A 56,793-nucleotide genomic window follows, 5' to 3' on the forward strand; every position below is an offset into this window, starting at 1 on the left:
GGAAACCCGACCGGGATACGCGAGATACATGAGATACGCGAGATAAGTGAGGCGAGCGACGAGCCGGGCGGCGGCACGTACGGGCGCGGCGGCCCCGAATCCGCTGCAGAGGCCACGCAGTTGCTGCCCCCGCAGGGCGGCCCGTCCCGCACGCCCGACGCCGAGGCCACCGCGTTCCTGCCGCCGGTCGCCGGTGGCGCCCCCGGTGGGCCGGTCCGTACGCCCGACGCCGACGCCACCGCCCTGATACCCCCGGTCGCCGGGGGCGCGGGCGCCGCCCCCGCGTACGTCCCGCCGGGTACCGGCACCGGGGCCCGGCACGCGGCGCCGCCCTCGTACCCTCCGTCCCCTCCGTCCGTCGGCGGTCCGGGGGCCGCCCCCGGCGCGCCGGGAGGCGGGAGTGACGCGGACGCGACCGCGTTCCTGCCGCCCGTGACCGGCCCGGGTGCCGGCGCACCTGTCCGCACGCCCGACGCCGAGGCCACCGCGTTTCTGCCGCCGGTCGCCGGTGCCGCCTCCGGTGGGCCGGTCCGTACGCCCGGCGCCGACGCCACCGCCCTGATGCTCCCGGTCGCCGGGGGCGCGGGCGCCCCGCCCGCGTACGTCCCGTCCGTCGCACCCGACCGCCCGGCCGACGGCGAGGCCCCCGCGTTCCCGCCGCCCCCGGGCGGCACCGGCGGCACCGGGACCGGGCCCGCCACGCCCTTCTCGGTGATGGCGCCCGCCGGGGACCGGCCGCCGCCCGCCGAGTTCGACACGCTCTTCCGGGCCGCCGCGCCCACGCAGCACCTGCCGCCCGTGCCCGCGGGCGAACCGTCCGTCCCGGCCGCCGAGCCCCGGCGCCGGGCCAGGCCGCCGCAGGGCGGACCCGTGCCGCCGCCCCCGCCGCCGCCCATGGGCCGGGCGCCCGCCGGGAACGGGTCCGGGCGCAAGAAGTCGCCCGCCGTGCTGATCGGCGCCGTCGTCGCGGGCTGTGCCGTCGCCGGTCTCGGCGCCGGGGCGCTGCTCAGCGGCGGGGGCGAGGAGAAGAGCGACCCGCAGAAGGCCGCCGTCGCGAGCGCGACCCCCGCCGCCGGGCCCACGCCCGAGGCCACCCCCAGCGCCGCCACCCCCTCGCCCCCGGCGAAGTCGGCCGACCCGGCGGAGGCGCAGGCCAAGGCGCTGGACGCGCTGCTGAAGGACAGCAACAGCAGCCGGGACTCGGTCATCAAGGCCGTGGACTCCACCCGCAAGTGCAAGGACCTCGGCAAGTCCGCCGCCGACCTCACCGCCGCCGCCGGCCAGCGCAACGCCCTGGTGACCCGCCTCGGGCAGACGCCGACGGACAAGCTGCCCAACAGCTCCGAGCTGACGGCGCAGCTGACGAAGGCCTGGCAGTCGTCGGCGTCGGCGGACAGCCACTACGCGGCCTGGGCGCGGCAGGTGGACTCCAAGAAGGGCTGCGTGAAGGGGCACGCCCGCCCGACGCCCGACAGCGCCGCCGGCGACCGCGCCAGCAACGAGGCGACGGCCGCCAAGAAGAAGGCGGCCGGGCTGTGGAACCCGATCGCGAAGAAGTACGGGCTGACGCAGCACGAGTGGACGCAGCTGTAGGGCCGGCGGCCGGGAACTAGCCCCTGGTCCGCTCCTCCAGGGTCCTGGCCACGTTGACGAAGCCGTCCCGCGCCGCCACGAGCCGGCCGTTCCGTACGACCTGGTACGTCACGTTCGCGTTGACGGCGCGGGGGTAGTTGCGGACGGCCAGCAGGTCGTGGTGGCGCCAGCGCAGGGGCGGCGTCAGGCCGCCGGTGTCGACTCGGTGCCCGCCGTCGAGGGCCTGCCGGACCGAGGCGGGGCCGATGTCGTCGGCGGCGAGGGACAGCAGCACCGACCGCAGCACGGTGTAGGCGAGCCAGGTGGTCTGGACGCCGGGGTCGGCGGGGTCGACGCGGTTGTCCCCGAAGGCGTGCTCGTCGATGACCTTGCGCATCGGCTCCCACCGGGCGTCGTCCGCCGCCGGGTACCAGCCGGTGGCGTAGGCGCCCTCCAGGGGGCTGCTCGCGCCGCCCGTGCGGTCGACGAGCGACTGCTGGACGCTGCCGAGCACGGCCGCGATCCGTACCCGCGCGCCCGTGCCGTCCTCGCGCAGGCGCCGGAAGGAGTCGAAGAAGGTGCTGGTGCGCTCCCCGAGGGCGGCTGTTACGCAGGCGCCGTCGTCCTGGCCGGCGCTCTCCAGGGCGGCGGTGCTGTGCCGCGTGTAGTCCGTCGCGTCCTCGGGCGCCCGGATGTCGGTGGCGGAGGGCCGGCCGCCCGCGGTGAGGCCCGCGTCGAGCAGCGCGGGCAGCTGGTCGCCGGCGATCGTGTCCGGCCGGACGAGCGCCACCCGCTTGCACACGCCGGCCAGCTGACGCCCGTTGCCGGCGAGGAGGGCGGCCTGGCCGCCGTTGACGGGGTACGACAGCGGGCTGCTGAACTCCTCGCCGGTGATGCCGTACCCGCCGATGAACGGCGTTCCCGACGCCTCGAGCGGTGACATCATCGAGCGCCCGTGCTGGCTGTAGGAGCCGACGACCGCGACGGCCCCCTCCCGCACCGCGCGCTGTGCGCAGCCCGCGGCCGCCACCGTGTCGTTGCGCTCGTTGCAGGTGAGGACCCTCAGCTCGCGGCCGTGGATGCCGCCGCCCGCGTTGACCCAGCGGGCGAAGGCGCCGGCCATGGCCGGCATGCCGGCCATGTTGGTGGCCCGGGTGCCCTCGGGGGCCCAGGTCATCACCGTGATGGGGGCCCGGGAGTCCCCCCGGGCCCCCGGTAACCCCGTACAGCCGGCGAAGGCCACCGCTGCCGTCGCTGTCGCGCATACCGCGGCCAGGGCGGCGGGCAGGAGCGGGCGGGAGGTCAGGCGGCGCCGTCCGGTCATGGCCCGCAGCCTGCCGCCCGGCAGGGAACGGCTGAGTGATCATGGCGCAACGACCGGTGACGCCCGGGTGAACAGCGGCCCGGCCCGGGCCGCCGGACGGCACGCCGGGAGGGGAACGTACGATCGATCCCTGTGCAGGGTTCAGAGAAGTCTTCCCGTCGCGGCCGCCGCTCGACCACCATGGACGGTATGCCGCTCAATGACATGCCGTGGTGGCGCTGGCGTGCGAACGTACGCTCCGCGCTGCACATGCTCTCGGACCCGGTCTTCCAGCAGGAGTGCTGGCTGACGGGCCGCGAGGGGTACGGAGACGTGACCGACGCCGTCTACCGCCTGGTCGAGGACACCTGGCTGGACAACTGGTCGGCCGAGAAATACGTCGGCACGGTCTTCCGGGACTCCGGTGAGGCCGCGCTCGTCGACGTCGCCGTCCTGCGCGTACTGCGGATCATGCACCAGGTCGGCGCGGACGCCCCGGTCTCGGCCTACCTCGAGCACCACGGCTGGCCGGAGGCGGTCCGGGCCGCGCGCGAGGCACACGTGCGGATGGCGGCGGGCGACGGTGACGACCCCGACGCCCCGCCGCGCTCGCTGGCGGTGCTGGAGCTGGCCACCAGGGTCTGAGGCGGGCGCGGAGGCGGACCGGTCCGGAGGGGGCCGCGGATATGCGACGCTATTGGGCTATGACCACCGAACAGCCTCAGCAGTACGTCCTCACCCTCTCCTGCCCGGACAAGCAGGGCATCGTGCACGCGGTGTCCAGCTATCTCTTCATGACCGGCTGCAACATCGAGGACAGCCAGCAGTTCGGCGACGGCGACACCGGTCTGTTCTTCATGCGCGTGCACTTCAGCGCCGAGGCGCCGGTGACGGTGGACAAGCTGCGGGCCAGCTTCGCGGCGGTCGGTGACTCCTTCCACATGGACTGGCAGATCCACCGGGCCGACGAGAAGATGCGCATCGTGCTGATGGTGTCCAAGTTCGGGCACTGCCTCAACGACCTGCTCTTCCGCTCCCGCATCGGCGCCCTTCCGGTGGAGATCGCGGCGGTCGTCTCCAACCACACGGACTTCGCCGAGCTCGTCGGCTCCTACGGCGTGCCCTTCCACCACATCCCGGTGACGAAGGAGAACAAGCCGGAGGCCGAGGCGCGGCTGCTGGAGCTCGTCCAGGCCGAGAACGTCGAGCTGGTCGTGCTCGCCCGCTACATGCAGGTCCTCTCCGACGACCTGTGCAAGGCGCTGTCCGGGCGGATCATCAACATCCACCACTCCTTCCTGCCGAGCTTCAAGGGCGCGAAGCCGTACCACCAGGCGCACGCGCGCGGCGTGAAGCTGATCGGTGCCACCGCGCACTATGTGACGGCCGACCTCGACGAGGGCCCGATCATCGAGCAGGAGGTCGAGCGCGTCGGCCATGACGTCACGCCCGAGCAGCTGGTCGCGGTGGGCCGCGACGTGGAGTGCCAGGCGCTGGCGCGGGCCGTGAAGTGGCACAGCGAGCACCGCGTGCTGCTGAACGGCTCCCGCACGGTCGTCTTCGCCTAGGGGTCCGGGGGCTCGCCCCGCCCGGGCGCGGGGCGGCCCAGGGGAGCCTCACAGCCGTGACAGCGACGCCGTCGCGTACAGCACGTCCCGCACGGCCTCCGCGTCGCCGTGCGACCCGGCGGCCGCCTCCTCCGGCGAGACGTGGCCCGCGGCCAGCCGGCAGAACTCCACGCCATCCAGCGCCACATGCGCCACCTCGCCCTCCGGGGTGCCGAGCGCGCCGGGGGAGTCCAGGGCGATGTACCAGTGGCCGCCGCCCCTGCCCTCGATCTCCAGGTGCAGCGCGCGGCCGGGCGTGCCCGCCGCGACCAGGGTGCGGGCCGGCGGTGCCAGCCCCGCGCGGCGCCGCCCGGCGATGGAGGCCGGCAGCAGCCGGGCGGCCAGGTCGATCATGCGGTTCAGGTGCGGTGAGGACGGCGGCTCGTAGGGATAGTCGACCGCTTCGGCGATGTCCTCCGCGTGCACCCAGCACTCGAAGGCCCGGTCCAGGAACGCGTCGCGCAGCGGCAGGCTGAACGGCCCGTACGCCACGGGCAGGTCGGCCACGTCGCCGTCGGCGAAGGAGACGGTCCTTATCAGCGAGCGCCCCTGGTCGCGCCAGGCGGCCCGGACCCGCCCGGGGGCCCGCTCGGCGGCCCCGGCCGCCCAGCACGCCTCCGTGCGCTCGCGCGGGGAGCCGGCGCCGCCCGGGTCGGGCAGGCCGAGCGTGCCCGCCACGATGCCGTCCACGGCCATGAGATGGCCGATGACGCCGGCCACGGTCGCGTCGCGCTCGGCGGCCCGCCGCCCGTCGAACCAGGTGAGCCGCACCGGGGCGCGCCACTCCGCCTCCCCGATGTCGCGCAGCAGCGCGTCGAGCCGGGCGGCCTCCGCCTCGTAGGGCGCGGCCCACTCGGGGACGGGGATGCGGGCGGGCCGGCGGTTCAGCGCCCCGGCCAGGACGCGCGAGCGCAGCGTGGGGTCGAGGTCGAGGCTGTCCTCGGGGTGCAGGAGCGCGACCGCGTCGCGCAGCCGGACGGCCTCGTCCGCGCAGCCGGCGCAGTCGGTCAGGTGGTCCTCGACGGCGGCGGTCTCCTCCGCCGAGCACGCGGCCAGCGCCCACGCGCCGAGCAGCGACTTGAGCACGGGGTGGGACCACGTCCGGGGCCGGGCCCCGGCGCCGGACGCCGGTGCCGGCTGCTGCGGCGGTGAGGCGTCCCCGGCGGCCGCCCGCTGCTGCGGCACGCGCGCCGGCGTCCCCGCCGCGCGGTCCGTGCCGGGCGTGGGTTCCGTGCTCATCGCAGCGCCGCCCCGCCGCCGGGAGGCGAGACGGCCCGGGGCCCCTCATGGGCCGTGGACAGCAGCTGTAAGCCCAGCCGCAGGCGCCGCCGGGCCTCGTCCTCGGTCACTCCCAGCCGGGCGGCCGCCTGGCGGTAGTCGAGCCGCCGGAAGTAGGCGAGGTCCAGGGCGGCGCGCAGGGGCGCGGGCATGGAGGTGACGATGTAGTCCGCGCGGGCGGCGGCGCTCGCCGCGCGCACCTTCGCGTCGATCTCGGCCGCGGGCCGCTCCCCGTCGTCCTCCGCGCGCCGCAGCCGGCTGACGGCGTGACGGTGCGCCACGCCGGCGATCCACGAGCGCAGGGAGCCGTCCTTGGGGTCGTAGGCCTCGGGGTGCTCCCAGACGTAGCCGAAGACGTCGCGCGTGACGTGGTCCGCGCCCTGCTCGTCGCCGAGGACGCGGTGGGCGAGGCCGTGCACGAGGGAGGCGAAGCGGTCGTAGAGCTCGCCGAGGGCGGCGGCCTCGCCGTGCGCGAGCCGCTGCTGCATCTTGCGGTCCCACCGGGGTGGTGCGTCGTTCGTCATCCCGCTGCCCCCTCCGTACCGTACTGCTGTACGCCCTCCTGCCGAATGTATCGGCCGGGTACGACAACGCACGAGCGTTTGACCCGAAACCCGGAAAGGGTGACTTCCGGTTGTGCTGCGCATGGTATGGGTGCCGTGACTGTGGGTTGATGCTCCGTCAAAGGTATCGATCGGTCCCGACCGTAGCTGCCCGAATGTGCCGATGTGTTATGCGGGTGTGACCGGATCTATGGGGATTAGGGGTTCGTGCTGGGCATAGGCTCAACAGCGGTCGGCTTATGCCAGCGGGTTTCACACGGTGATTCATGCGGAGTTTCACATGGCGTCCCACGGGGGAAGCGCCAGGCAGCCATACCGCGGAAGGGTCCATTCCAAAGGAAACGACAGACCGAGTGAAGGGGCTCGAGCGCGTGACGTTGAAGGTGTTGGAGCGCGAGCAGGGGGACTGGGCCGTGCTCCAGGTCTGCGGCGAACTTGATCTGGTGACCTCCCCGTCGGTCCGGCAGCATGTGCACGACGCTGTGGCGGACGGGCGGCGGAGTCTGGTGCTCGACCTCGGGGAAGTGCGGTTCTGCGACTCCAGCGGAGTGGGGGTGCTGATCGCCGCCCGCCGGCTGATGCGCTCCTGCCAGGGCAGACTCAGGCTGATCCTCCCCGCCCTCGGCGCCGTGGAGGACTCGCACGTCAACAGGGTGCTGGCGGCGCTGGGGGTCCGCCGGCTGTTCGAGGTCTACCCCGACCTGGCCAGTGCGACCGCGGAGCCGACCACGAACCCGCTCTCGGCCTGAGCCCGGCCCGTAAGGCCCCTGTACAGCCCGCCGCTACCGCTCCTCGCGGGGGAAGCGGGCCCGTACGACGAACCCGCCCTCCTCGGTGGCCGCCGCCTCCAGCGTCCCGCCGAGGCTCTGCGCCCGCTCGCGCAGCCCCACCAGACCGTGGCCCCCGCCGGGCAGTTCCGGCGCCGGCACGGCCGCGTCGGCCGGCCCGTTGCGGATCTCCACCAGCAGCCCCGAGCGCTCGTCCTCGGCGACCCGCACCACCACCTTCGCCCCCGGCGCGTGCTTGCGGACGTTGGTCAGCGCCTCCTGCACCGTGCGGAACGCGGCCCGCTCGACGGCCTCGGAGCGCTCGGCGCGCGGGTCGGAGCCGTCGTCGAACGTGACGTCCAGGGCGCTCAGCTCGATCAGCCGGGGCAGGTCCGACAGCCGCGGCTGGGGGGTGAGTTCCTCGGTGTCGGCGCCGGCCGCCCGCAGGATGCCGACCATGTGCCGCAGCTCGTCCAGGGTCCGCACGGACAGCTCGCGGATCGTACGGGCCCCGTCGCGCGCCTGGACGTCGTCGGTGCTGATCTGCACGGCGCCGGCCTGCAGGCTGATGAGGCTGACCTGGTGGGCGACGACGTCGTGCATCTCGCGGGCCAGCCGGGCGCGCTCGGTGGCCAGGACACGGTCGGCCAGCAGCCGGTCCTCACGGGCCCTGGTGCGGGTCAGCTCGTCCAGCCGGTCGGCGAGTTCGCGCCGGGTGCGGGTGAGCAGGCCCAGCGCGATGGGCGTGGCGGCCACGACGAAGGCGTCGACCAGATTGACGGCCGTCTCGCGCCGGTTGGCGACCATCAGCTCCGAGGCGGGGTACGGCACGAACTGCGCGGCGGCCATCAGCAGTCCGGTGACGGTGAGCAGCCACCGGTTCGGGCGCCGCGCCGCCACCGTGTACAGGGCGATCATGGGCGCGAGCCAGATGAAGGTCAGATACATGCCCGGCAGGGTGAGGGCGAAGGCGGTGGCGGGCAGCCGCTGCCGCCCCAGCAGCGCCACGGCCGCCAGCAGCGACACCCACAGGTCGAACCCCGGGTCGGCGCCGTTGACCAGCAGCGCGTCCCCGGCCGCGAGCAGCGCGGGCCCGGCGACCGGTGCCCAGGCCGGCAGCCAGCCGGGCAGGGAGGCGCGCCACAGGCTCATCTGCCGCCGCCTTCCCGGCCCGAGGCCACGAGCCCCGCGCGGTCGGCGACGATCGCGGCCTGGACCCGGTTGACCCCGCCCAGCTTGCCCAGGACCGCGCGCACATGGTCCTTGACGGTGCTGGGCGCCAGCCCCATCCGCTCGGCGATCTGCGGGTTGGCCAGGCCGGCGCCCAGGTGGGCCAGCACCTCGCGCTCGCGCGGGGTGAGCGCCCGTACGGCCGCCGCGGCCGTCGTCTCGGCCTCGGCGGCGAGGTAGCCGCCGATCACCGCGCGGGTCACGCCCGGGTCGAGGACGCTGCCGCCGCCGGCGAGGGTGCGCACGGACCGCACCAGCTGGTCGGGGTCGGTGTCCTTGAGGAGGAACCCGGCGGCCCCGGCGCGCAGCGCCGCGGCCAGGTACTCGTCGGCGTCGAAGGTGGTGAGCATGGCGACGGCGGGCGGCCGCGGGTGGGCGCGCAGGGCGCGCAGCACGGTCAGGCCGTCGACGTCCGGCATCCGGATGTCCAGGAGCACGACGTCGGGGGCGTGCCGCAGCACGGTGGCCACGGCCTCGCCGCCGCCGCAGTCGGCGACCACCTCGATGTCCGGGGCCGTGCCCAGGATCATGCGCAGCCCGGACCGGACGAGCTGTTCGTCGTCCACCACCGCAACACGGATCACCGCCCGCTACCTCTTCCCTCGTCCATGGGGTTCCACCGGATCCCACCGGCCGGCGCCCCCGGCCCCCTCCAGCCTGCCGTACGGGAGGGGAAAAGCGGAGCCCGGCACTCCCCCCAGGGCCGGGGCCACCCCCGCCGACCGGCGGGGGTGGGCCGGGACCCACGGCGGATTCCGTCCGGGCCCGCGGACGGGCAGAGTGCTGTCCATGCTGCACCATGCGGGGGCCGGCCCCCGGATTCCGGCCACCGTGTGGCGCGCCCGCGCGCTCGTCGTGGCCGGTGTCTGTACCGCCGCCCTCGCCACCGCGTGCGGCCCACGGTCGCAGGCCGCCGCGCCCCCCACAGGCGGCGGCCTGTCCGTGTCCTACCAGGCGCCCAGGGGCGGCGGCGCGGACGAGCGGGACTTCCTGCGCGAGCGCCGGCTGCCGGAGAAGGTCGCCGAAGACCTCAACAGGTCCCTCCGCCTGCCGGAGCGGATAGAGATCGTCGGCCGCTCCTGCAAGAAGGACGACACCCCCGAGTACGACCCGGAGACCGGTCGCATAGCGCTCTGCTACGGCTTCATCGGCGAGGTCCGTTCGATGTTCGAGGCGGACCGGTCCTCCGGTGCCGAGGGCGACGCGGACGAGCGGACGGCCGGCGTCATCACCGAGACGCTCTACCACGAGGCCGCCCACGCGCTCATCGACAAGCTGGACCTGCCGTTCACCGGCCGGGAGGAGGACGTCGCCGACCAGTTCGCGGCGTACCGCCTGCTGGGCCAGGGCGAGCCGGGCCGCGCCGCGCTGCTGGCCGCCGCCGACAACTACGCCCTGTACGCGCGCGACGCCGACCCCGCCGACGCCGACCCCTCGGACGAACACGCCCCGGACGCCGTCCGCAGCGCCGGCTACCGCTGCTACCTGTACGGCTCGGCGCCGCGGCACAAGCGGGCGGCGGAGTACCGGGCCCTGGTCGACGGCAAGCGCCTGACCAAGGAGCGGGCCGCGCTGTGCCAGGGGGAGTACGACGACTTGCGGCGCGGCTGGAGGCAACTCCTCGCGCCGCACATGACCGACCGCTGACCGGCCCGGGTGAGGGGAGGGCCGGTCGGCGGCGCGGCCCCCGGGGGTGTCAGGGGCGCGGCCAGTGGGGCGGGGAGGTGGGCGCCGGGCCCAGCGTCGTCGTGCCGGGCGCGGCCCGGTGCCCCAGGCCGGTGCGGTAGGCGTCCAGGGCGGCCTCCGTGCGGCCCGTGCGCCGCAGCAGATCGCCCAGCAGGCGGCACAGGTCGGCGAGGTCGCCGGCGGCGCCCGTGCGCTCCAGCAGGGACAGCGCGGCGCAGTAGTGCTCCTCGGCGGCCTCGGTGTCGGCGCGCTCCTCGGCGATGAGCCCCAGCAGCCGGTGGGCGCCGCCCGCGTGGACGGCGCCGCGCTCGGCCCCCAGCGCGGTGGGCGACAGCAGCGGGCGCAGCAGCTCCTCGGCCTCGGCGGCCTTGCCCCTGCGCCGCAGCACGTCCGCCAGCTCCACCTCGACCTGCACGGTGAACAGGGCGGCGCGCTTGGAGGCCAGCATGTCGCGGGCGGTGCGCAGCTCGCTCTCGGCCTTGCGCAGATTGCCGTCCTGGGCGTGCACATAGCCGCGCATCCAGTGGCAGTGGGCGAGCTCGGTCCTTATGTGCAGCTGCTGGTAGAGCTCCTGGGCCTTGGCGAGGGAGGCGTCGGCGTCGGCGATGCGGCCCTCGGCGATGAGGGTGCGGGCCACGCCCCGGTGCATGCCCGCCACCAGCGCGGGGTTGTCCACCTGGGGCGCGAGGGCCAGCGCGAGCTCCGCGGCGTGCGCGGCGCGCGCGTGCGCTCCCATGTCCATGTAGGGCGCGATGGAGGCGGTGTACAGGAGCAGCAGGGCGTCCGGGTCGTGCATGCCGGAGGCGTTCAGCTCGTCGAGGGCCGTCTCCAGCAGATAGCAGGCGTAGCGCAGTTCGCCGGCCAGCAGGTGGGCGGTGGCCCGTCCGCGCAGGGCGGGGACGCGGCGCGGCAGCGGCTGGCCGGCGATCAGGGCCTCGGCCTCGGCGAAGTGATCGCGGGCCTCGGTGAGCTCGCCGGTCTCCAGCGCGCAGTCACCGAGCCCGAGCAGGGCCGTGAAGTGCTCCTGCACGAGCTCCAGGGACGAGGCCTCGTCGCGCAGCGCGCGGAAGAGCACGGCGGCGTCCTCGGCGTCACCGGTGGCCAGCGTGCGCCGGGCGTCGGTCAGCCGCAGGCGCAGCTCCGTGGCCAGGTGCGGGGGGCGGCCGGTGGCGAGCTCCTCGACCGTGGTGCCCAGGCGCCCGGCGAGGTGGCGCAGGGCGGTCTCGGAGGGACGGACCTTGCCGGCCTCCAGGGTGGAGACGTACGCGGCGGTGTAGGCGGGTTCGGCCAGTTGTTTCTGGGTGAGTCCCTTTTCGGTGCGCATCCTCAGGACGCGCCGCCCGATGTCGGAGGGCTCGTCCGCCCGTATGCCGTGGGTGCTGTTCTCGGCCACTTCCGCCCCTCGGTACATTGCGCCGTGATCCAAGCCGTGCGTTAAATCTGCTTACGTGAGGATGTAACCGTGCCGAAGACAACCGGGACACGGGCTACCGGAAACATCACCGTCCGGCAGCCCGGGCTGGCCCTCACCGACCACTTCTTCGACGTGCCGCTCGACCATACGTCCCCCGACGGGGAGCACATTCGCCTCTACGCCCGCGAGGTCGTCGCCGCGGGCCGCGCGCACGAGGAACTGCCCTGGCTGGTCTACCTGCAGGGCGGCCCCGGCTTTCCCGCCGGACGGCCCGTGGGCCGCGAGAACTGGCTCGACCGCGCGCTGGAGGACTACCGCGTCCTCCTGCTCGACCAGCGCGGCACCGGCCGCTCCACCCCGGCCGGCCGGCAGACCCTCCCGCTGCGCGGTACCCCGCGGCAGCAGGCCGACTACCTCGCCCACTTCCGCGCCGACTCGATCGTGCGCGACTGCGAGTACATCCGCCCCCGGCTGACCGGCGGCCGGCCGTGGACCGTGCTGGGGCAGAGCTTCGGCGGCTTCTGCGCCGTCACCTACCTCTCGCTCGCCCCGGAGGGGCTCGCGCGGGTGCTCATCACCGGCGGTCTGCCGTCGCTCGACGCCGACGCGGACGCCGTCTACCGCGCCGCCTATCCGCGTATGGAGCGCAAGACCCTCGCGCACTACGCCCGCTATCCGCGGGACGAGGAGGCGGCGCTGCGCATAGCGGAGCACCTCGCCGGCACCCAGGAGGTGCTGCCGGACGGCACGCTGCTGACCGTCCAGGCGTTCCAGCAGCTCGGCATCCTGCTCGGCACCGGCGACGGCTCCCACCGGCTGCACTACCTGCTGGAGGACGCGTTCGTGCCGACCGTCGACGGGCCGCGCCTGTCCGACGCGTTCACCGAACAGGCCGCGGCGGTGCTCTCGCGCGCCGGGAGCCCGCTGTACTCGCTCCTCCATGAGGCCATTTATGCCCAGGACGAGCGCGCGACGCACTGGTCCGCCGAGCGGATACGCGCGGAATTCCCCCAGTTCGAACAGCACTTCGAGCCCGGCGGCCGGTTCCTCTTCACCGGCGAGACCGTCCACCCCTGGATGCTGCGCACCCACGCCGCCCTGCGCCCGCTGCGCCGCACCGCCGAACTGCTCGCGGAGCGCGAGGGATGGACCCCGCTGTACGACGCCGGGCGGCTCGCGCGCAATACGGTCCCGGTCGCCGCCGCGATCTACCACGACGACCTCTACGTCGACACCGCCCACTCGCTGCGCACGGCACGGTCCATCGCCGGCCTGCGGACGTGGGTGACCGACGAGTACGAGCACGACGGGGTGCGCGCGGGCGGTCGCGTGGTGCTGGACCGGCTGCTGCGGCTCGCGAAGGACGAGGTCTGAGAGCCGCCTGAGCCGCGCCTGGGCTCGTCGCGGCAGATCTTCCCCGTCCGATCCATTGTCATGAACCTCCCGAAGCCCCTACGTTGAGCGGCGCCTTAACGCGACTTGACCCACCACTTAAGTGATGGGTTTCGGTTTCGGGAGGAACCCCCCATGCACAGACGAATATCGTTGGCGGCCGGCGCGGCCGCCCTGGCCGTTCTCGCCGCCGGGACGAGCGCCACCGCAGTTGATACCAGCGCCCGTCCCAAACCCGACCAACGAGTGGAGTACTTCACCGAGGGCGGCCACCCGCAGCACACCACCGTCCCCGCGTCCCGCACTCCCTCGCGCCCGCTGCTGCCGTCCGTCAAGGGCGACGGCGCCGTGACGCGGGTCCTGGAGAACGGCCCCGTCGGCAACAAGCTGGACGTCGTCTTCATCGGCGACGGCTACACCGCCTCCGAGCAGGACGCCTTCCACGCCGCCGTGCGCACCAAGTGGGAGCGGATGTCGGCGGTCGAGCCCTATGCCTCCTACCGCAAGCTCTTCAACGTCTGGGCGGTGGACGCCGTCTCGCGCGACTCGGGCGTCTCCGGCGACCCGGACCCCGGCGTGAAGAAGAACACCGCCCTGGGCTCGGCCTTCTACTGCGACGGCATCGAGCGGCTGCTGTGCGTCGACACGGCCAAGGTCGAGTCGTACGCCGCCAAGGCGCCCGCCGCCGACCTCGTGGTGGTGCTCTCCCACTCGGCCAAGTACGGCGGCGCGGGCTACAACGACGTCGTCTCCCCGCTCGGTTACGACGGCATCGCCACCGCCTCCTCCGACAACGACCGCTCCGACCAGATCCTGGTCCACGAGACCGGCCATTCCCTCGGCAAGCTCGCCGACGAGTACCAGTACGACGAGTACGGCCCCTACACCGGCCCCGAGCCGGCGGACGTCAACACCTCCACGCTCACCGCCGACCGTATGAGCGCCCAGCGCGCGAAGTGGTACCGCTGGATCGGCCGCACCTCACCGGACGGCGGCACGGTCGGGTCGTACGAGGGCGGCGGCTACCACCCCAAGGGGCTCTTCCGCCCCACCCCGGACTCGCTCATGCGCTCGCTGGGCCGGGAGTTCAACCTCCCCGGCCGCGAGGCGATGATCGCGGGCTTCTACCGGCGCGCCACCCCCCTGACCGGGACGCCCGGCCAGGGTACGAGCGTCGGGCGCGGACAGCGGGTGAGCGTCCGGCCGGGATCGGCGACGACCGAGGTGCGCTGGTACGTCGACGGCCGCGAGGCCGTCGCGGCCCGGGGCAGGACGAGTGTCGTCCCGCGCTCGCTGGGCGTTCCCGCCGACGGCCGGCAGCACGTCCTGTCGGCCCGGGGGACCGACCGCACGGACGCGGTGCTCGATCCGAAGGTCGCCCGGCTGCTGACCGGCGAGCTGGCCTGGCGGGTCGTCCGCTGAGCCCCGCCCGGCCGCCGACGCGCCCGCGCGGTGCTCAGGAGGGCTCGGCGTCCAGCGGGGCCGGGCCCTCGTAGGCCCGGGCGAGCCGGGCGAACCCCCGGTCCAGGGCCTCGGCGGCGGCCGCCCGTACGCGCTCGGTCGGCTCGTCCGCCGCCATGGTGGTGTGCACGGCCGCGTAGGTGGTCTCCCCGACGGCGATGGCCAGCGCGGCGAACAGCCTGACCTCGGCATCCGCCAGCCGCGGGGCCCGCTCTGCGAGGAGCCCGGCGAGCAGCCGCTGCCGCTCCGCCACGATCGCGTGGTAGCTCTTCCTGAGCGCCGGGCTCTCCAGCAGAACGCGGGAGAAGACCCGGCCGTGGGCGAAGTGCTCCTGGGAGAAGATCAGTTCGCACCGCCCGGCGTAGAACGCGCGCAGACCGTCGAGGAGTTCCCCCCAGGTCCGGGACGACTCGACGGTCTGCGGCATGCCCGCCCAGAACTCCTCGCGCCGGCTGAAGAAGATGTCCTCCTTCGACGCGAAGTGCGTGAAGACCGTCGCCGGCGCCACATCCGCCTCCGCGGCGATGCGGGCGAGCGTGACGGCGTCGAACCCCTGCTCGGCGAAGAGGCGGAAGGCCGCGTCGGAGATCGCCGCGCGGGTGCGCTCCCGCTTGCGTCCGCGCAGGCCGGAGGCGGGTGCGGGCTCGGTGGACGGGGTGCCGGGCGGTAGCGGAGTCATGGGCTCAAGGATATCGGCTTGGGGACACAGAAATAGAGATGCTATATTTTTAGAGCTGGTCTAATTCGATCGTCGATCTCCATGACCCTGGCCTTCGTACGTGAGGACGCCCGCATGCCCACCGCCACATCACCCCCGCGGCCCGGAACCGAGGCCGGCCCCGCCGCCTTACCCCGGAACGCCGGCGCGGTCCTGGCCATCGCCTGCGCGGCCCAGTTCATGGTCATCCTCGACGTGTCGATCGTGAACGTGGCGCTCCCTTCCCTGCGGGCCGAGCTTCACCTCAGCGCCGTCGGCCAGCAGTGGATCGTCAACGCCTACACCCTGGGCTTCGCCGGCCTCCTGCTGCTCGGCGGCCGGGCGGCCGACCTCGTCGGCACCAAACGGGCCTTCCTCACCGGCCTCACGGTCTTCACCCTCGCCTCGCTCGTCGGCGGCTTCGCCACCGACGGCGCCCTGCTGATCGCCGCCCGCGCGGTGCAGGGCGTGGGCGGCGCGCTCCTCGCACCGGCCACCCTGACCCTGATCACGACGACGTTCACCGAGCCCGCCGCCCGGACCCGCGCCGTCGGCGCCTGGAGCGCCGTCATGGCGGCCGGCGGCGCGACGGGCGCGATCGTCGGCGGCGTGCTCACCCAGTACGCGGGCTGGCGCTGGGTGTTCTTCGTCAACGTCCCCCTCGGCCTCGTCCTGCTGGCCGCCGCCCTGGCGTACGTACCGGCCGCCGCGGGCGCCCGGGGCGGGCTGCGCCGCCTGGACCTGCCGGGCGCGGCGACGGTCACCGCGGGCCTGACCGCGCTCGTCTACGGGATCATCTCCAGCGAGACCCACGGCTGGGACTCGGCCACCGTGTGGGTGCCGGTCGCGGCCGCCGTGGTCCTGCTGGCGGCCTTCGTCCTCATCGAGTCCCGGGTCGCCCACCCCCTCGTCCCGCTGGCGATCCTGCGCCGCCGCACGCTCGCGACCGCCAACCTGGTCGTGATCCTGATCGGCGCGGCGATGTTCTCGATGTGGTTCCTGGTCTCCCTCCACCTGCAGCAGGTCCTCGGCTACGACGCCCTCCGGGCGGGCCTGTGCTTCGTGCCCGGCTCCCTGGCGATCATCGCCGGCGCCCGGGTCGCCACCCGCGTCGTCGACCGCGCCGGCGCCCGCCCGCTGCTGATGACCGGCATGGCGCTGAGCACCGTCGGCTTCGCCTGGCTGTCCCAGATCCGGGCCGGCGGCAGCTACGCCGCCGACGTCCTCGCGCCCTTCCTCCTGGTCACCCTCGGCATGGGCCTGGCCAGCATGCCCGTCACGATGACCGCGACCAGCGGCATCCCCCGCGAGCAGGCGGGGCTGGCCTCGGGTCTGGCCAACACCTCGCGCCAGGTCGGCGGCGCCCTCGGCCTCGCCGTCCTGGGAACCATCGCCTCTCACACCACGGCCGCCGCTCTGGCCCACAACGCCCACGACGTACCGGCCGCCCTGGCGGCCGGCTACGGCCGCGGCCTGCTGATCGCCGCGGTCTGCACCGCCTGTGCCGCACTGGGCGGGCTGGCCCTGCCCGGCCGCGGCCGTACCGCCAAGCCCTGACCGAACGAACCGGAGGAGCACCATGGCAGCCGACCTGAACCACGTCATCGTCCACTGCAAGAACCGGCACGAGTCCGCCGCGTTCGTCGCCGAGCTGCTCGGCACGAAACCACCCGTCGACGTCGCGATCTTCACCCAGATCACCACGTCCAACGGCGTCGACATCGACTTCGCCGACTCCGTGGTCCCGGCGGACCGGCTCGACCCCTCCCACCTCGCCTTCCTCGTCACGGAGGAGGAGTTCGACGCGACGCTCGCGAAGATCACCGAGCGGTCGCTGACGCACTGGGCGGACCCGTACCGCACCACCGAGGGCATCAACCACAACGACGGCGGGCGCGGCGTCTACGTCCAGGACCCGGGCGGCACGATCGCCGTCGAGTTCCTCACCGTCCCCTACGGCGGCTGGCCCACGTCCGCCTGAGCGGCTAGCGCACCAGCTCCCGCTCCAGCGGCGTACGGAACCGGGGCGTGACGCGGACCTCCCCGATCCAGGCGGACAGCCGTGCGGCCTCCGCCTCGATCGCGGCCACCGCGTCGCGCCCCACGTCCGTCAGGGCCCGCCACACGATCTCGCCGTCGGCGCGCTGCGCCCACCCGCCGACGACGCGGCCGTTCCACCACACGGTGGGCCCGACGTTGCCGGCCCGGTCGAAGAGGAAGGGGACGTGCTCGGGCGCGAGGTACCAGTCGCGGTCGCGCCAGCCCATGGCCGTCGGGTCGAGCCCGGGCAGCAGGGCCGCCCAGTCGCCGCCCTGCCCGGCGTCCTCGAGATCGCCGGGCAGGGCGAACCCCGGCCCCGCCGCCAGCCGCACCTCGCGGGCCCCGACGTCGGCCAGGGCCGCCCGGGTGTCCCGCAGCGTCCAGCCGGTCCACCACTTCAGGTCGGCCTCCGTCGCCGGCCCGTACGAGCCGAGCCAGCGCCGCGCCATCTCCGCCTTCGCCTCGCGCACCGGAACGTCGGGCAGTTGCGGCGACGGCGCCCACGCGTACAGGCTGCTCGTCCACGAACCGCGCGGCCGGGCCCGGCGCACATGACCGTCCGAGGCCAGCAGCCGCAGCACCCGGCTGCCCACGCTCTGCCGCCCCTCGTACGGCTTGCCGGGCGAGACGACCATCGACTCGCGCAGCGCCGGCACGTCCTGCGCCAGCTCGGCCGTCGTCGCCTCGCCGCGTTCGGCGAGCGCGGCCAGCACCTCCCGTTCGGTGCGCACCAGGCGCCGCTCGTCCCAGTCCGGCAGGCTCTGCCGGAGCTGCTTGAGCAGCCCTTCCCGCTCCTTGAGCGCGATCGCGCGGGCGGTGGAGCAGTTCACGTAGGGGGCCGCGTCGATGCTGACGGCGAAGAGCGTGCGCCGCATCGAGTTCAGCTTGACCAGCGTCACGTCCTCGTACAGTCCCCGCTCCACCTCGGCCGTGGACGGCTCGGCGAGGCGCGCGCACGCGGACAGGTACACGGTCGCCGGGTCGGTGGCGTGCAGCCCGACGAGGGCGTCGGCCACCTCCTCGACAGTGGCGGCGCGGCGGCCGGGCGCGAGGAGCTGCCGGTGCGCGAGGCGGGCGCGGCGCTCGTCGTCACTGATGCGCGGGGTACTGGAGGGGGGAGCGGGAGCCATGGGGCCGACGCTAGGCGGTCAGTAGGACGGATCCTGTCCTACGGCACGCGAAAAACCGGGTGCGCGGCGGGCGTGGGCCTGAGACGGTGCGCGCCATGAAGAGTGACGATCAAGCAGCAGGGCCCGTACTGCGCCGCGCGGAGGCCGCCGACGCCGCCGGGGCCTGGGCGACCGCTTCGTCGCGCTTGCCAAGGAGCGCCGCCCGGGCGGCCTGGACCTGTGGACCTTCCAGGTCAACGCCCCCGCCCAGCGCTTCTACCGGCGGCACGGCTTCACGGAGGCGGAGCGCACGGACGGGCGCGGGAACGAAGAACGGGAGCCGGACATCCGTTATGTCTGGCTCCCGTCGGAGAGTGTGCGCTCGGCAGGATTCGAACCTGCAACCTCTTGATCCGTAGTCAAGTGCTCTATCCGTTAAGCTACGAGCGCTCGGCGTCCCGGAGGCGGATTCCCGTCGTCCGGTCGGCGTCGCGGGAACAACTGTACATGAACCGTGTGCCTGCTTTTGACGCCCGCCGCGGACGCCCGGGCGGCCAATGTTGCCCATCGTGGAGTGAAGCGACCGGTACGGACCCGGTCGGGCGGGGCGAGGTGGGGCAATATGAGCTCATGGGCACCTTCGCTGCACACGGCGGTCTCATCGCCGGGCGGTACCGGCTGGTCCGCAAGATCGGGCGCGGTGGCATGGGCACCGTATGGCGTGCCACGGACGAACTGCTGGCCCGAGAGGTCGCGGTCAAAGAGCTGCACATCGACGATCAGCACTCCGCCGCGGACGCCCGGGCGCAGTACGACCGCATGCTGCGCGAGGCCCGCGCGGTCGCGCTGATCAAGCACCCGAACGTGATCGTCATGCACGACATCGTCGAGCAGGACGGCCGGCCCTGGATCGTCATGGAGCTGATCGACGGCCGCTCGCTGTCCGGCCGGCTCGCCGCCGAGGGCCCCGTCACCCCGCAGGAGGCGGCCCGCATCGGCATCGCGATGCTGGGCGCGCTGCGCGCGGCCCACGCGCGCGGCGTCCTGCACCGGGACATCAAGCCCCCCAACGTCCTGCTGGAGGCGGCGACCGGACGGGTCGTGCTCACCGACTTCGGCATCGCCCAGGTCTCCGGCGCCACCACGATCACCGAGACGGGCGCGTTCGTCGGTTCGCCCGAGTACACCGCGCCCGAGCGGATGGCCGGCGGGCGCGCGGGCCCGGAGTCGGACCTGTGGTCGCTGGGCGTGCTGCTGTGCACGGCCATGAACGGCGAATCGCCCTTCCACCGCGATTCGTTGGGCGGCATCCTGCACGCCGTCGTCTACGCCGAGATCCGCCCGCCCGCCGCGGCCGGGCCGCTGCTGCCGGTCGTACGGGGCCTGTTGGAGCGGGATCCGGCGCAGCGGATGAGCGCGGACGAGGCGGAGCGGCTGCTGCGCGGCTTCCTGGACACCGGCCGGACGCCGGTCCCGGAGAGGTACACCCCGACGCAGACCGGTACGCGCCTCCCGGCGCCCGGTGCGCCCGGTGCGCCCGGTGCGCCGGCCGCGCACGCTTGCGCCGCCACCACGCCCGGCAGCGGCCGCGCGCGTACCGCTCTGATGGCGGCGCTGACCGTGGTCACGCTGGCCGGGATGGGCGCCGGTGCGGCGGCACTGCTGATGGACCGCGAGCCGGGCAGGGCGGCCACGCAGGACAAGCCGGCGCACTCCGCCGGCCCGCACCGGGGCGCCTCGGTCGTCGAGCCGCCGCCCGCCAGCGCGTCCGTGTCCGCGCCCGCCGGCTACCACGCCGTCCAGGACCCGGCGGGCTTCGCGCTCGCCGTCCCCGACGGCTTCACCCGCTCCTTCGAGCCGCCCCGCGTCTTCTACTACTCGCCCGGCAAGGAGTTCCGCATCGGCGTCCTCATCCAGGACGTGCAGGAGGGCGGCCCGATCGTCGCGATGCGCAGCGCCGCCGCCCTCGCCCCGGACCGCTACCCCGGCTACCGCGAGGGCAAGGTCGAACGCACCACGCACAAGGGGCGCCGGGCCGCCTCCTGGGAGTTCGTCTGGGACGGTTTCGAGGCGCAGGAGAACAAGGGCCCCCTCGGCGCCCGGCACACCTACGACCTCGCCTGGGACGAGGGGGACAAGATGTACGACGTGTGGGTGTCCTCCCCGGTCGGCAGGTCCGGCGAGGGCTACCGCCACTTCCGGACGGCGCTGTCCACCTTTGTCAGGACGAAGCCGGTCTCATCGCCCTGACCCTCCGTTTGCCGGTGTGCGGCGCCCGCGCCGCGCTTGGTAAAGATTGGGCCATGACGAACGACGGGGGATGGGCGAGCGGGCCCACCAGCTATGACCTCCAGCCACCAGCGCCGACGGGCCGTCCGTACGTGCCCACCCAGCACACCACCGCCCACGACCCCGGTGCCGGACGTCTCATAGGCGGCCGATACCGCCTGACGTCCCGGCTCGGTCACGGCGGCATGGGCACCGTCTGGAAGGCCCGGGACGAGGTCGTCGACCGTGACGTCGCCGTCAAGGAGCCGCGCGTCCCGGACGACGTGCCGGAAGCCATGCGCCAGAACGTGTACCAGCGCATGCAGCGCGAGGCGCGCGCCGCGGCCCGCATCGACCACCCGTCCGTCGTGACCGTCCACGACGTGGTCGTCGAGGACGGCCGCCCCTGGATCGTCATGGAGCTGGTGCGCGGGCGTTCCCTGGCCGACCAGCTCGCCGAGGGCACCCTGGACCCGCGCGAGACGGCCCGCGTCGGGCTGGCCGTGCTGGGCGCGCTGACGGCCGCGCACGAGGCGGGGGTGCTGCACCGCGACGTCAAGCCGGACAACGTGCTGCTCGGGCGCAACGACCGGGTCGTGCTGACCGACTTCGGCATCGCCACGATCGAGGGCGAGCAGGGCCTGACCGAGACGGGCGCGTTCGTCGGCTCGCCGGAATTCGTCGCCCCCGAGCGGGTGCTGGGCCGTCGGCCCGGCCCGGAGTCGGACCTGTGGTCGCTGGGCGTCGTGCTGTACGCGGCGGCCGAGGGCATGTCGCCCTTCCGCCGCTCCAACACGCAGGCGACGATGCAGGCCATCCTCTCGGCGGAGCCCCAGGTCCCGGCGCACGGCGCGGGAGCCCTCGCCGGGATCGTCATGCAACTGCTGAGCAAGGACCCGGCGGCCCGCCCGACGGCCGCGCAGGTCCGGCACGCGCTGGAGTCCGTGGTCCGGCCGCTGCCGCAGCAGCCCGCGTTCACCCCGGCGGCCACCCGGCCGGCGGGCAGCAAGTGGGTGCCGCCCGTGCTGTCGGGCAACCGCAAGGCGCAGTGGGGGCTCGGGGGCGGCGTGGTGGCCGTGGCCGTGGCGGCGACGCTCCTCGTCGTGAACCCGTTCGCGGTGGGGCCGGCGATTCCGCTGCACTGGAAGGTCCGGGACGAGCCCGAGATCGTCAGGGCGTCGATGGCGGTCCCCGAGGACTACGTGAAGGAGCTGAACGCCGACAAGGGCTGGGTCTCCTTCCGCGACCCCAGTGGCGTCTTCACCCTCTACCTCACCCGCGAAACGGAGGACAAGCGCCGCAAGAACGTCTCGGACTGGGAGCCGAAGGACGTCGCCTCGGCCGAGGTCGAGGCCGAGCGGCTGGCCGGACAGCAGAAGAACCGCAAGGGCGACTGGTCGTCGTTCAACGAACCGCAGACCACCACGAACAAGGTCTCCGCCCACCAGGGCATGCAGGCGGCGGAGGTCGTCACCGTCTACCGCAAGTCCGGGGACGGCGAGAACGACCCCAAGCGCGTCTGGCGCGGCCGGATCATCGTCGACAAGGCCGAGAACACCGCCTGGTTGCTCGAGCTCCGCATGCCTGCCGCGGGTCAGGCCCGCAAGGACGGCGACAAGCTCTTCGCCAACGTGGTGAAACACCTCAAGATCCAGGCGCAGTGACGCATTTGAGGTTACCCGCAGGTACCCAAAGCGTCCGGCCCGTCATACGCTCACCCGCATGACGGACACGCTGGACACTGGAACAGTCGCCGATGGCAACTCCCGCAATCCCGTAGCCCCGGCGGGCCACCGCACCGCCGCCGACGTCGTCACCCCGGAGCTCGTCGCCCGCCTCACCCGCGCGGTGGTGAGCTCCGGCGGCAGCGTGGACAGCCACACCCCCTTCACCGGGCGGAAGCTGGCCGGCCTGCCCCTGTCCACCCCTGAGGACGTCGCCGACGCGTTCGGCCGCGCCCGTGAGGCGCAGCGCGCCTGGGCGGCCGTGCCCGTACGCCGGCGCGCCGCGGTCCTGCTGCGCTTCCACGACCTCGTCCTCGCCCGCCAGTCGGAGATCCTGGACCTCATCCAGCTGGAGACCGGCAAGGCCCGGCTGCACGCGCACGAGGAGATCCAGGCGGTCGCCGTCGCCGCCCGGCACTACGGGCGCACGGCCCCGTCCCTCCTTGGGCCCAAGCCGCACACGGGTGTGCTGCCCGTCCTGACCAAGGTCACCGAACTGCGCGTACCGCGCGGCGTGGTCGGCCAGATCGTCCCCTGGAACTACCCCTTCGAGCTGTCCGCCGGTGACGCGTTGCCCGCCTTCGCCGCGGGCAACGCCGTCGTGATGAAGCCCGACACGGAGACCGCCCTCACCGCCCTGCTGGCCCGTGAACTCCTCATCGAGGCCGGGCTGCCCGCGGACGTGTGGCAGATCGTGCTCGGCGAGGGGCCCGTCGTGGGCCCGGCCGTCGTCGCCCACGCCGACTACGTCGCCTTCACCGGCTCCACGCGCACCGGCCGCGAGGTCGCCCGGGCGGCGGCCGACCGGCTCGTCGGCTGCTCGCTCGAGCTCGGCGGCAAGAACGCCATGCTGGTGCTGCGCGACGCCGACGTCGAGAAGGCCGCCGCCGGCGCCGTTCGCGGCTGCTTCTCCTCCGCCGGCCAGCTCTGCGTCTCCATCGAGCGGCTGTACGTCCACACGTCCGTGGCCGACGACTTCCTGCGGCGCTTCGCCGCCCGGACGAAGGCCCTGCGGCTCGGCACCGCCCTCGCCTACGGCGCCGACATGGGCTCGCTCGTCTCCGAGCGGCAGCTGGAGACCGTCACCCGGCACGTCACCGAGGCGGTGTCCAAGGGCGCCACGGTCCTCGCCGGCGGCCGCCACCGCCCCGACATCGGGCCGCTGTTCTACGAACCCACCATCCTCGACGGCGTCGAACCGCCCATGGCCGTCTGCACCGAGGAAACGTTTGGCCCCGTCGTGTCCGTCTACCGCTTCGACGACGAGGAGGAGGCGGTCCGGCTCGCCAACGCCACCCCCTACGGGCTCAACGCCAGCGTGTGGACCCGCGACGGCCGGCACGGGCGGGCGGTCGCCGCACGGCTGCGCGCCGGCACGGTCAACGTCAACGAGGCGTACGCGGCCGGATACGGCAGCGCGCGGGCGCCGATGGGCGGCATGAAGGACTCGGGGCTGGGCCGGCGGCACGGCGCGGAGGGCATTCTCAAGTTCACCGAGGCCCAGACGGTCGCCCACCAGCGGCTCGTGCCGCTGGGCCCGTTCTTCGGGCTGGACGACGCGCAGTACGCCCGGCTGATGACGGGCGGGCTCAGAGTGTTGAAGGCGATCCGTCTGCGCTGACCGGAGGCACGTGGTGACCACATACGACTACGACGTCATCGTCATCGGCTCCGGCTTCGGCGGCTCCGTCTCCGCCCTGCGCCTGACCGAGAAGGGCTACCGCGTGGGCGTGCTGGAGGCCGGCCGCCGCTTCACCCGCGAGAGCCTCCCCAGGAACTCCTGGCACCTGCGCGACTACCTGTGGGCCCCGGCCCTCGGCCTCTACGGCATCCAGCGCATCCACCTCCTCGGCAACGTCATGGTCCTCGCGGGCGCCGGCGTCGGCGGCGGTTCGCTCAACTACGCCAACACCCTCTACGTACCGCCCAAGGCGTTCTTCGACGACCCGCAGTGGGCCGCCATCACCGACTGGGAGCAGGAGCTGCGCCCGTACTACGAGCAGGCGCGGCGCATGCTCGGGGTGCGGCTCAACCCCACCACGACCCCCTCCGACGTCCACCTGAAGGCGGCCGCCGAACAGATGGGCGTGGGGGAGAGCTTCCACCTGGCCCCGGTCGGCGTCTTCTTCGGCGACGGCGGGGACGGCGACGGGACGGTACGGGCGCGGCCGGGCGAGGAAGCACCCGACCCCTACTTCGGCGGGGCGGGCCCCGCCCGTCGGGCCTGCGTCGAGTGCGGCGAGTGCATGACCGGCTGCCGGCACGGCGCCAAGAACACCCTCAACGAGAACTACCTCCACCTCGCCGAGCGCGCCGGAGCCGTCGTCCACCCCATGACGACGGTCGTGGCCGTCACCGAGCACGCGGACGGCGGCTACCGCGTGCTGACCGTGCCCACCGCCCGGCGGCGCACGGCCCGTCCCCGCGTGCTGCGCGCCGAACGCGTGGTGATCGCCGCCGGCACATACGGCACCCAGACCCTCCTGCACACCATGAAGGACAAGGGCCTGCTGCCCCGCCTCTCCGACCGGCTCGGCGAGCTGACCCGCACGAACTCCGAGGCCCTGGTCGGCGCCCAGACCACCCCCCGCCGCTACCGCGCCGCCCACGGCCGGACGCCCGACTTCACGCGGGGCGTCGCGATCACCTCCTCCGTACACCCCGACGCCCACACCCACATCGAGCCCGTGCGCTACGGCAAGGGCTCGAACGCGATGGGCGGTCTGTCCATCCTCCAGGTGCCGGTGGGCACGCGGGTGCCGCGGGCGGTGGCCTTCGCGGCGCGCTGCGCACGGCATCCGGTGCTGCTGCTGCGGTCGCTGTCCAACCACCGCTGGTCCGAGCGCACGATCATCGGCCTCGTCATGCAGTCGCTGGACAACTCGCTGACGACGTACCGCAAGCCGGGCGGCCTGGGCAAGGGCCTGCTCACGGCCCGGCAGGGCCACGGCGCGCCCAACCCGAAGCAGATCCCCGCGGCGGCCGAGGCGGCGCGCCTGATCGCCCGGGAGATCAACGGGTTCCCCGGCAGCAACGTCGGCGAGCTCATGGGCACCCCGCTCACCGCCCACTTCATCGGCGGCTGCCCGATCGGCCCCGACCCGTCCCGGGGCGTCATCGATCCGTATCACCGGCTGTACGGGCACCCGGGCATCTCGGTGGTCGACGGCGCGGCCGTCTCCGCGAACCTCGGGGTGAACCCCTCTTTGACGATCACGGCGCAGGCGGAGCGCGCGATGGCGTTCTGGCCGAACAAGGGCGAGGCGGACCCACGTCCGGAACAGGGCGGTACGTACGAGCGCGTGGCCGCCGTCGAGCCCCACAGCCCGGCGGTGCCCAAGGACGCCTTCGCGGCGCTGCGCCTGCCGTTCCTGCCGGTGCCACGGGTGCGCGGGGAGGGGGAGGAACAGCGGGGCTGAAGAAGGGAAGACCGGGGCTCGCATTCCGGCCGTGTGACGGACGTCACCGTCGCGGCCGTGATCGGCGGGCCATGGCACGGCGAAGGGCCCCGGGCCGGCACCGCGGGGGCGTGCGGGCGGCCTCGGGGCCCTTGACTGCCGGCACCGAGGTCAGGGCAGGGTCGGTGCCGCGGAGCGACGCCGGGGGGAGCGTCGCGGGCTGGAGATGGTTGAACCAATGGCAGTACGAGAAAAGGGACTTGCCCTTTCCCTGTGCATCGTGCGGGATGAGCCGCCCCGGGCGCAACCGTTTCGACCGGATACGGTCGGTTCCAGGCGTCCCTGGAACCGACCGCCCCTTGAGCGGCGGCCGGGCTGCTGTCCCCTGCTGACCGGTCGCCTCGCCACCGGAGTGAGGTCCCACGACGCGCGTGCTCGCGCGTCACACACCCCGGTGGATCCCGCCCTGTCGTTGCCGGGCGCCCAGATGAACAGGGACGGAAGCCACGCGTGGATCTCGGAGGGCCGCTCCTGGCTGGCGCGGACACCGGTATGAACGAAGATGATCAGCCGCCGGTCACGCGCCGTACGGGTGACGGGGCCCGAACTCGGGTGCGGCGGGTGAACCGCTCCCGGGGTACGGCGGTCAGACGCGGCCCCGGCACAGCTCGAGCAGGGTCATGGCCAGGGCGGTGCCGGGCTTGCCGAGCTGCTCGCTGTAGTGGCCGAGGATCTCCATCTCGCGGGAGAGGTTCACCCGCCGCCCGCCGGAGGCGATCCGCTCGCGCTGGATCACGGCCGAGACGGCCATGCGTTCCTGGACGAGCCCGATGATGCGGCCGTCGAGGTCGTCGATCCGCTCCCGGGCGCCGGTGATCACGCCGGCGGCGTGATCGGTGCGGGCCCCGGTGTCGGTGTGGCGAGAGGCACTGGTGGTGGTCCTGGTGCTCATGTGTGTTTCTCCAAAGAGGGCGCGGCCCCCCGGAGCGGCAAGAACCGGGAAAACGACAGGCGCCCCGGGCCTTGTCGGCCCGGGGCGCCTGGGAAGTCGCTTGTCAGTTGCTCAAGCAGCACGACCATGGCAGCCGGACGGGCCGGGTGCCATAGGTAAAGACGAAGGTCAGGTGCTTGCGCATGGCGGACAGTATGGCCCGCGCGGGGCGTCCGGGCCAACGTGGCGGCGCGGACCGTTCGGATGGTGAGACAAAAGCAAGCTCCCACGCCCCGGTAGAATCGACAAATACAGCCCCTCCCTCGACCCGCCGGAAGGCCGCTCCCGTGTCAGCAGCACCCCCCGCCGCCGCCCACGACAACACCGCGGAACCGGTGCTCGTTGTCGACTTCGGTGCGCAGTACGCCCAGCTCATCGCCCGCCGTGTCCGTGAGGCCCGCGTCTACAGCGAGATCGTGCCCAGCACGATGCCCGTCGCCGAGATGCTCGCCAAGAACCCCAAGGCGATCATCCTCTCCGGCGGCCCCTCGTCCGTGTACGAGGAGGGCGCCCCCCGCCTCGACGACGCCCGCGCCCTCTTCGAGGCCGGCGTCCCCGTCTTCGGCATGTGCTACGGCTTCCAGCTGATGGCCACCACCCTCGGTGGCACCGTCGACAACACCGGCGCGCGCGAGTACGGCCGTACGCCCCTGACGGTCACCAAGCCGGGCTCGACCCTCTTCGAGGGCACCCCCGCGGAGCAGTCGGTGTGGATGTCGCACGGCGACGCCTGCTCGGCCGCCCCCGAGGGCTTCACCGTCACCGCGTCCACGGACGTCGTGCCGGTCGCCGCCTTCGAGAACGACGCCAAGAAGCTCTACGGCGTGCAGTACCACCCCGAGGTGATGCACTCCACGCACGGCCAGCTGGTCCTGGAGCACTTCCTCTACCGCGGCGCGGGCATCGAGCCGACGTGGACCACGGGCAACGTGATCGAGGAGCAGGTCGCCGCCATCCAGGAGATGGTCGGCACCAAGCGCGCGATCTGCGGCCTGTCCGGCGGCGTGGACTCCGCCGTCGCCGCCGCCCTCGTACAGAAGGCCATCGGCTCCCAGCTGACCTGCGTCTACGTCGACCACGGCCTGATGCGCAAGGGCGAGACCGAGCAGGTCGAGAAGGACTTCGTCGCCGCGACCGGCGTCCAGCTGAAGGTCGTCGACGCGCAGGAGCGCTTCCTGAACGCGCTCGCCGGGGTCTCCGACCCGGAGACCAAGCGCAAGATCATCGGCCGTGAGTTCATCCGCGTCTTCGAGCAGGCCCAGGCCGAGATCGTCGCCGAGGGCGCGGCCGGCGGCGAGGACGTCGCGTTCCTCGTCCAGGGCACGCTCTACCCCGACGTCGTCGAGTCCGGCGGTGGCACCGGCACCGCCAACATCAAGTCCCACCACAACGTGGGCGGCCTCCCCGAGGACCTGGAGTTCCAGCTCATCGAGCCGCTCCGCCAGCTGTTCAAGGACGAGGTCCGCATGGTCGGCCAGGAGCTCGGCCTGCCCGACGAGATCGTCCAGCGCCAGCCCTTCCCGGGCCCGGGCCTGGGCATCCGCATCGTCGGCGAGGTGACGAAGGAGCGCCTGGACCTCCTGCGCGAGGCCGACGCCATCGCCCGCGAGGAGCTCACCGCCGCCGGCCTGGACCGCGAGATCTGGCAGTGCCCGGTCGTCCTCCTGGCCGACGTCCGCTCGGTCGGCGTCCAGGGCGACGGCCGCACCTACGGCCACCCCATCGTGCTGCGCCCGGTCTCCTCCGAGGACGCCATGACGGCCGACTGGACGCGCATGCCGTACGAGGTCCTGGCCCGGATCTCGACCCGCATCACGAACGAGGTCGCCGACGTGAACCGCGTGGTCCTCGACGTGACCAGCAAGCCGCCGGGGACGATCGAGTGGGAGTAATGCTCCTATAGGGCCTTAAGGTCAACGCCACCGCCGTCGCTCATTCGTTTGAGCGGCGGCGGTGGCGTTTTGGGTGGGTACGCTGGCCGTACAGGCGAGACTCCGTCCTATGGGAGCAACCATGAGCGCCGCACCCGAGTTCGAGCTGGACGAGCAGTACAACTACCCGGTCCCCCCGCCCGGGGGCTGGACGGCGGAAGACCTCGATCGGCTCCCGAACCTGCCGCGGCACACCGAGTTGATCGACGGGAGCCTTGTCTTCGTGAGTCCGCAAACACGCTTTCATACGCGCGCCATGCGTTTGCTGGACAATGCTCTGGTCGAGCAGGTGCCGGACGGTTTGGATGTCGACCGGGAAATGTGCATCAAGCTCGGCAAGAAGGACCGGCCGGAGCCGGATGTCGTGGTCATCCGCGCCGATGCGGCGATTGGCTCGAAGCAGACCTGGTATCGGCCCGAGGATGTCGTCCTCGCTGTCGAAGTCGTTTCCGACGACTCGGAGCAGCGTGATCGCGAAGTAAAGCCAAGAAAGTACGCGGCTGCCGGTATCCAGCACTTCTGGCGTGTGGAGGAGAACCAAGGCCGCCCGGTCGTCTATGTCTACGAACTCGACCCGGCTACTCGGGTGTATTCCCTGACTGGTATCCATCACGATGAGCTGAAGCTGACCCGCCCGTTCGACCTGCGCATCAGCCTCCCTGATGTCACCGAGCGTCGGCGCGGCCGCGAAGCGGCGTCCGACCTCTAGCCTCTCCGGATACCCAGCGGTAGCTTCCCGTCCGTAGCCGCGGATCACCCGGAGGAGCCCGCCATGCCGCAGCCTGAGTCACCGGCCACCGCCCCCGAGCCCATACCCACCGACCAGCTCCACTTCGCCATGCCCCCCAAGCACGACTCCGTCGACGCCGAACGGCGCCACCGCAAGGAGCGGCTCGCGGCGGCGTTGCGTCTCTTCGGGCGGTTCGGGTTCGAGGAGGGGGTCGCGGGGCACATCACCGCGCGTGATCCGGAGTTCACCGATCACTTCTGGGTCAATCCGTTCGGGATGTCGTTCAAGCACATCACCGTCTCCGATCTGATCCTCGTCAATCACCAGGGCCAGGTCGTCGAGGGCCGCTACCACGTCAACCAGGCCGCCTTCGCGATCCACTCGCAGGTCCACCGGGCCCGGCCCGACGTCGTCGCCGCCGCGCACAGCCACTCCACGTACGGGCGGGCGCTGTCCGCGCTGGGGGAGTTGCTGGAGCCGATCACCCAGGACGTCTGCGCCTTCTATCAGGATCACGCACTCTTCGACGACTACACGGGCGTCGTCGTCGACGAGGAGGAGGGGCGGCGCATCGCCACCGCCCTGGGACCGCACAAGGCGGTGATCCTGCGCAACCACGGGCTGCTGACCGTGGGTGACTCCGTGGACGCGGCGGCCTGGTGGTTCATCACGATGGAACGTTCCTGCCAGGTACAGCTGGCGGCCAAGGCCGCCGGGAAGCCGGTGCTCATCGACGCGGCGAGCGCCGAGCACACCCGTGACCAGCTCGGCAACGACCTGGTGGCGTGGATCAACTACCAGCCTCTCTACCAGCAGATCACCCGCAGCGAGCCGGAGCTGCTGGGCTGACGGACCGGGCACCGGACCCCCGCCCGTCGGCGGGGGTCGCTCGTTCTTCCGGGCGCCATTGTGGGGCATTTGTCCTGCTTACGATGGTGAGGAGCCGGGGCGTAGGCGCCTCGGCTCCGTCATGTCCGCAAGAGCTGGAAGAAACGAACCGGTAGGTAGAACCATGCGCCTCTCCCGTTGCATCGGGCTGTCCGCCGCCCTGGCCCTGACCGGGCTGGCCGTCGCGGGGTGCGGCGGCGGTGCCGAGGCCGAGGAGCGGCCCGCGAAGTCCTCCGCCCGGGGATCGGCGGCCCCCGGGCCGTCGAGCCCGGCGCCCGTCACCGAGAAGCCTGCCCCGCCCGCCACGATGCTCACCGCGGCCGCCCGGACCGTACGGCCCGAGATAGCCCCTGCGGGCGGCGAGAAGGTCGGCGTGGGGCAGCCCATCGCGATCGTCTTCAAGCAGCAGAAGGTGTCCGAGGAGCTGCGCGCCGGCATCGAGGGACGGCTGAAGGTCTCCACCTCGCCGAAGATCCCCGGCGCCTGGCACTGGAACGAGTCCAAGGGCGACACCCGCGTCCACTTCCGCCCCGAGAAGTTCTGGCCGGCGGGCACCAAGGTGACCCTGGACGCCCGGCTCGCGGGCGTGAAGCTCGCCGAGGGCACGGCCGCCGCCGGCGACCGCACCGTCTCCTTCACCATCGGCGACTCCATGGTCAACACCGTGGACCTCAAGACCCACAAGATGACGGTCGTGCGCAACGGGAAGACGCTGCGCACCATCGCCGTCAGCGGCGGTGACGAGGGCAAGGGCTTCGGGACCCGCGAGGGCATCAAGACCATCCTCGGCAAGGAGGGGCGGGTCGTCATGGACTCGCTCTCCATCGGCATCCCTCGCAACCACCCCGACGGGTTCTACGGCTCGTACGACTACAGCATGCGCGAGACGATCAGTGGCGAGTACGTGCACGCGGCCCCCGACAACGCCGAGTCCTTCGGCAAGGAGAACGTCAGCCACGGCTGTATCGGCATGTCCACCGACGACGCCAAGTGGCTGTACGGGCTGAGCCTCAAGGGCGATGTCGTGCAGGTCACCGGCGGTACGAAGCCGAAGCCGATGGACCACTTCGGCAACGGCTACGGCGACTGGAACCTCAGTTGGGAGCAGTGGCTGCGGGGCAGCGCGCTGGGCGTCCGCACCGGCGGCTGAGCACACGCCGCCGCTGCCCACAAGCCCTGTGGACAACCCCCGCCGGACGTGGCGGGGGTTGTCCACAGGGCTGAACGCGTTCCGGCCCCCGCCCGTATGGTCAAGGGGCGATGGGTGATGGGCGATGGCGGTTCGCGGCGGTCCATCACGGTCACGGTCCATCAAGGGTCCGGCGCGGGTGGAAGGCGAGGGAGGCGGCTATGGCGGGCGGCATGTCGATCACGGGGCGCGGAGACCTGGGGCGGTACGCACTGCTGCCGCTGCGCCTCTTCCTGGGGATCACGTTCGTCTACGCGGGGCTCGACAAGCTCACCGACTCCGCCTTCATGGCCGGGGAAGGGCCGGGCTCGGTCGGCGCCTTGATGGAGTCGGTGCGCGGGACGGCGGCGATGCCGGGGCTGGTGGACCTGGCGCTGAAGAGCCCCGTCGGCTTCGGCTACGCGATAGCGCTGGGTGAACTGGCGGTGGGCATAGGCACCCTGCTCGGGGTGTTCGCCCGCGTGGCGGCGGCCGGTGGGGCGCTGATCTCGCTCAGTCTGTGGCTCACCGTCAGCTGGGCCGCCACGCCGTACTACTACGGCAACGACCTGGCCTATCTGATGGCGTGGCTGCCGCTGGTCATAGCGGGCGCGCCCCTGCTGTCGGTGGACGCGGCCTGGTCCGGCCGTCGCCGGGGGAGGGGTCATGGCCGGGGCCGGGGCCGGGGCCGCAGGGGCACGCTGTTCGGCTGAGCCGGGCCGTGGGCCCGGCGGTGGGCCGGACGGGTGGTCAGCGCAGTTCGCGGGGGCGGTCGTTGCGATCGTTGCCGTCGGTGGCGCGGGCCCGGTGGCGGCGGACGGCGAAGGCGAGGGAGGAGACCACGCCGGCCAGGCAGAAGCCGGCGACCATCGCGGGCAGCAGGAGATAGGAGGGGAAGTGCCACCGGCCGCCGGCGGCGGCGAGGTAGGCCAGGCAGCCGCCGAGCAGGACCAGCCCGATGACGAGCTTGCCCGGGTCGAAGTCATGACGTGGCACGAGCCACCTCCACCTGGCCGATGGCGGCCTTGAGTTTGATCTCGAGGGTGCCGTGCGAGGGGTGCCCGGCGGCGGGGTCCAGCGTGAGGTGCTTGTGCTGCCCGGGCTCGACGTCGATGTCATCGCGCCGCTCGCCGGGCAGCTGGATGTCGCCGAGGCCGATCTCGATGTCCAGGCGTGCCGTCACGTCCGGCGGCAGGATGACCTTGAGCTGGCCGGCGCCGACCTCGGCGACCAGGTCGGGCGGTGTGGCGCCGCCCTGCGACCAGGCCGGCGCGGTCAGGTCGAGTACCGCCACGCCGCTGCCCAGTTCGAAGCGCTCCCGGACGTCGGCCGGGCCGGCCGGGCGCCAGGTCGTGCGCGTCCACTCGCTGGTCACCGTCTTCGGCAGGGCGGCGGCTCCGGTGAGCAACGCTCCGGTCAGCACGGCCGCGACGACCGTGCCGCCGCCCGTGCGCCCGTACAGCGAGCTGAGCGCGATGCCCAGGCCGAAGACGCCCAGCGCGCAGGCCAGGCCGATCTCGAGGGAGGTGCCCAGCGGCTGGTGGTGCCAGGTCAGGCCGGTGCCGAGGCCGCAGGCGACCAGGGCCAGCAGGAAGGTCCAGCCGCCCAGTTGCCGTCCGGTGGGCGCGGGGCGCGCGGGCGCGCGGGCGGCGGTGGTCGCCGTCTCGTAGGGGCCGTCGTCGGGTCCCCACAGATAGCCGGTGCCGGCGGTCCCGGCCAGGGCGGCCGCCGCCGGGTCCTTGACGGGGTCGCGCCACCAGGACGGCGTGCCCGGCGCGGGGGGCGCCTGCGTCTCCGGCGGGGCATCCACAGCCTTGTGCGGCTTGTGGGGTTTGTGTGCCTTGATGGCCTTCTGTGTCGCGTGGGACGGCGGTTGCTCGGTCGCCGGTATGCCGTCGGCCGCCGCTTCGGCGCTCGCCCCCCTGGCCCCCGTCGCCCCCTGCGCCCCCCTCGTTTCGTCTTCCTCCACCAGGTCGCGGTACCGCGACCAGTACGCGGCGCCGCTGGCGGCGATCATCAGCATGAGCGCGAAGGCCAGCACACCGCCGTTGTTGAGCATCGACAGGAACAGCCCGCAGCCCACCAGGGCGCACAGCACCGCCGTCAGTGCCGGCCCCTCGACGCGGCCCGACAGCATCCGCCGGCCCTCGTTCTCCTCCTCGCCCTCCAGCGGGACGAGCAGCCAGGCGAAGCCGTAGACGATCAGGCCCAGCCCGCCCGAGACCCCGAGCACCCCCAGCACCACACGGAAGATGACGGGGTCCATGTCGAAGCAGCGGCCGAGCCCGCCGCAGACGCCGGCGACCATCTTGTGCTCGCGGCTGCGCCGCAGCGGCGGTCGGGTCCCGTGCTCGGCGGTCGGTGCGTCGGTCATGGGGACATGGTGTCAACCGGAACGTGCATATGACATCCGTGACGACCCTGGAGGTTCCCTGAGATTCTCCCTGAGGCCCGGCCGGTTAGGGTGTGGCGGATCGAACACACACGGGGGAACCGGAGGGGCGCGCGGTGCACAGTGCAGTGCCTGGCACGGGACGGCTCATCGCCGGCCGGTACCGGCTCGTCGAGCGCATTGGCCGGGGTGGCATGGGCACCGTCTGGCGTGCGGAGGACCAGTTGCTGGCCCGTCAGGTGGCGGTCAAGCAGCTGCACGTCTCCCCGGGGCTGGAGGAGGACGAGCTCGCCACCCTCTACGAGCGCACCCGCCGCGAGGCGCGCAGCGCCGCCCGCATCACCCACCCCAACGTCGTGGTCGTCCACGATGTGGTCGAGGACGCCGGGTTGCCGTGCATCGTGATGGAGTACGTCCCCTCGACCACCCTCGGTGACCTGCTCGGCGATGGCCCCCTGACCCCGGACGAGGCCGCCCGCGTCGGGCGCGGCATGATCGCGGCGCTGCGCGCGGCGCACGCGGCCGGGGTGCTGCACCGTGACGTCAAGCCCGGCAACGTACTCCTCGGCGACGACGGGCGCGTCGTCCTCACCGACTTCGGCATCGCCCAGGCCAGCGGCACCTCGACGCTGACCAAGACCGGCGAGATGGTCGGCTCGATCGACTACATCGCGCCCGAGCGGGTCAAGGGCGCGAAGCCCGGCCCCGCCTCCGACCTGTGGGCGCTCGGCGCCACGCTCTACCAGGCCCTGGAGGGCCGGCCGCCGTTCCGCCGGGACACGGCGGTCGAGACGGCCTACGCCATCGCCATGGACCCGCTGGTTCCGCCGCGCGGCGCGGGCCCGCTGACGAAGCTGATCGAGACCCTGCTGGCCAAGGACCCGGACCTGCGGCCCCCCGCCGAGCTGGTCGAGCAGATCCTGCGCGAACCGGCCGCCGAGCCCGAGACGGCGTCCTCGCACGCGCGGCCCGGCCACCGGCCGCGGCCCCGCCCCCAGCCGCCGACCGCCCCGGAGACCCTCGCCACCGCCACCCCCGGTACGCCGGGCGGGCCGTCCGCGACCGCCACGGCGACCGCCACGACCGGCGCGCCCGCCGGTGCCCGCCGGGGGCGTGCGGCCCTGTGGAGCGCCGCCGCGGCCGTCGTCGTGGCGTCCCTGGCCGCCGGTGCCTACGTCCTCGCGCAGGGCGGCGGTCAGGAGCACGACGAGGCCGCGCCCCCGCCCCGGCAGGAGGCCGGCCCGAGCTCGTCCACGACCCCCGAAGCGACCCCGCTGCCCCCCGTGCCGAAGGGCTACCACCTGGCCGAGGAGAAGAACCTCGGCGTCTCCTTCCCCGTCCCGGACGGCTGGCGGCGCACCACCAAGGGCGACGAGATCCTCTACGTCGACCCGTCCGGCCTGGTCGGCCTGCGCGTCGCCGTGCTCGACCTCGCCAGCACCGACCCCCTCCAGCACTGGAAGGACGACGAGGCCAAGTCCCAGAAGGAGGGCAAGCTGCCGGGCTACCGGCAGCTGCGGATGCAGAGCACGACCTTCCGGGGCCGGCCGGCGGCGATCTGGGAGTTCACCTTCCGGGGCTCGGCGCGGCCGTTCCGCGCCGCCGACCTCGGCTTCGGCCGCCCGGGAGGCAAGGAGTACGCGATCTACCTCTCCGCGCCCGAGGCCGACTGGCACAAGCACAAGAAGGTGTTCGACGACGTCCGGGACGGCTTCCGCCTCCCCGAGGACGGCTAGCGGACAGCCGGCGGACGGCGGACGGCGGATAGGGGAGCCGTCAGGGACGACCCTGATGCCGGTGGGCACGCACCCGTGTGACGATCGGGGCATGACCGCCCCGCCGCACACGCCCCACCTTGACGCCCCACCCCTGCGCAAGCTCTACCGCAGCGCGGACGGACGGCTGCTCGGCGGAGTGGCCCGCGGCCTCGCCGGGCACCTGGGAGTTCCGGTGTCGTGGGTGCGGCTGGTGTTCCTGGCCCTGTTCATGGCCCAGGGCATGGGCGCGCTGCTGTACGCGGTGTTCTGGTTCGTGGTGCCGCTCGGCGTGGGCGGCGTCGAGGCGCCGCGCCGGGCCGTGGCCGAGGTCTCCGCCGACGGGCGCCTGCGACTGTTCGCCCGCAAGCCCGACCGCGGTCAGGTCTTCGCGCTCATCGCGCTCCTCATCAGCGCCGCGATCTTCCTCGACCGACTCCATCTCGGCCGCGCCAACACCTACATCTGGCCCCTGATCTTCATAGGGGCGGGTGTCGCCCTCGTCTGGCGCCAGGCCGACAACGCCCGCCGGGCCCACTGGATGGAGGTCGGCCGCCGCAAGCGCGTCCTGCCGCTGGCGCGCGGCGCGGCGGGTGTGGTGCTCGTCGGCGTCGGCGCGACCGGCATCGTCGTCCTCCAGGGCTCGGCCGAGCACCTGGGCACCGTGCTGCAGGCGTCGCTCGCCGTGCTGGTCGGCATCGCGCTCCTGGCCGGTCCCACGGTCGTCCGGATGACGCAGGACCTCTCGGCCGAGCGGACGATGCGCATCCGCGCCCAGGAGCGCGCCGAGGTCGCCGCCCACGTCCACGACTCCGTCCTGCACACCCTCACCCTGATCCAGCGCAACGCCGAGGACCCCCGCGAGGTCGCCCGCCTGGCCCGCGCGCAGGAGCGGGAGCTGCGGAACTGGCTCTACAACCCCGAGGGCCGCGGCAAGGAGGAGGCCGAGGAGCCCCGCACCCTGGCCGAGGCCGTCAAGGCCACTGCCGCGGAGGTCGAGGACTACCACGGCGTCCCCATCGAGGTCGTCGTGGTCGGCGACTGCCCGCTCGACGAGCGGCTCGGCGCCCAGCTGCAGGCGGCCCGTGAGGCCATGGTCAACGCGGCCAAGTACGGTGGCCAGGGCGGGGCCGTGCAGGTCTACGCCGAGGTCGAGGCGCGTACGGTCTTCATCTCCGTCCGCGACCGGGGTCCCGGCTTCGACCTGGACGCGGTGCCGGACGACCGGATGGGCGTCCGCGAGTCGATCATCGGCCGGATGCAGCGCAACGGCGGCACGGCGAGACTGCGTTCCGCGCCCGACGGGGGGACGGAAGTGGAGCTGGAGATGGAGAGGGCGGAGAAGGCGACATGACGAGCGAAGAGACCGGCGGGAGCGTCGCACGGCACGTCAGGGTGGTGCTCGTCGACGACCACCGCATGTTCCGCACGGGCGTGCAGGCGGAGATCGGAGCCACCGACCGCACGGGCGTCGAGGTCGTCGGCGAGGCCGCCGACGTCGACCAGGCGGTCACCGTCATCACCGCGACCCGGCCCGAGGTCGTCCTGCTGGACGTCCACCTCCCGGGCGGCGGGGGAGTGGAGGTGCTGCGCCGCTGCGCCCCCCTGATGGCCGACCAGAACGCCCCGGTCCGCTTCCTCGCGCTGTCCGTGTCCGACGCCGCCGAGGACGTCATCGGCGTCATCCGCGGCGGTGCGCGCGGCTACGTCACCAAGACCATCACCGGCACCGACCTGATCGACGCCGTCTTCCGGGTCAAGGACGGCGACGCGGTCTTCTCGCCCCGGCTGGCCGGCTTCGTGCTCGACGCGTTCGCCTCGACCGACGCGCCGCCGGTCGACGAGGACCTGGACCGGCTCACCCAGCGCGAGCGCGAGGTCCTGCGCCTGATCGCCCGCGGCTACGCCTACAAGGAGATCGCCAAGCAGCTCTTCATTTCGGTCAAGACGGTCGAGTCGCACGTCTCGGCGGTGCTGCGCAAGCTCCAGCTGTCCAACCGGCACGAGCTGACGCGCTGGGCGACGGCGCGCCGCCTGGTCTGAGCGCCGGGGCCTACGCCCATGCCTGCTGCTGGTAGTGGGGCAGGCCGTCGAGGCCCCGCAGGGCGACGAGGACGCGGTTGTCCGCCAGCCGGGCGGGCACCACGTCCGACCAGGTGCCGCCGACGGCGTCGGCCTGCGAGAACACGCCGCCGTTGACGGCCTCCTGCCTGCTGACGGAGAACTGGCCGTCGGCCCTGAGCTGGTAGACCTCCAGCCGCCCGTCCTGCGCGAGGATCGGCCGCGGGGTGGCCAACGTCTCGCCCGGCAGCTTCTGCGGGCTCTCCCAGGAGCGGTGGCCGGCCCGCGCCACGCAGTGGTGGCCCGTCGTGCCCGAGCGCCAGAAGACGCGGACGTACTGGTTGGCGTCGGTGACGGCGGCCGGCGCGCCCTTGACCTCGGCGCCCGGGGCCGAGACGCGGAACCAGTCGCCCCAGTCGGTGATGCCGTCGGCCTTGGTCTGCGCCCTGCCGCAGACCTGGTGCGAGTCGTCGTGGCGGAAGACGAACAGCCGCCCCTGGCCGTTGCGGACGACGGCGGGCGGCAGCGCGACCTCGCCGCTGCGCACGTCCCCGCCCAGCCCGTAGGGCCTGAGCCACGCCGACCGGTAGCTCACGTCCTCCTGCGTGATGAGGCTGAGGCCCTTGGCGCTGTTGGTGTAGAAGACGGAGATCCGGCCGTCGGCGTTGAGGGCGGCCGTGGGGTCGCCGGCGACGCCCTTGTCGAGCAGCCGCGTCGGCGAGGACCAGGCGGAGGCGGCGTTGATGCCCGCCTGGCGCTGCGTCCACAGGCCGCCGTCCGGGTCGCGCCAGAAGACGTGGATGACGCCGTTCGGGCCGCGCAGGGCGGTGGGGTCGCCGGCGACGGTGCCCTGGGTGTCGTCGACGGCGTCCCACTTCTGGGACCAGGACCCGTCCTGGTTCTGATGCCTGCGGGCGAGTCCGTCCTTCCTCGTCCGTACGACGCAGGCGAGCCGGTCGTCCGCGTGGGGCGCCAGCGCGGGCCTGCCGAGGTGGCCCCCCTCCAGCCCGCTGCCGCCGAGGAGGGTGGCGTGCGGGTCCCACCTGAGACCTGGGGCGATGGACGGCGCCACGCGAACTCCTTACGTACGGAGGCTTACTGCTGCGGGATGCTGTAGAGCTTGTTGCCGTAGCGCAGGAGCAGCACGATGCGGTTGTCCCGCATCACGGCCGGCACCGGGCCGCCCGACCAGCCGGCGTTGTTGAAGGTCTCGAAAGCGGAGAACTCGACGCTGTTGACGGCCTTCTGACGGGCCACGCAGATGTCGGCGCTGGCGGCGGTGTTGCGGCTGAACGCCTCCAGGACGCCGTCCTGCGCGAGGACGGCCCTGGGCGTCTCGACGATGCCGCCCACCAGGCTCTGCGGAGGCTCCCACGCGCTGTACCCCGCGCGCTGGACCGTGTGGTGGCCGGTGGTGCCCGCGCGCCAGAAGACCCGGATCCGCTGATCGGCGTCGTTGGCGGCGGACGGCCCGCCGGTCACCCCGGCCCCCGGCGCCGAGACGGGTACGAAGCGGCCCCACGCGTCCACGGCGTCCGCCTCGGTCTGCGCGACGGCATGCACGTCGTTCGTGGCGGTCGTCACGAATGCGTGCAACCGGCCGTCGCCGCTGCGGGCGACCGCCGGGGCGAACGTCACCGCCCCGGTGCCCGCGTCGCCGCCCAGGCTCCTCGGGGTGCTCCAGCCCTTGTAGTCCGTCCGCTGCTGGTACACGTGGCTGAGACGGCGCCCGGTGTCGTTGTAGAGGACCGAGATCCGGCCGTCGGCGTTCAGGCCGGCGGCCGGGTCGCCGGCGGCGTCCGCCGCGATCTGGGCGGGGGAGGTCCAGCCGGCGTTGATCTCCCTCTGGCGCATCCACCACAGGCCGCCGTCGGGCACCCGCCAGAAGATGTTGATCAGCCCGGCGGCGTCCCGCCGGGCGGCCGGGCTGCCGGTGACGTTCCTGGCCACCTCGCCGTAGGTCTCCCAGGCGGACCAGGACAGATCCCGGTTGTGCCACCGGTGCCCGAGGCCGTTGTCCACGTACCGGCAGATCACCTGGACGCGGTCGTCGGCGTTCAGGGCCACGCAGGGCAGCTCGACGAAGCCGCCCTCCAGGTTCGTGTGGGAGGCCCAGGACAGGCCCGGAGCGGTGGCCGGCACAGAGCCTCCCATGACTGCGGTGCGGAGTGATGCGACCACGCATCGTATCGACGGGCGGGCGGCGCTCCGGGCCCGCCACGCCGCCCCGCCCGCGCCCGCGGGAACCTCTTCGCCCTTCCCGTCATCTACTCACAGGCGAGAGGCACAGAACCGGAAACGAGAGCCCGATGACCCGATGAGCCTGACGGGAACCCCCTTCTTCCTGACCACGATCGCCCTGGTCGTGGTGGCCCTCGCGCTGCCCCTCGCCCTGTGGGGCAAGGTCCGCGGCCCCCGCCTCGTACGCCACGTCACCCGCTTCTTCATGCTGCTGTTCGCGCAGGTCACCGCGATCACCATGGTCTTTGTGATCGTCAACAACTCCAACGGCCTGTTCGACACCTGGGCCGACCTGCTCGGCACCGGCGACCACGTCAACGCCGCGGCCGACCTCGGCCCGGACGGCACCGGCGGCAAGTCCCTGGACGGCGAGCCGAAGGTGGTGCAGAAGTTCACGCCCGCGTCCGACAAGCGCATGGGCCCCGGCGTCCAGGAGACCAAGCTCAAGGGCCGCATATCGGGCGTCGAGGGCGAGGTGTACGTCTGGCTGCCGCCGCAGTACGACGACCCCGCCTACAAGGACAAGAAGTTCCCCGTCGTCGAGGTGCTGCCCGGCTTCCCCGGCTCGGCCAAGGCGTGGTTCGGCACCCTGAACGTCAACACCCAGCTCAAGCCGATGATGGAGAAGGGCGAGGTCGCCCCGTTCGTCATCGTGGCGCCCCGCACCACGCTCCTCGGTGACGTCGACACCGGCTGCGCCAACACCCCCGGCAAGGTCAACGCCGACACCTGGCTGAGCGTCGACGTCCGCAAGATGGTCACCGACACCTTCCGTGTCGACGACAAGCCCGACGGCTGGGCCGTCGCCGGCTACTCGGCCGGCGCCCACTGCGCCGCCAAGCTGGCCATCGCCCACCCCGACCGCTACCGGGCCGGAGTGAGCCTGTCCGGCTACAACGACCCCATCGGCGAGCCGGGCTCCCTCACCGCGAAGACGCCGCAGCTGCGGGACGCGAACAACCCCTGGAAGATGCTCCAGCACGCCAGGACACCGCCCCGCGTGGCGCTGTTCTTCTCGGGCGCGGAGGGCGACGGCTACCAGGGCGGCCTGGCGATCAAGCAGTCCGCGAAGCCGCCGACAACCGTCCAGGTCAGCATGGTTCCGGCGGGCGCGGGTGGTCATGGCACGGCCGTCTGGAAGCGGCAGGTGCCGGAGGTCTTCCGGTGGCTGACCAAGCAGGTCACGTACTGAGCGGGCGCACGGCCCCGCCGCTAGGCGGGCCGTGACGCTCCCGCGAACGGCATCTGGTCGATCGGCGCGATCCGCACCGGGGCCCCGGGGTGCGGGGCGTGGATCATCCGGCCGCCGCCGATGTACAGGCCGACGTGGCTGATGCCGGAGTAGAAGAAGACCAGGTCGCCGGGGGCGAGCCGGTTCCGGGCGACCCGCCGCCCGGCGTTGATCTGGGTGTACGTGGTGCGCGGCAGCGACACCCCCGCCGCCTGCCACGCCGCCTGCGTCAGCCCCGAGCAGTCGAACGCGGACGGGCCGGTCGCCCCCCACACGTACGGCTTGCCGATCGCCGAGTAGGCGAAGGCCACGGCCCGCGCGGCACGGCCCGACGCGGCCCGGTCCGCACCGGCGTGCGAGGCCACCGGCGCGAGCGCGGTGTGCGCCGCGCGCCTGACGTCCGCGCGCGTGGCGCGGCCGGCGGCCACCACGCCGTCCCCTGCCTCGACCGCCGTGCGCTCGGCGGCCGGGAGCTCCCGCAGCAGCCGCCGGGCCTTGTCGAGCTTGGCCTCGATCGTGTGCTTGTGCGCGGCGAGCGCGGCCTCCTCGCGCCTGAGCTCCGAGAGCCGGGCACCCGCGGTGGTACGGACCTGCTGGACGTCGCGCAGCTCGTGCCGCACCCGGGCGACCGCCGTGGCCTGCCGGGTGCCCGCGCGGTCGGCGAGGGAGGCGCTCTCCAGATAGCGGTCGGGGGAGGAGGAGAGCAGCAGCCGCACGCCGGCGGGCATGCCGCCGTCGCGGTACTGGGCGGTGGCGAAGGAGCCGAGGGCGTTGCGGGCGGAGTTGAGCCGCTCGGTCCTGCGGGCGGCCTCGTCCTGCAGCCTCTCGAGCGCGGACCGCGCCCGGTCGGTCTTCTCCTTCACGCCGTTGTACTTCTCGGTGGCCACTTCGGCCTGCTGGTAGTACCCGGCCACCTGGGCCGTCGCCTGCGCGGGGGTCAGGGCGGGGGCGGCGTGGCCGGTGCCCTCCAGGGCGGTGGCGGTGGCGGCTCCCGCCAGGGCGAGGGTCGCCGCGGTGCGGGCGGTGCTGCCGGCGAGGGGGTTCTGCTTGGGCTTTCGGTGCGTCGCCACGTCGGCCGTCACTTCCTTCGGGTCCGGCAAGAGGTGCCCGGCGGCGGCCCGCACGAGGGGGGGAGGGGCAGGCCACCGCCGTCTGCAGGAGGACGCTAAACCCCGGGGTCACAGGGAAACGGCCATGACCGGTATTGGCCCTATTCGGCTGTTTCGCGACTGTGCGTGCCCGGCGATCCCCGACCGTACGGAAGGAAGAAGCCCTGGACTGACCGAAGCGCCGATTACTCCCACCTGGCCGCCGATGGGTGGTATGGGCCCGGCTAGGGTCGGGCCTCATGGACGTACTCCTTCACGCCGTCGTCGGCCTGCACATCGTCGGCATCGCCGCACTGCTCGGCGGTTTCCTGACCCAGATGAAGGCCATGGGCAAGGGCGAGGCACGCATGACCCCGGCGATGCTGCACGGCGCGCTGACCATGCTGGTCACCGGCGTCGCGCTGGTCGGGATCAACCAGGCCCAGGACCACGCGCTCAACACCGTCAAGCTCGGCGTGAAGATGGCCCTGCTGGTCGTCATCCTGGGCCTGGTCTACGTCAAGCGTGACGACGAGAAGGTCGAGGCGGCCGCGTTCGGGACCGTGGGCGCGCTGACGACGGCCAACATCTTCATCGCCGTGCTGTGGGTCTGAGCCGTCGCCGTGCTGTGGGGCTGACCACTGTCCCCGGGATCCGGGACCGGCTGTCAGCGGGGCGGCCTAGACTCGGGAGGCGATGAGCAGCCTCTTTGACGACAGCTTCCTGGCGGACTTCGCCCCCTCGGACCCCGCCGGGGAGGAGCACCCGCCGCCCCCGGAGGACACGGCCCCGGAGCCGCTGCCGGACGACCTGTTCGGCGGCGCCTTCGACGCGCCCGTGCCGCGCGAGGCGTACTACCGCGACGGCGCCGCCCGGCCCGTCGTGGACCCGGCGGCACTGCTCGAGGGGATGAACGACCAGCAGCGCGCGGCCGTGATCCACACCGGCTCGCCGCTGCTGATCGTCGCCGGCGCCGGCTCCGGCAAGACGCGCGTGCTCACCCACCGCATCGCCCACCTGCTGGGCGCGCGGGGCGTCCACCCCGGCCAGATCCTCGCGATCACGTTCACCAACAAGGCCGCGGGCGAGATGAAGGAGCGCGTCGAGCAGCTCGTCGGCCCCCGCGCCCACGCGATGTGGGTGATGACCTTCCACAGCGCGTGCGTGCGCATCCTGCGCCGCGAGAGCAAGAAGCTGGGCTTCACCTCCTCCTTCTCGATCTACGACGCGGCCGACTCCAAGCGCCTCATGGCGCTCGTCTGCCGCGACCTCGACCTGGACCCGAAGAAGTTCCCGCCGAAGTCCTTCAGCGCGAAGATCTCCAACCTGAAGAACGAGCTCGTCGACGAGGAAGCCTTCGCCGCGCAGGCCGCCGACGGCTTCGAGAAGACGCTCGCCGAGGCGTACGTCATGTACCAGGCGCGGCTGCGCGAGGCCAACGCCCTGGACTTCGACGACATCATCATGACCACCGTCCACCTCCTCCAGGCGTTCCCGGACGTGGCCGAGCACTACCGCCGCCGCTTCCGCCACGTCCTGGTCGACGAGTACCAGGACACCAACCACGCGCAGTACACCCTGGTGCGCGAGCTGGTGGGCACTCCCGAGACGGCCGGCGAGGAGGGCGTCGCCGAGCTGTGCGTCGTCGGCGACGCCGACCAGTCGATCTACGCCTTCCGCGGTGCCACCATCCGCAACATCCTCCAGTTCGAGGAGGACTATCCGGACGCCACCACGATCCTGCTGGAGCAGAACTACCGCTCCACGCAGACCATCCTCAGCGCCGCGAACGCCGTCATCGAGCGCAACCAGAACCGCCGGCCGAAGAACCTGTGGACCGATGCCGGCGCGGGCGCGGCCATCACCGGCTACGTGGCCGACACCGAGCACGACGAGGCACAGTTCGTCGCCGACGAGATCGACCGGCTGACCGACTCCGGGGACGCCAAGGCCGGCGACGTCGCCGTCTTCTACCGGACCAACGCCCAGTCCCGCGTCTTCGAAGAGATCTTCATCCGCGTCGGCCTGCCCTACAAGGTCGTCGGCGGCGTGCGCTTCTACGAGCGCAAGGAGGTCCGGGACGTCCTGGCCTACCTGAGGGTCCTCGCCAACCCCGAGGACACCGTGCCGCTGCGGCGCATCCTCAACGTCCCCAAGCGCGGCATCGGCGAGCGGGCCGAGGCCATGATCGACGCGCTGTCGCTGCGCGAGAAGATCAGCTTCCCGCAGGCGCTGCGCCGCGTCGACGAGGCGTACGGCATGGCGGCCCGCTCGGCGAACGCCGTCAGGCGCTTCAACGTGCTGATGGAGGAGCTGCGCACCATCGTCGAGTCGGGGGCCGGGCCCGCGACCGTGCTGGAGGCGGTGCTGGAGCGCACGGGCTATCTGGCCGAGCTCCAGGCGTCGACCGACCCGCAGGACGAGACCCGCGTCGAGAACCTCCAGGAGCTCGCGGCCGTCGCCCTGGAGTTCGAGCAGGAGCGGGCCGCCGAGGGCGCCGAGAGCCCCGGCACGCTGGCCGACTTCCTGGAGAAGGTGGCGCTGGTCGCCGACTCCGACCAGATCCCCGACGAGGACACCGAGGGCACGGGCGTCATCACGCTGATGACCCTGCACACGGCGAAGGGCCTGGAGTTCCCCGTCGTCTTCCTGACGGGCCTGGAGGACGGCGTCTTCCCGCACATGCGGGCCCTGGGGCAGACCAAGGAGCTCGAGGAGGAGCGGCGCCTGGCCTACGTCGGCATCACGCGCGCCCGCGAGCGGCTGTACCTGACCCGGGCGAGCATGCGCAGCGCGTGGGGGCAGCCCTCCTACAACCCGCCGTCGCGGTTCCTGGAGGAGATCCCCGAGCAGTACCTGACCTGGCGCCGCACCGGGCCCGCGACGCCGTCCGCGTCCTCGCTGGGCGCGGGGTCCGGCATCACGTCGGGCTTCTCGTCGGGGTTCTCGTCCTCCCGGAGCGGGGGCGGCGCCAAGGCGGGGCCCAGCGGTTTCGCTACGCGGCGCGCCAAGGACCGGCCCGTGGTGGCGCTGGCCACGGGCGACCGGGTCACGCACGATTCGTTCGGCCTGGGCACGGTCATCGCCGTCAAGGGCAGCGGAGACAACGCCGAGGCCACGGTCGACTTCGGCGGGGAGAAGCCGAAGCGGCTGCTGCTGCGGTACGCGCCGGTCGAGAAGCTCTAGCCGGCCGGGCGGGCTCGGGCGGCCGGGCCCGGGGCCCGGCCGGCCGCGGTTACGTCGGGTTGAGGTTGTGGCCGCGCAGCCACGGCAGAGGGTCGACGGCCGAGCCGCCGGGCCGTACCTCGAAGTGCAGGTGCGGTCCGGTGGAGTTGCCGGAGTTGCCGGAGTAGGCGATGACGTCGCCGGCCTTGACGGACCCGGACCGGACCTTGGTGCTGCTGAGGTGGCAGTACCAGGTCTCGGTGCCGTCGGGTGACGTCACTATGGCCATGTTGCCGTAGGCCACGTTGTACTGCGTACGGACGGTGCCGTCGGTGGCGGCCATGACCGGCGTGCCGTAGGCGACGGGGAAGTCGATGCCGGTGTGCACCGACATCCAGTTGACGCCCGCCTGGCCGTACATCGCGCTCAGCCCGTGCTGGGAGACGGGGAGGGCGAACTTGGGCCGCTCGCGCTCCTTGCGCGCGGCCTCTTCCGCCTTGCGCTTGCGTTCTTCCTCCTGGCGCGCCTTGAGGTCGATGCGCTCCTGGGTGCGGTTGGCGCGGGAGGCGAAGTCGTCGGCCCCGCGGCTGAGGCTCGCCAGCTGGGTGTCCAGCTTGCTGTTGGCCGCGGAGAGCTTGACGGACGTATCGGGCGCGGAGGCGGCGGTGGTGTGCGTGCTCTCCTTGTCGCCGCCGCCCGCCACGACGGACGCCGCCGCGATGCCGGCCACGCCCATGACGGCGACCGAGGGCACGGCGACGGTCAGCAGCGCCTTGCGGCGCGGGCGGTAACCCGCGCGGGCGGGCGCGCCCTTGCGCCGGCTGGCGCGGGAGCGGTCCGGGGCGTCGTCCTGCCGCGCGGGCGAGGACGCCGGGGCGTCGTCGTCCGGGGCGTCCGGCTCCGGCGGCTCGACGACCATCATGGTGCGCGTCTCGGCGTCGGCCACGGACCGGGGGCCGGGCACGGTGGCCGTGGGCGCGGGGTCCTGGCCGGCGTCGGAGAGGTCGACGCCGGAGAGGTCGACCATGAGCGTGGGCGCGTGCGTGGCCTGGGGCTCGGAGGCCGGGCCGGTACGGGCCTCGGGGCGGTGGTTCTCCATCGCCGCGTACGCGCTGGTGTCCCAGGCCTGCGTCTGCTGGGCGCTGAGATCCGCTGCCCAGGACTCGTCCTGTGACTGGCCCTGGGGCTGGCCCTGGGAGGGGGCCCAGCCGGAGGTGTCCCATGACTGCGAGGAGTACTGCTGACCGGAGGTGTCCCAGGACTGGGGGTGGGCACCCGTGTCCCACTGGTTCGCCTGGTGCTGCCCCGTGTCGTACGAGCCCGCCGCGGAACCGGCCGCACTCCAGGCGCCCGTGTCCCACTGGCCGGAGGTGTCCCACTGGCCGGTGTACTCACCGGTGTGGTGCTGTCCCGTGGGGTACTGCCCGGTGCCGTGCGGGGCTGCCTGCCCGCCGAGGTCGTAGCCGCTGAAGTCCCAGGTCTGGGTCTGGCCGGTGACGCCCCATTGGCTCGTGGTGTCCCAATGGCCGGAAGTGCCTGAAGCGCTGGAAACGTCCCACTGGCCGGAGCTGTAGCCGTCGTACTGGCCGTAGCTCTGGGGGCTGCTCTGCTGCTCGTACGACGGGTAGTACCCGTAGGAGGCATCGGGAGCGGGAACGGACGGAGCCGGGCCCGCCGACGGGTGACGGTCGTTCACCACCACTTCCATTTCGCCTTGGCAGCAGGAGAATTAGCGGCGACTGTACCCGGCGGTATGCGGCGACGACAATCTTCATCCCGTTTCGGCCGGTCGGGGCCTGGGCATTTAGCCGCCTTTTGGCGGACTGAGCCGTGATGGGTCGACTCGACGTTCGATATTCGTTCGACTTGTTATCGGAAGCTTGACGCCGTGGCGGGGCCCGCAGGCCGGGCGGTATCCGGCTGTCAGGCGACGGACGCGGCCCCCGCGGCGCCGGCTTGCGCGTCCTCCGTGGTCAGCGCCTGCCGGATGCCCGCGGCCACCTCCGGGTGAACGGGCAGGGCCAGATGGCCTACGCCGCTTACGCGCACATTGCGCGAAATCAGATCGGGGTGATCGATAGCGGCCGTCTCGACGGGCACCATGATCTGATCCAGGTCGCTCCAGAAGGAGATGAAATGCGTCGCGCAATGCGGCGCCGGCTCGGCCAGCTCCGCGATGACATCAGAATCGGGGCGCATCTGCCGAACCAGTGGATGCGCGGACATCAGGGGCGCCACGCGCGTACCGCCGTGCGGCGTGCCGAGCGTGACCAGAGTGCGCACGCGCGCGTCGCCGCCGAGCCGCTGGATGTAGTAGCGGGCGATGAGGCCGCCCAGGCTGTGCCCCACCATGTCGACCTGCTCGCGGCCCGTGCGGGCGCAGACCTCCTCGACATGGCGGCCCAGCATGCCGGCCGCGGTGCGCAGGTCACAGGTCAGGGGGGAGTAGTTGAGGGACCAGACCTGCCGCCAGCCGTGCCGGCGCAGCGAGCGGCGCAGCAGCACGAAGACCGAACGGTTGTCGATGAAGCCGTGGAGCAGGAGGACGGGCGCGTGCTGCGCCGAGGGCTCCCCGGCGGCCGGGCCCGCCGGCTCGGCGAGCACCTGGGACGCGGCCGGCGCGGGTGGGGTGGGCGGTGCGGGTGGTGCGGCCGGCACCGGAGGTACGGGCAGGGGTGGCGGTCGGCGCTCCTGCGCCACGCCGGTGGGGTACATCAGCAGATGCGCGGTGAAGATCGCCAACTCCAGCACCGTGGAGCGCACGAGCGCCGCCGACGGACGCGCGAGAGCACAAGGGCGCAAAAAGATATGGAGAAAGGGCAGAGCTCCCATGGCCGACCGACCTCCCGAACAGCACACAGAAAGCGACCCTCTCCCCCGTGTGCCCTCCTGGGCAGCTGTGCGCTGCCTGCCGGCACCGCTGTGCCGCGCGGCTGACGGCACAGGGCGCGGCGGCCTCGTCGCGGCTCCCCTCGCGACCGCTCCCCGGCCCGGCGGCTCGGGGTCCGAGCGGGCGGGTGTGGCCCGTGAGACGCGGGGTGTGAAAGCGGTGCGTAGCGAACGTGTTGTCCCACGTGTGATTTCCCCCTCGCTCTCCACCGCGAAACGGCCGCTTGCGGGATGCTGGAGATAACGTTCGTTCACCTCCCCGGCCCTGCGGGCAGGGGTACCTCGCGGCCGGTTGACGGCACGTACTTGCACGTACATGGAGGCAGTGATGGGAGTGACCGGTCCGATCCGCGTGGTGGTGGCCAAGCCGGGGCTCGACGGCCATGACCGCGGCGCCAAGGTCATCGCACGTGCGCTGCGCGACGCCGGTATGGAGGTCATCTACACCGGCCTCCACCAGACGCCCGAGCAGATCGTCGACACCGCGATCCAGGAGGACGCCGACGCGATCGGCCTCTCCATCCTCTCGGGCGCGCACAACACTCTCTTCGCCAAGGTGATAGAGCTCCTGAAGGAGCGCGACGCGGCGGACATCAAGGTCTTCGGCGGCGGCATCATCCCCGAGGCGGACATCCCCCTGCTCAAGGAGCAGGGCGTCGCGGAAATCTTCACCCCGGGCGCCACGACGACGTCGATCGTGGCCTGGGTCAACGCCAACGTCCGCCAGCCGGCGGGCGCGTAGCGCGCGGCGCGCGGCGGGTACGGGTGCCGGTGTCGACACCGGCACCGGCGCGTGGGCCGGCCGCCCCCGTGGCCGCGGGGAGGCGGCGCGCCTGCCGGCGCGCGGCTGACACCTGCCGTCCCACGTGCGGCCCACAGCTGCGGCTGCCGCTGCGCGGCGCGTGGGGCGGGGCCTGTGGTGAGGGCGGGCTGGCCTGCGGCGTGTGCGTGCCGGGCCTGTGGCGTGTGCGGGCTGGGCTTGCGGTGCGTGCCGCCTGGACTGCGACGTGTGCCGCCGCCTGGTTTTGCGGCCTGTGTCGGCCAGTTCTGCCCGCGTGCCTCCCGGCCCTGCGGTCACTGTCGCCCGGTCCTGCGGCCCGTGGCGCCTGGCCCTGCGGCTGCCCGGCCGGCCCTGCGGCCTGTGTCGCCCGGTCCTGCGCCTGCGCCGCCCGGTCCTGCGCCCGTGCCGCCTCGCCCTGTGGCCGTGTCGGCCGGGAGGCCGGGCGGCGCCGGTTGTCCTGTGGTTCGGCGGCGGCGGTCGCCGGTCTGGCACTGGCGCGTGGCGACGTCGGGCTTGGTCGGGCTGGACTGTCGGGGTGCGGACGGGACTACGCGGTGGGGGTGAGCTCTGCTCGCATTGTGGCGCGTAGGTGGAGGGTGCCTATGAGGCGTTGGAACGCCTCCGTCCAGTAGTCGGCCGCGGCCGTGGGCTCCCCGGGGGTGGCCGTGAGGACCGCCAGGCGGTCGGCCTGGGCCGGGTCCAGGCAGCGTTCGGCCAGGCCCATGACGCCGCTGAAGCTCCAGGGATAGCCGCCCGCGTCCCGGGCGCTGTCGAGGGCGTCCACCACCGCCCTGCCCAGGGGCTCCGCCCAGGGCACCGCGCACACCCCGAGCAGCCGGAACGCCTCCGACAGGCCGTGCGTGGCGATGAACTCCGCGACCCACTCGGCCCGTTCCGCCGGCGGCAGCGCGGACAGCAGCTTCGCCGGGTCCAGCCAGGAGGAGCCCTCCGGGGCGGGCGGTGTGGCCGCCGGGCCCAGCAGGGCACGTGACCACTGCGCGTCCCCCTGCCGGACGGCCGCCCGGCACCACGCGGCGTGCAGGTCGGGCTGCCAGCCGTCGGCGACCGGCAGTGCCACGGCCTCCGCCGCACTGCTCACCCCGAACCGCTCGAACCAGATCGCCAGCGGTGCCGCCTCCACCAACTGGCTCAGCCACCACGACCGCTCGCCCCGCCCGGCCGGCGGTTTGGCGACGACACCGTCCCGCTGCATCCCGCTGTCGCACTCGGGCGGCGCCTCGACCACGATGCGCGGCCCGCCGCCGGCGGTGCGGTCCAGGGCGACACAGGCACGGGCCCGCTCGGCCATCCTCGCGGCCAGCGCGGAACCGGGCAGGGCGGACAGCAGCTCGGCCGCCGTGGCGCGGACGTTGCTGCTCCGGTCCGACAGGGCCTGTTCGAGGAACGGCTCGTCGGCGCCGGAGAGTCCCTCGCGAAGGGAGTCCAGGAACATCAGCCGGTCCTCCGCGCGCTCCTTCGCCCACGTCGAGGTCAGCAACTCCCGCGCGGCGGCCGGGTCACGGCGCCGCAACGCCCCCAGGAACGCGACCCGTTCGGCGAACAGCCCCTCCTGCCAGGCGCGCTCCCCGCCGCCGTCACCGCTCATGGCGGTGACGGCCGGCGCCGCGTTCCCGCGCAGCGCGTACTTCCACTGCGGGTTGAGCCGGGCCAGCCACAGCGCCCGGGGCCCGCCCAGGGCCAGCGCGGCCGGGCGCAGGTCGCTGCGGGCCCGGGCCGCCTCCAGCAGCGCGGGCAGCAGCGCCGCCGGGGCACGGTATCCGTGGCCGTTGGCGGCGGCCAGCCACTGGGGCAGCAGCTCGGTGAGGTCGGGCGCGCTGCCCCGGCGCCCCCCGCCGCCGGGGCCCGCGCGGTCGGCGAGCAGCATCGCCAGCCGCCGCCGCGCCGCGGCCGGCAACGCCGGACGCTCGTCCCGCGGCGCCGCCCCGGGCCGCGCCGGGGCCGTGACCGGCACCAGCGCGGCCCGCCGCTGCACGGTCCGTACCGCGGCGGCGTCCAGCAGCGCCGCGGCGGCCTCCTGCCCGGGCTCCCGCCGCACGGGCACGGTGCGCCGCTCGGTGCCGAGCAGCGCGGTGGTGACGAGCTCGTCCCACGTACTGGTCATCTGCTTGCCCTTTCCTGTCACAGCGCCACCACTTCCGGATCCCACGTGGCCAGCGGCGTGAAGCCCCGGTGGCCGCACTCGCCGAAGACCGTCACCGGCGCGCCGCCGGATATCGCCGCCAGCCGCCACAGCCCCGTACTGTCGCCCTCGCACCGGGGGTCGACCGGAAGCGCCGACTCGCCCTCGGCATCCGCGACGAGCCAGCCGCGGCCGTCCGCGCCCGGCACCGGGATCACGGCCGACAGCACCACCGGCCACGCCTCCAGCCACGGATCGTCCCGCACCGCCTCGCCGTAGGCGCGAAGAGCGGCTGTCGTGTCCCCGCCCGGCGGCGGCCCGGGACACGGCGCGGGGGCCGCATGGCGGGTGCCCAGCACAGCGCGCAGGGGGCGCGCCGAAGGATGGAACGCGAGATCCGCGTCCAGCGCGAGGCCCACGGGAAGGGAGAGCTCGGGCGCGCGGCCGGCCGCGCCATAAGAGAGGACAACGGCCATGCGGCCCGTACGGTGGCCGTGGAGCCAGATGCGGCGGGTGATCAGACGGCCGTCGTCACTGTCCTGCTGGGCCAGGACCAGCCAGTGGTCACGGACGGGCGGCGCGGAGGCCAGCAACGCCGACGCGTCCGAGGTGATGCCCACGCGTGAGCGAACCGTGGCGGCCAGCGGCGCGGGCAACCGCTCCACCCGCAGGTACCCCTGATTGAGCGTGTGCAGCAGTGCGCACTCCTCCAGGAGCCGGGACGCCCACGCCGCCCCCGCCCCGGCCCCGCTCGCCGACGCCAACTCCCGTACCCGCGAGGCGAGGCCGGGCGCCTGGGCGTCGACCATGCGGGCCGCCGTCTCGTCCCACTGCCCGTACCCCGCACCCTCGACCGACGCGAGCCCGCCCCGCAGCAGGTCGGCCAGCCGCTGCTCCAACTCCGTGGCGCCCGCGGCGATCCGCCGCGCACGTCGCTCGGAGCGGCGCCGCGCCGCCTCCGCGCCCGCCGCCGACCGCGGCGGGCCGGCGTCGGCCCCCGCGTCCGCGGCGCGTTCGGCGCGCTGCCGCCGCCGGGCCAGCCACTGCCCCGCCCAGTCGGGCGGCTCCGCGGCCGAGGACGGCAAGGCCCCCTCGCCCTCGGTCCACAACAACAGCAGGCCCAGCGCGTGCTTGCACGGGAACTTGCGGCTCGGGCAGCTGCAGTGGAAGCCCGGCGCGCCCTGCCCCGACAGGTCCACGACCGTGCGGTACGGCGTGCTGCCGCTGCCCGCGCATTCCCCCCAGACCGCGCCCCCGCCCCCGTCCCCGTGCGTCCCCCCGTCCGTGCCCGCGCCCGACCACGGACCGGGCGCCGCGAGCTTGCCGCCCGCCTTGCGTGATGCGGCGTCAGGAGCTAGCGCGAGCACCTGTTCCGCCGTCCAGCGTTCCCCCTGCGGATTCATGCCCCCGAAGGTAGAGGCCCCCACTGACAATCGCTCTGACCAGCGGTTTCGCTCCGTCGAGGCCGATTGTCAGTGGCGTGGTGCAGGGTTGTTGGCGCATCCCGGAGTGTTCCCGGAAGCGCACGACGAGGGGGACTTGTGACCGTGCCCGGAATTGAGACCGAAGCCCTGCGACCGCACGCGGAAGACGCCTTCGCCGACGAGCTGAAGGCGCTCGCGGCGGCCGACGACCGGCCCAGGCCCGAGCGTTGGCGGCTGTCGCCGTGGGCCGTCGCCACCTACCTGCTCGGCGGCACGCTGCCCGACGGCACCGTGATCACGCCCAAGTACGTCGGCCCGCGCAGAGTCGTCGAGGTCGCCGTCACCACACTCGCCACCGACCGCGCCCTGCTCCTGCTCGGCGTGCCCGGCACGGCCAAGACCTGGGTGTCCGAGCACCTGGCCGCCGCCGTCAGCGGCGACTCCACGCTGCTCGTCCAGGGCACGGCCGGCACCGCCGAGGAGGCCATCCGCTACGGCTGGAACTACGCCCGCCTCCTCGCCCACGGCCCCAGCCGCGAAGCGCTCGTGCCGAGCCCGGTCATGCGGGCCATGGCCGAGGGCATGACCGCGCGCGTCGAGGAGCTGACCCGCATCCCGGCCGACGTCCAGGACACCCTCATCACCGTCCTGTCCGAGAAGACCCTGCCCATTCCCGAGCTGGGGGAGGAGGTGCAGGCCGTCCGCGGGTTCAACCTGATCGCCACGGCCAACGACCGCGACCGCGGGGTCAACGAGCTCTCCAGCGCCCTGCGCCGCCGGTTCAACACGGTCGTCCTGCCCCTGCCCGCCACGGCCGACGCCGAGGTCGACATCGTCGCCCGCCGCGTCGACCAGCTCGGCCGCTCCCTCGACCTGCCCGCCGCGCCCGACGGCAGCGACGAGATCCGCCGCGTCGTCACCGTCTTCCGCGAGCTCCGCGAAGGCGTCACCGCCGACGGCCGTACGAAGCTGAAGTCGCCCTCGGGCACGCTCTCCACCGCCGAGGCGATCTCCGTGGTCACCGGTGGCCTGGCGCTCGCCGCCCACTTCGGCGACGGCGTGCTGCGCGCCGGGGACGTGGCCGCCGGCATCCTCGGCGCCGTGGTCCGCGACCCGGCCGCCGACCGGATCATCTGGCAGGAGTACCTCGAGACCGTCGTCCGCGAGCGCGACGGCTGGAAGGACTTCTACCGCGCGTGCCGAGAGGTCTCGGCATGAGCACCGCCCCCGCCCCGGTGCTGCTGGGGGTGCGCCACCACGGCCCGGGCTCCGCGCGGGCCGTGCGGGCGGCTCTCGACCAGTGCCAGCCGAGCGCCGTACTGATCGAGGGCCCGCCCGAGGCGGACGCGCTCGTCCACCTCGCCGCGGAGGAGGACATGCGCCCGCCCGTCGCCCTGCTCGCGCACGCCGCCGACGACCCCGGGCGGGCCGCGTTCTGGCCGTTCGCCGAGTTCTCCCCGGAATGGGTGGCGATGCGCTGGGCGCTGACCCATGACGTGCCGGTGCGCTTCATCGACCTGCCGGCGGCCCACTCGCTCGCCCTGGGCGGGCCCGGCACGGCGGGACGGCCCGACACCGGCACCGACGCGAGCGCCCCGTCGGTGCCCCCGGTGCCGCGGCTGGATCCGCTGGCCGTGCTGGCCGGCGCCGCGGGGTACGACGATCCCGAGCTGTGGTGGGAGGACGCCGTCGAGCACCGCCGGGGCGGCGGCCCCGAGGGCGGTGACGCGCTCGCGCCGTTCCAGGCCATCGCCGAAGCCATGGCCGAGCTGAGGGCCGGCCTCGGCGAGGACGACGGCAGCGGCACGGACGGCCCCGGCAGGCGCGGTGACGACGGTGGCGGCACCGGGGACGGCGGTGACCGGGACGCCGTGCGCGAAGCGCACATGCGGCTCAAACTCCGCCAGGCGCGACGTGAGTTCGGTGACGCGGTCGCCGTCGTCTGCGGCGCCTGGCACGTACCCGCGCTCGCCGCCAAGCGGACCGTCACCGCCGACCGGCAGGCGCTCAAGGGGCTGCCCAAGGTCAAGGCCGAGACGGTCTGGGTCCCGTGGACCCACCGCAGGCTGTCGCGGCACAGCGGCTACGGCGCCGGCATCACCTCCCCCGGCTGGTACGGGCATCTCTTCCACGCCCCCGACCGGCCCGTCGAGCGCTGGATGACCACCGTCGCGAGGCTGCTGCGCGACGAGGACCACCCCGTCTCCTCCGCCCACGTCATCGAGGCCGTGCGGCTGGCCGACACCCTCGCCACGCTGCGAGGGCGGCCGCTCGCCGGGCTCACCGAGACCACCGACGCGATCCGCGCGGTGATGTGCGAGGGCTCGGACGTCCCCCTCGCGCTCGTCCAGGACCGGCTCGTGATCGGCGACGTCCTCGGCGAGGTCCCCGACTCCGCGCCCGCCTCGCCTCTCCAGCGCGACCTGACGCGCCTCCAGCGCAGCCTGCGCCTCAAGCCCGAAGCGGCCCGGCGTGACTGGGAGTTCGACCTGCGCAAGGACACGGACGCGGCGCGCAGCCGGTTGCTGCACCGGCTCGGGCTGCTCGGTGTCGGCTGGGGTGAGCCGACGCGCACGCGGAGCGGGCTCGGCACGTTCCGCGAGACCTGGCGGCTGTGCTGGGAGCCCGAACTGGCCGTGCGGCTCGCCGAAGCCGGGGTGTGGGGCACCACCGTGGAGAGCGCGGCGACCGCCAGGGCGGAGTCCCTGGCCCGCAAGGCCACGGCCCTCGCCGACGTCACCACCCTGGCCGAACAGTGCCTGCTCGCCCAGTTGTCCGATGCCCTGCCCGTCGTCATGAGCGCTCTCTCCGAGCGGGCCGCTCTCGACACGGACGTCGGACACCTGGCCCAGGCCCTGCCCGCCCTCGTGCGGTCCGTGCGCTACGGCGACGTCCGCCGGACGGACACCCTGGCGCTCGGCGAGGTGGCCGCCGGGCTGGCCGAGCGCGTCTTCGTCGGCCTGCCCGCCGCCTGTTCGGGGCTCGACACGGACGCCGCCACGGAGATGCGCGGCCATGTGGACGCCGTCCACCAGGCCGTCGGCCTGCTGGCGGAGACCGGCCGGCCGGACCGGTCCGGCCGGTCCGGGGAAGCCGCCCGCTCCGAGCCCGGCCTGCGCGAGCGGTGGGCCGCCGTGCTGAACGTGCTGGCCGGGCGGGAGGGGCTGCCCGGGGGCATACGCGGCCGGGCGGCACGGCTGCTGCTCGACGACGGGCGGCTGCCGCAGGAGCAGGCGGCACGGCTCATGGGGCGTGCGCTCTCGCCCGGCACGGCGCCGGCCGAGGCGGCCTCCTGGATCGAGGGCTTCGTCGGCAGCGGTGGGTCCGGCGGCATGCTCCTGGTCCACGACGAACGCCTCCTCGCCCTCGTCGACGCCTGGCTCACCGGCGTCCCACCGGACGCCTTCACGGGCGTACTGCCGTTGCTGCGCCGCACCTTCTCCGCGTTCGAGCCGGGGGTGCGCCGCACGCTCGGCGAACAGATCCGCCGGGGCCCGGCAGGCGAGGGAACGAGCGGGGCGACGGCAGGGGAGAAGGGCATGCCCGGCTTCGGCACCGCCCTCGACGAGGAGCGGGCACAGGCCGTACTGCCGACGATGCGCCTGCTGCTGGGCACGGCACTCACTGGGGGAGCGGAACGATGACCACAGCCACCACCGAAAGCACCGACACCACGGGAACGGCCGGAGCCGCCGACCCCGCCGCCGAGCGGCTGCGGCGCTGGCGGCTCGTGCTCGGCGGCGAGCGCGACGGCGGCGACGGCACCGGACGCACGCTCGCCGGGACCGACGCCGCCATGGACCGGACGCTGGAGGCGCTCTACGGCGGTCGCCCCGGCGCCGGCCGCGAGCGGGCGGGCGGGCAGCGCGAGGCCGGGCTCGGCGGGTCCGCACCGCGGGTCGCACGCTGGCTGGGGGACATCCGGACGTACTTTCCGGCGTCCGTCGTTCAGGTGATGCAGCGCGACGCCATCGACCGGCTCGGCCTGTCCGCACTGCTGCTGGAGCCGGAGATGCTGGAGGCCGTCGAGGCGGACGTCCACCTCGTCGGCACCCTGCTGTCCCTCAACAAGGCGATGCCCGAGACCACGAAGGAGACCGCCCGCGCCGTCGTCCGCAAGGTCGTCCAGGAGTTGGAGAAGCGGCTGACGACCCGCACCCGTGCCACGCTCTCCGGCGCCCTCGACCGCTCCGCGCGCGTCAGCCGCCCCCGGCACCGCGACATCGACTGGGACCGCACCATTCGGGCCAACCTCAAGAACTATCTGCCCGAGTACCGCACGGTCGTCCCCGAGCGCCTCGTCGGTTACGGCCGGGCTTCCCAGTCGGTCAGGAAAGAGGTCATCCTCTGCATCGACCAGTCCGGCTCGATGGCTCCCTCCGTCGTCTACGCCTCCGTCTTCGGCGCGGT

The 56,793-nt window shown here is 73.5% G+C and carries 46 protein-coding genes, 1 tRNA gene and 1 pseudogene (2 of these 48 running past the window's edge); 29 read left to right on the forward strand and 19 right to left on the reverse strand.

Annotation, left to right across the window (positions count from 1 at the left end; all coding sequences use genetic code 11):
- On the forward strand, positions 1-1,593 hold the 3' portion of the coding sequence (locus ABZ956_RS19010; RefSeq protein ID WP_361894510.1) for a hypothetical protein. It extends 291 nt beyond the left edge of the window; only the last 1,593 of its 1,884 coding nucleotides appear in the window; the start codon falls outside the window, past its left edge; its stop codon occupies positions 1,591-1,593.
- Between the two features lie 16 nt (positions 1,594-1,609).
- Here ABZ956_RS19010 and ABZ956_RS19015 read toward each other — a convergent pair whose 3' ends face one another.
- Positions 1,610-2,896 (reverse strand): ABC transporter substrate-binding protein, encoded by a 1,287-nt coding sequence (locus tag ABZ956_RS19015; protein ID WP_361894513.1) that lies wholly within the window; start codon positions 2,894-2,896, stop codon positions 1,610-1,612.
- A 180-nt stretch (positions 2,897-3,076) separates the two neighbouring features.
- Between ABZ956_RS19015 and ABZ956_RS19020 the strand changes: the two genes are divergently transcribed.
- Both ABZ956_RS19020 and purU read left to right on the forward strand, forming a co-directional pair.
- Positions 3,077-3,520, forward strand: coding sequence for a hypothetical protein (locus tag ABZ956_RS19020; protein WP_361894516.1), 444 nt, complete (start codon positions 3,077-3,079; stop codon positions 3,518-3,520).
- Between the two features lie 59 nt (positions 3,521-3,579).
- Positions 3,580-4,443, forward strand: a complete 864-nt coding sequence (gene purU, locus ABZ956_RS19025) for a formyltetrahydrofolate deformylase (RefSeq protein ID WP_361894519.1) — start codon at positions 3,580-3,582, stop codon at positions 4,441-4,443.
- A gap of 48 nt (positions 4,444-4,491) precedes the next feature.
- On the opposite strand, the gene ABZ956_RS19030 is transcribed toward purU, so the two are convergent.
- A complete protein-coding gene (locus tag ABZ956_RS19030; protein ID WP_361894522.1) occupies positions 4,492-5,721 on the reverse strand; it encodes a maleylpyruvate isomerase N-terminal domain-containing protein in 1,230 nt (409 codons plus the stop codon).
- Positions 5,718-6,284 carry a sigma-70 family RNA polymerase sigma factor gene (locus ABZ956_RS19035; RefSeq protein ID WP_361894525.1) on the reverse strand — a complete coding sequence of 189 codons (567 nt, stop codon included), beginning with the start codon at positions 6,282-6,284 and terminating at the stop codon, positions 5,718-5,720. Before ABZ956_RS19035 ends, ABZ956_RS19030 begins: the two co-directional genes overlap by 4 nt.
- 410 nt (positions 6,285-6,694) lie before the next feature.
- Here ABZ956_RS19035 and ABZ956_RS19040 point away from each other — a divergent pair, with 410 nt between their 5' ends.
- Positions 6,695-7,072 (forward strand): STAS domain-containing protein, encoded by a 378-nt coding sequence (locus ABZ956_RS19040; protein ID WP_361894528.1) that lies wholly within the window; start codon positions 6,695-6,697, stop codon positions 7,070-7,072.
- A gap of 33 nt (positions 7,073-7,105) precedes the next feature.
- Here ABZ956_RS19040 and ABZ956_RS19045 read toward each other — a convergent pair whose 3' ends face one another.
- Positions 7,106-8,242 (reverse strand): histidine kinase, encoded by a 1,137-nt coding sequence (locus tag ABZ956_RS19045; protein ID WP_361894531.1) that lies wholly within the window; start codon positions 8,240-8,242, stop codon positions 7,106-7,108.
- The gene (locus tag ABZ956_RS19050; RefSeq protein WP_361894534.1) at positions 8,239-8,904 is read right to left on the reverse strand and encodes a response regulator transcription factor; all 666 of its coding nucleotides are present in this window, start codon (positions 8,902-8,904) and stop codon (positions 8,239-8,241) included. The genes ABZ956_RS19045 and ABZ956_RS19050 overlap by 4 nt, the downstream gene beginning before the upstream one ends.
- 205 nt (positions 8,905-9,109) lie before the next feature.
- On the opposite strand from ABZ956_RS19050, the gene ABZ956_RS19055 reads away from it, so the two are divergent.
- Positions 9,110-9,967, forward strand: a complete 858-nt coding sequence (locus tag ABZ956_RS19055) for a DUF4344 domain-containing metallopeptidase (RefSeq protein ID WP_361894537.1) — start codon at positions 9,110-9,112, stop codon at positions 9,965-9,967.
- 49 nt (positions 9,968-10,016) lie between these two features.
- Here ABZ956_RS19055 and ABZ956_RS19060 read toward each other — a convergent pair whose 3' ends face one another.
- Positions 10,017-11,330, reverse strand: coding sequence for a helix-turn-helix transcriptional regulator (locus ABZ956_RS19060; protein ID WP_361894673.1), 1,314 nt, complete (start codon positions 11,328-11,330; stop codon positions 10,017-10,019).
- 138 nt (positions 11,331-11,468) lie between these two features.
- Between ABZ956_RS19060 and ABZ956_RS19065 the strand changes: the two genes are divergently transcribed.
- Together ABZ956_RS19065 and ABZ956_RS19070 are read left to right on the forward strand one after the other, a co-directional pair.
- Entirely contained in the window at positions 11,469-12,794 is a 1,326-nt protein-coding gene (locus tag ABZ956_RS19065; RefSeq protein ID WP_361894540.1) for an alpha/beta fold hydrolase, read from the forward strand.
- A 153-nt stretch (positions 12,795-12,947) separates the two neighbouring features.
- On the forward strand, positions 12,948-14,234 hold the full coding sequence (locus tag ABZ956_RS19070) for a M64 family metallopeptidase (RefSeq protein WP_361894543.1): 1,287 nt from the start codon (positions 12,948-12,950) through the stop codon (positions 14,232-14,234).
- Positions 14,235-14,268: 34 nt separating this feature from the next.
- On the opposite strand, the gene ABZ956_RS19075 is transcribed toward ABZ956_RS19070, so the two are convergent.
- Positions 14,269-14,952, reverse strand: a complete 684-nt coding sequence (locus tag ABZ956_RS19075; RefSeq protein ID WP_361894546.1) for a helix-turn-helix domain-containing protein — start codon at positions 14,950-14,952, stop codon at positions 14,269-14,271.
- Between the two features lie 81 nt (positions 14,953-15,033).
- Here ABZ956_RS19075 and ABZ956_RS19080 point away from each other — a divergent pair, with 81 nt between their 5' ends.
- Together ABZ956_RS19080 and ABZ956_RS19085 are read left to right on the forward strand one after the other, a co-directional pair.
- Positions 15,034-16,527, forward strand: a complete 1,494-nt coding sequence (locus ABZ956_RS19080) for an MFS transporter (protein ID WP_361894549.1) — start codon at positions 15,034-15,036, stop codon at positions 16,525-16,527.
- Between the two features lie 22 nt (positions 16,528-16,549).
- Positions 16,550-16,951: a VOC family protein gene (locus ABZ956_RS19085; protein ID WP_361894552.1), complete on the forward strand. Its 402-nt coding sequence runs from the start codon at positions 16,550-16,552 to the stop codon at positions 16,949-16,951.
- Between the two features lie 4 nt (positions 16,952-16,955).
- Here ABZ956_RS19085 and ABZ956_RS19090 read toward each other — a convergent pair whose 3' ends face one another.
- On the reverse strand, positions 16,956-18,140 hold the full coding sequence (locus tag ABZ956_RS19090) for a winged helix DNA-binding domain-containing protein (protein WP_361894555.1): 1,185 nt from the start codon (positions 18,138-18,140) through the stop codon (positions 16,956-16,958).
- A gap of 151 nt (positions 18,141-18,291) precedes the next feature.
- On the opposite strand from ABZ956_RS19090, the pseudogene ABZ956_RS19095 reads away from it, so the two are divergent.
- A pseudogene (locus ABZ956_RS19095) lies at positions 18,292-18,531 on the forward strand (GNAT family N-acetyltransferase); the annotation flags it as partial.
- Here ABZ956_RS19095 and ABZ956_RS19100 read toward each other — a convergent pair.
- Positions 18,497-18,569 (reverse strand) — tRNA-Arg (locus ABZ956_RS19100). The pseudogene ABZ956_RS19095 and the gene ABZ956_RS19100 overlap by 35 nt on opposite strands.
- A 180-nt stretch (positions 18,570-18,749) precedes the next feature.
- On the opposite strand from ABZ956_RS19100, the gene ABZ956_RS19105 reads away from it, so the two are divergent.
- The 4 genes from ABZ956_RS19105 to ABZ956_RS19120 are packed head-to-tail and all read left to right on the forward strand — an operon-like array spanning position 18,750 to position 25,530.
- Positions 18,750-20,369: a serine/threonine-protein kinase gene (locus ABZ956_RS19105; protein ID WP_361894558.1), complete on the forward strand. Its 1,620-nt coding sequence runs from the start codon at positions 18,750-18,752 to the stop codon at positions 20,367-20,369.
- 53 nt (positions 20,370-20,422) lie between these two features.
- Positions 20,423-22,051: a serine/threonine-protein kinase gene (locus ABZ956_RS19110; protein ID WP_361894561.1), complete on the forward strand. Its 1,629-nt coding sequence runs from the start codon at positions 20,423-20,425 to the stop codon at positions 22,049-22,051.
- A 58-nt stretch (positions 22,052-22,109) separates the two neighbouring features.
- Complete coding sequence (locus ABZ956_RS19115; RefSeq protein ID WP_361894564.1) at positions 22,110-23,732, forward strand: succinic semialdehyde dehydrogenase; 1,623 nt, start codon at positions 22,110-22,112, stop codon at positions 23,730-23,732.
- Positions 23,733-23,745: 13 nt separating this feature from the next.
- Positions 23,746-25,530, forward strand: coding sequence for a GMC family oxidoreductase (locus ABZ956_RS19120; RefSeq protein ID WP_361894567.1), 1,785 nt, complete (start codon positions 23,746-23,748; stop codon positions 25,528-25,530).
- Positions 25,531-26,155: 625 nt separating this feature from the next.
- On the opposite strand, the gene ABZ956_RS19125 is transcribed toward ABZ956_RS19120, so the two are convergent.
- Positions 26,156-26,461 carry a chorismate mutase gene (locus tag ABZ956_RS19125; protein WP_361894570.1) on the reverse strand — a complete coding sequence of 102 codons (306 nt, stop codon included), beginning with the start codon at positions 26,459-26,461 and terminating at the stop codon, positions 26,156-26,158.
- A gap of 326 nt (positions 26,462-26,787) precedes the next feature.
- Between ABZ956_RS19125 and guaA the strand changes: the two genes are divergently transcribed.
- The 5 genes from guaA (at position 26,788) to ABZ956_RS19150 (ending at position 31,930) form a co-directional block, all read left to right on the forward strand.
- The gene (guaA, locus tag ABZ956_RS19130; protein ID WP_361894572.1) at positions 26,788-28,392 is read left to right on the forward strand and encodes a glutamine-hydrolyzing GMP synthase; all 1,605 of its coding nucleotides are present in this window, start codon (positions 26,788-26,790) and stop codon (positions 28,390-28,392) included.
- Between the two features lie 121 nt (positions 28,393-28,513).
- A complete protein-coding gene (locus tag ABZ956_RS19135; RefSeq protein WP_361894574.1) occupies positions 28,514-29,140 on the forward strand; it encodes a Uma2 family endonuclease in 627 nt (208 codons plus the stop codon).
- A 63-nt stretch (positions 29,141-29,203) separates the two neighbouring features.
- Positions 29,204-30,010, forward strand: coding sequence for a class II aldolase/adducin family protein (locus tag ABZ956_RS19140; protein WP_361894577.1), 807 nt, complete (start codon positions 29,204-29,206; stop codon positions 30,008-30,010).
- 163 nt (positions 30,011-30,173) lie between these two features.
- The gene (locus ABZ956_RS19145) at positions 30,174-31,199 is read left to right on the forward strand and encodes an Ig-like domain-containing protein (protein WP_361894580.1); all 1,026 of its coding nucleotides are present in this window, start codon (positions 30,174-30,176) and stop codon (positions 31,197-31,199) included.
- A 212-nt stretch (positions 31,200-31,411) separates the two neighbouring features.
- On the forward strand, positions 31,412-31,930 hold the full coding sequence (locus tag ABZ956_RS19150) for a DoxX family protein (protein ID WP_361894583.1): 519 nt from the start codon (positions 31,412-31,414) through the stop codon (positions 31,928-31,930).
- A 37-nt stretch (positions 31,931-31,967) separates the two neighbouring features.
- On the opposite strand, the gene ABZ956_RS19155 is transcribed toward ABZ956_RS19150, so the two are convergent.
- Both ABZ956_RS19155 and ABZ956_RS19160 read right to left on the reverse strand, forming a co-directional pair.
- Complete coding sequence (locus tag ABZ956_RS19155; protein ID WP_361894586.1) at positions 31,968-32,213, reverse strand: hypothetical protein; 246 nt, start codon at positions 32,211-32,213, stop codon at positions 31,968-31,970.
- Positions 32,200-33,591 carry a PspC domain-containing protein gene (locus ABZ956_RS19160; RefSeq protein WP_361894589.1) on the reverse strand — a complete coding sequence of 464 codons (1,392 nt, stop codon included), beginning with the start codon at positions 33,589-33,591 and terminating at the stop codon, positions 32,200-32,202. The genes ABZ956_RS19155 and ABZ956_RS19160 overlap by 14 nt, the downstream gene beginning before the upstream one ends.
- A 134-nt stretch (positions 33,592-33,725) precedes the next feature.
- Here ABZ956_RS19160 and ABZ956_RS19165 point away from each other — a divergent pair, with 134 nt between their 5' ends.
- From ABZ956_RS19165 to ABZ956_RS19175, 3 genes are all read left to right on the forward strand, one after another.
- Entirely contained in the window at positions 33,726-35,345 is a 1,620-nt protein-coding gene (locus ABZ956_RS19165) for a serine/threonine-protein kinase (RefSeq protein ID WP_361894592.1), read from the forward strand.
- A gap of 91 nt (positions 35,346-35,436) precedes the next feature.
- Positions 35,437-36,717, forward strand: a complete 1,281-nt coding sequence (locus ABZ956_RS19170; RefSeq protein ID WP_361894594.1) for a PspC domain-containing protein — start codon at positions 35,437-35,439, stop codon at positions 36,715-36,717.
- On the forward strand, positions 36,714-37,406 hold the full coding sequence (locus ABZ956_RS19175; RefSeq protein WP_361894597.1) for a response regulator transcription factor: 693 nt from the start codon (positions 36,714-36,716) through the stop codon (positions 37,404-37,406). Before ABZ956_RS19170 ends, ABZ956_RS19175 begins: the two co-directional genes overlap by 4 nt.
- Before the next feature lie 10 nt (positions 37,407-37,416).
- Here ABZ956_RS19175 and ABZ956_RS19180 read toward each other — a convergent pair whose 3' ends face one another.
- Positions 37,417-38,496 (reverse strand): hypothetical protein, encoded by a 1,080-nt coding sequence (locus tag ABZ956_RS19180; protein WP_361894600.1) that lies wholly within the window; start codon positions 38,494-38,496, stop codon positions 37,417-37,419.
- Between the two features lie 23 nt (positions 38,497-38,519).
- On the reverse strand, positions 38,520-39,566 hold the full coding sequence (locus ABZ956_RS19185; RefSeq protein WP_361894603.1) for a hypothetical protein: 1,047 nt from the start codon (positions 39,564-39,566) through the stop codon (positions 38,520-38,522).
- 175 nt (positions 39,567-39,741) lie between these two features.
- On the opposite strand from ABZ956_RS19185, the gene ABZ956_RS19190 reads away from it, so the two are divergent.
- On the forward strand, positions 39,742-40,857 hold the full coding sequence (locus tag ABZ956_RS19190) for an alpha/beta hydrolase-fold protein (RefSeq protein ID WP_361894606.1): 1,116 nt from the start codon (positions 39,742-39,744) through the stop codon (positions 40,855-40,857).
- A gap of 20 nt (positions 40,858-40,877) precedes the next feature.
- Here the strand turns inward: ABZ956_RS19190 and ABZ956_RS19195 are convergent, their stop codons facing one another.
- The gene (locus ABZ956_RS19195; protein WP_361894609.1) at positions 40,878-41,966 is read right to left on the reverse strand and encodes a C40 family peptidase; all 1,089 of its coding nucleotides are present in this window, start codon (positions 41,964-41,966) and stop codon (positions 40,878-40,880) included.
- A gap of 278 nt (positions 41,967-42,244) precedes the next feature.
- Between ABZ956_RS19195 and ABZ956_RS19200 the strand changes: the two genes are divergently transcribed.
- On the forward strand, positions 42,245-42,598 hold the full coding sequence (locus ABZ956_RS19200; RefSeq protein ID WP_361894612.1) for a hypothetical protein: 354 nt from the start codon (positions 42,245-42,247) through the stop codon (positions 42,596-42,598).
- Between the two features lie 82 nt (positions 42,599-42,680).
- Positions 42,681-45,170, forward strand: a complete 2,490-nt coding sequence (pcrA, locus tag ABZ956_RS19205; RefSeq protein WP_361894615.1) for a DNA helicase PcrA — start codon at positions 42,681-42,683, stop codon at positions 45,168-45,170.
- A gap of 49 nt (positions 45,171-45,219) precedes the next feature.
- Here the strand turns inward: pcrA and ABZ956_RS19210 are convergent, their stop codons facing one another.
- Together ABZ956_RS19210 and ABZ956_RS19215 are read right to left on the reverse strand one after the other, a co-directional pair.
- The gene (locus tag ABZ956_RS19210; RefSeq protein WP_361894618.1) at positions 45,220-46,845 is read right to left on the reverse strand and encodes a M23 family metallopeptidase; all 1,626 of its coding nucleotides are present in this window, start codon (positions 46,843-46,845) and stop codon (positions 45,220-45,222) included.
- Positions 46,846-47,072: 227 nt separating this feature from the next.
- Positions 47,073-47,981 (reverse strand): alpha/beta fold hydrolase, encoded by a 909-nt coding sequence (locus ABZ956_RS19215; protein WP_361894621.1) that lies wholly within the window; start codon positions 47,979-47,981, stop codon positions 47,073-47,075.
- Positions 47,982-48,366: 385 nt separating this feature from the next.
- Between ABZ956_RS19215 and ABZ956_RS19220 the strand changes: the two genes are divergently transcribed.
- Entirely contained in the window at positions 48,367-48,780 is a 414-nt protein-coding gene (locus ABZ956_RS19220) for a cobalamin B12-binding domain-containing protein (RefSeq protein ID WP_071962626.1), read from the forward strand.
- A 586-nt stretch (positions 48,781-49,366) separates the two neighbouring features.
- Here the strand turns inward: ABZ956_RS19220 and ABZ956_RS19225 are convergent.
- Entirely contained in the window at positions 49,367-50,941 is a 1,575-nt protein-coding gene (locus ABZ956_RS19225; RefSeq protein WP_361894625.1) for a DUF5691 domain-containing protein, read from the reverse strand.
- 17 nt (positions 50,942-50,958) lie between these two features.
- The gene (locus tag ABZ956_RS19230; RefSeq protein ID WP_361894628.1) at positions 50,959-52,362 is read right to left on the reverse strand and encodes an SWIM zinc finger family protein; all 1,404 of its coding nucleotides are present in this window, start codon (positions 52,360-52,362) and stop codon (positions 50,959-50,961) included.
- 138 nt (positions 52,363-52,500) lie between these two features.
- Here ABZ956_RS19230 and ABZ956_RS19235 point away from each other — a divergent pair, with 138 nt between their 5' ends.
- The 3 genes in view from ABZ956_RS19235 to ABZ956_RS19245 are tightly spaced (each overlapping or abutting the next) and all read left to right on the forward strand, a layout consistent with a single transcriptional unit that may run on beyond the window.
- Positions 52,501-53,601: an AAA family ATPase gene (locus tag ABZ956_RS19235; RefSeq protein WP_361894631.1), complete on the forward strand. Its 1,101-nt coding sequence runs from the start codon at positions 52,501-52,503 to the stop codon at positions 53,599-53,601.
- Complete coding sequence (locus ABZ956_RS19240; RefSeq protein WP_361894634.1) at positions 53,598-56,027, forward strand: DUF5682 family protein; 2,430 nt, start codon at positions 53,598-53,600, stop codon at positions 56,025-56,027. Before ABZ956_RS19235 ends, ABZ956_RS19240 begins: the two co-directional genes overlap by 4 nt.
- Positions 56,024-56,793 carry the 5' portion of a VWA domain-containing protein gene (locus ABZ956_RS19245; protein ID WP_361894637.1) on the forward strand. The gene runs 448 nt beyond the window's last position, so 770 of the gene's 1,218 nt are visible here — the first part of the coding sequence; its start codon is at positions 56,024-56,026; its stop codon lies off the right edge, out of view. Before ABZ956_RS19240 ends, ABZ956_RS19245 begins: the two co-directional genes overlap by 4 nt.

The sequence above is a fragment of the Streptomyces sp. NPDC046261 genome, from assembly GCF_040646235.1.
Classification (GTDB): Bacteria; Actinomycetota; Actinomycetes; order Streptomycetales; family Streptomycetaceae; genus Streptomyces.

Excerpts from the sequence above, each read along its gene's own strand:
- ABZ956_RS19085 (WP_361894552.1), top strand. The coding sequence starts at position 16,550 with ATGGCAGCCGACCTGAACCACGTCATCGTCCACTGCAAGAACCGGCAC.
- ABZ956_RS19140 (WP_361894577.1), top strand. The coding sequence starts at position 29,204 with ATGCCGCAGCCTGAGTCACCGGCCACCGCCCCCGAGCCCATACCCACC.
- ABZ956_RS19190 (WP_361894606.1), top strand. The coding sequence starts at position 39,742 with ATGAGCCTGACGGGAACCCCCTTCTTCCTGACCACGATCGCCCTGGTC.
- ABZ956_RS19030 (WP_361894522.1), bottom strand. The coding sequence starts at position 5,721 with ATGAGCACGGAACCCACGCCCGGCACGGACCGCGCGGCGGGGACGCCG.
- ABZ956_RS19145 (WP_361894580.1), top strand. The coding sequence starts at position 30,174 with ATGCGCCTCTCCCGTTGCATCGGGCTGTCCGCCGCCCTGGCCCTGACC.
- ABZ956_RS19225 (WP_361894625.1), bottom strand. The coding sequence starts at position 50,941 with ATGACCAGTACGTGGGACGAGCTCGTCACCACCGCGCTGCTCGGCACC.
- ABZ956_RS19160 (WP_361894589.1), bottom strand. The coding sequence starts at position 33,591 with ATGACCGACGCACCGACCGCCGAGCACGGGACCCGACCGCCGCTGCGG.
- ABZ956_RS19075 (WP_361894546.1), bottom strand. The coding sequence starts at position 14,952 with ATGACTCCGCTACCGCCCGGCACCCCGTCCACCGAGCCCGCACCCGCC.
- ABZ956_RS19240 (WP_361894634.1), top strand. The coding sequence starts at position 53,598 with ATGAGCACCGCCCCCGCCCCGGTGCTGCTGGGGGTGCGCCACCACGGC.
- ABZ956_RS19090 (WP_361894555.1), bottom strand. The coding sequence starts at position 18,140 with ATGGCTCCCGCTCCCCCCTCCAGTACCCCGCGCATCAGTGACGACGAG.
- ABZ956_RS19055 (WP_361894537.1), top strand. The coding sequence starts at position 9,110 with ATGCTGCACCATGCGGGGGCCGGCCCCCGGATTCCGGCCACCGTGTGG.
- ABZ956_RS19115 (WP_361894564.1), top strand. The coding sequence starts at position 22,110 with ATGACGGACACGCTGGACACTGGAACAGTCGCCGATGGCAACTCCCGC.
- ABZ956_RS19035 (WP_361894525.1), bottom strand. The coding sequence starts at position 6,284 with ATGACGAACGACGCACCACCCCGGTGGGACCGCAAGATGCAGCAGCGG.
- ABZ956_RS19200 (WP_361894612.1), top strand. The coding sequence starts at position 42,245 with ATGGACGTACTCCTTCACGCCGTCGTCGGCCTGCACATCGTCGGCATC.
- ABZ956_RS19230 (WP_361894628.1), bottom strand. The coding sequence starts at position 52,362 with ATGAATCCGCAGGGGGAACGCTGGACGGCGGAACAGGTGCTCGCGCTA.
- pcrA (WP_361894615.1), top strand. The coding sequence starts at position 42,681 with ATGAGCAGCCTCTTTGACGACAGCTTCCTGGCGGACTTCGCCCCCTCG.
- ABZ956_RS19070 (WP_361894543.1), top strand. The coding sequence starts at position 12,948 with ATGCACAGACGAATATCGTTGGCGGCCGGCGCGGCCGCCCTGGCCGTT.
- ABZ956_RS19150 (WP_361894583.1), top strand. The coding sequence starts at position 31,412 with ATGTCGATCACGGGGCGCGGAGACCTGGGGCGGTACGCACTGCTGCCG.
- ABZ956_RS19215 (WP_361894621.1), bottom strand. The coding sequence starts at position 47,981 with ATGGGAGCTCTGCCCTTTCTCCATATCTTTTTGCGCCCTTGTGCTCTC.
- ABZ956_RS19060 (WP_361894673.1), bottom strand. The coding sequence starts at position 11,330 with ATGCGCACCGAAAAGGGACTCACCCAGAAACAACTGGCCGAACCCGCC.
- ABZ956_RS19135 (WP_361894574.1), top strand. The coding sequence starts at position 28,514 with ATGAGCGCCGCACCCGAGTTCGAGCTGGACGAGCAGTACAACTACCCG.
- ABZ956_RS19045 (WP_361894531.1), bottom strand. The coding sequence starts at position 8,242 with ATGAGCCTGTGGCGCGCCTCCCTGCCCGGCTGGCTGCCGGCCTGGGCA.
- ABZ956_RS19110 (WP_361894561.1), top strand. The coding sequence starts at position 20,423 with ATGACGAACGACGGGGGATGGGCGAGCGGGCCCACCAGCTATGACCTC.
- ABZ956_RS19170 (WP_361894594.1), top strand. The coding sequence starts at position 35,437 with ATGACCGCCCCGCCGCACACGCCCCACCTTGACGCCCCACCCCTGCGC.
- ABZ956_RS19105 (WP_361894558.1), top strand. The coding sequence starts at position 18,750 with ATGGGCACCTTCGCTGCACACGGCGGTCTCATCGCCGGGCGGTACCGG.
- purU (WP_361894519.1), top strand. The coding sequence starts at position 3,580 with ATGACCACCGAACAGCCTCAGCAGTACGTCCTCACCCTCTCCTGCCCG.
- ABZ956_RS19125 (WP_361894570.1), bottom strand. The coding sequence starts at position 26,461 with ATGAGCACCAGGACCACCACCAGTGCCTCTCGCCACACCGACACCGGG.
- ABZ956_RS19080 (WP_361894549.1), top strand. The coding sequence starts at position 15,034 with ATGACCCTGGCCTTCGTACGTGAGGACGCCCGCATGCCCACCGCCACA.
- ABZ956_RS19220 (WP_071962626.1), top strand. The coding sequence starts at position 48,367 with ATGGGAGTGACCGGTCCGATCCGCGTGGTGGTGGCCAAGCCGGGGCTC.
- ABZ956_RS19015 (WP_361894513.1), bottom strand. The coding sequence starts at position 2,896 with ATGACCGGACGGCGCCGCCTGACCTCCCGCCCGCTCCTGCCCGCCGCC.
- ABZ956_RS19175 (WP_361894597.1), top strand. The coding sequence starts at position 36,714 with ATGACGAGCGAAGAGACCGGCGGGAGCGTCGCACGGCACGTCAGGGTG.
- ABZ956_RS19020 (WP_361894516.1), top strand. The coding sequence starts at position 3,077 with ATGGACGGTATGCCGCTCAATGACATGCCGTGGTGGCGCTGGCGTGCG.